The sequence below is a fragment of the Streptomyces daliensis genome (genome assembly GCF_054782395.1).
The window spans coordinates 60038-116263 of sequence record NZ_BAAGSO010000086.1; the positions used below are offsets into that span (position 1 = coordinate 60038).

The window sequence follows — 56226 nt, forward strand, 5'->3', positions numbered from 1 at the left end:
GTGCTCGGGCTTCACCTTCGCCTGCCGGTAGTCCTCGCTCGGCACGACCACGACAAGCCGCCCGCCGACCGCGAGCAGCGCCTCAGCGAACAGGGAGTCGCTGCCCTTCGCGATGCACGAGACGCCGGTCAGGTCCGACGGCGCGTAGCGCGCGAGCAACTCCTCCAGACCTGCCCGCACCAGGGGGACGGTGCCGTCGGTCAGATCCATGTGCCCGGTCACCGCGATCGTGGTCACGTCGCCCGTCCCTCCTCAGCTCGCCAACAGGTCCCGCAGCGCTTCCGTGGGGCCTGGCCGAATGGGCGCATCCTTCCACGGGCGCATGGCGTGCTCCGGTCTGGAGGGCGGCCCTCTTCTTCGGGAGGGCGCGGGCTGTGCGGGCTGTGGTGCGTCAGGTGAGGAGCAGGTGTCCGTGCTGGTCGAGGAGCGCGCGCACTTCGGGTACGGGGAAGGGGCGGAGGCGTTCCAGCACCACGCGGGTGCGTGCGGCGGTTCTGTCCGAGGACAGGGCCGCCGAGGACTCGATGATCCGTTGTGCTTCAGCCGCTGCCTGTTCCGGCTCGTTGGCGTCCGCCAGGGCCACCGCCAGCCACGACCGGTACAGCGCCAGCTCGCGTGCGTGTGTCGCGTCGTAGCGGCCGAGCACGTCCGTGAGCAGGGGCACGGCTCGTAACGGCCGGAGCAGTTCGGTGAACACGCGCGCGTCCATCACCTCAAGTTCCGCTGTGCTCACCCAGTAGGCCCACGCCGGGGGCCGTTCCCCGCCCTCCGGACTCTCCGAACTCAGGGCGTCGTGCGCCTGGCCGAGGGCGCGGAGCGCGGGCTGTGCCTCGCCTGCCCGTGTATGAGCCCACGCCACTCGGTCGAGGAAGAGCGCGCGAGCCGTGGCAGGGGCGTCCTCACCGGCTTCCCGTACCGCGGCATCGGCCAGCTCGACGCCCTCGCGCTCCCGGCCGTTGTTGGACCACTGATAGGCCAACGACCCGGCGAGGTTGCCGACCAGCGGCGCGTCCTCGGCCTGGCGTGCCGCGTCCAGCCCGACGCGGTAGGCCCGTTCCGCGTCCGCAAGACGCCCCGCGTCGCTGGCGATCCACCCCACGATCTGCCCCAGCTCCCCCACCTGCACCAGCAGGGCACGCCCCGTCTCCTCCGTGAACGACGCCTCGCGGTGCAGCATGACCGAGGCGCGCAGCTCGCGGAAGGCGGGCGCGATCAGATCGCCGCCCGCCAGGACATCGTCCGCGAGACGCAGCGCGTGGACCCGACTCGCCAGGGCGGACACTTCCTCGCGCCCGATCCGACGACCAGAGCGCACCACCTGTCGGAAGAGATCACCCGGCGGCAGCAGCTCCGCCAGCGAGGGAGCCGGTCCAGGAAGGCGCCACCGCTGGTCGCCGCGCGCGTAGGCGGCAGCCTGCTCCATGTCTGCGGGGCCCACCCCCAGGGCCCGTGCGAGGAATGGCAGCCAGCTCTCCGGAACGCGCTCGCCCCGTTCCCACCGTGACACCTCGTTCCGGGTGACCGAGTGCGTACCGGAGACCGCGCACAGCCGTGCGGCGAGTTGCCGCTGCGACAGCCCTGTTCCCTGCCGGAGCCCGGCCAGATACCCACCGAAGCGTCGCCGCCGAATGTTCTCACCCATCGGGCCTCCCCTCACCGTCCAGTCTGGCCCCCTCCTGGCCCCCCTTGTGGCTCCTTCCCCGGCGAATCACCCCAGATGTGATGGGAGTCCAGGCAAGACCCCCACGACCACACGGTGAGGAGCGTCAGCATGCTGAAGACAACTGCCGAGGGGCCGTCCGCGCCTGCGGCAGAGGAACACCGGACAGCGATGACGCTGCGGGTGTACCGGATCGAGGGCCGGACGGGGAGCCGCACCGATCTCCGCGCGGTGGACCCGACACCGGGCGGACCGCTGATCTCCCAGGTGTGGCCGCCATGCGCGTGTCGCCGCTGCCGCGCGCGGGCCGGAGGGCGGGTCCGGTGAGCGCCGAGATTCCGCCCTCGCGGATGCGCTGGGAGATCCGGCCCGCAGGACAGGGGTGGGATGCGGTGCGCATGGCTGCAACGTTGGGTCGGCCGGTGCTCGCGCAGCTCGGGGACGCCGCAACCGTCTACTGCGATGAAGAAGACCTCATCTTCCTCGTTCCGTACGACACCGGTGGCGGTTTTGGGGCTGGCACCGAGTATCTGAGTATCGGCGCGTGGCTGTTCATGCCCGGCCCGCAGCGCACACAGGGCCCCGGCGTGCGGGGTTTCAGATCGGGCCGACCGCTCTTGATGACCCGCCCGCAGCGCACACAGGGCCCCGGCGTGCACTGGCTCAGCGGCAACGAGCGCACCTGCACCTCACCCGAAGCGCTACGGGCCGCGCTGGACGCCGTACGCCAACAGGCACCGGAGGCGGACCGGTGAGCGCGTCGCGTGAGTGTGCGGTGGAGGGCGACCGCCACGTGGGTCCCGTCGTGCGCTACCTGCCCACCGCGCGTTACCCGTGGCACGAACCGGTGTGGCTGTGCCCCTGGCACGGCGCCTACCTCCCCCTCGCGGCGATCCGCGCCCACGTGACCGGAGAGACCGTGGCCCGTGTCATCACCGTCTTCACCGGCGCCGGAAAACGCCCCACCGACGACACCGCGCCGGATGCCGAATCACCGCCCGCCCTGCGGGTGGTGGGACCGCCGTGACCGGGGTCTGTGGCCGGTGCGGCTGCTGGACCGCAGAAGGGCGCATCGTCCAGTGGCACTGGCCGGAACAGCCCGTCCTGGCCTGCCCCCTGTGCCCACCAGGGCGGCGTGAGCAGATCGCCTCCATAACGGTCCTCGCCGCACTCATCGTCACCCTCGTCTACGTCACCGCCACCCGCTGAACCCCAGGAGCAAATCTGTGCCTCGCGACCACACCGTCCTTATCCCCGCCGACCCCGAGGATGTCTTCTACGACCCCCACGGCTGGGCGGCATCAGCGGGCTTCCCCATCGCCGTGCTCGAAGGCCAACAGCAACACTTCGTGATGCGCCGCATCCAGGACCGCGCCGTGCGCCTCATGTACGAGCTGCCGCACGGCCCGGCGTTCCTCACCAGCTACCCGCGCCCCATGCCCTCAGGCCAGGTCATCGAGATCATGGAAGGCAACCTCGCCACCCTCCTCACCGCCCACGCCTGCCACCCCCTGCGCCTGCGCGAGAAGGGCGAACGCATCACGGTGGACGGCGAGACCCGCGACTGCCTGTCCACCCTCCTCACCCCCCGGCACTGGTGGCATGCCCGCCACACCCGCATCGGCAAGGCGCTGGAGCACGAGGGCCGCGCCGTCATCCTCACGGCACCGCTCGTCGGCGGGCGGGCACTCCAACTGACCACCGTCACCCCATAAAGCGCCCGCCCCCGGGGAACCGTCGGCAGCGGTCCAGGGGGCGGGCCCCACGTCCCGGTGTGGGCGTGACGGCGACCGGCACCCGGACCCCGTGCCGGGGCACCCGCGCGGGGGCACCCCCGCGCCCCCGCCTCGACCCCGGTCAGGCCCGTGCGCCGCCGTCGACGGGGAGGACCGTGCCCGTCACGTACGAGGCGCGGTCGCTCAGCAGCCAGGCAGCGGCCTGGGCGATCTCCTCCGGGTCGGCGGCCCGGCGCAGTGGGGTCGCCGCGTTGAGGCGGTCGATGACGCCCGGTGAGGCCGCGTCCCAGTCGCGGATCATCTCGGTCAGCGTCGTGCCCGGTGCGATCGCGTTGACGCGGATGCCCTCCGGGCCGTACGTCATGGCCGCCGACTCGGTGAGGCTGTTGACCGCACGCTTCATGGCGCCGTAGGCGGGAAGTTCGGGGTTGCCGCGGAGGCTGCCGATGCTGCTGTTGTTGACGATGGCGCCCGTGCCAGCCGTGGCGCGGATGGCGGCGACCTGGGCCGACATGGCCAGCCAGGGGCCCTTGAGGTTGACGGCGTAGACGTGGTCGAAGTCGGTCTCCGGCGTCTGGTCCATCGGGCCCGGCGGCACGCCCGTCGCGCCGTTGTTGAAGGCGCCGTCCAGTCGCCCGTACAGCTCCACGGTCCGTTCGACGGTGGCGCGGACGCTGGCCGCGTCGGCCAGGTCGCAGACCGCGTAGTCGGCGGTGCCGCCCGCCGCCCTGACCTCCTCGGTCACGGCCTTCAGCTGGGACTCCGTGCGGGCCGCGAGCAGCAGCCTGGCGCCCTCACGGGCGAACAGGCGGGCCGCGGCGGCGCCGATGCCGCGGCCCGCGCCGGTGATGAGGACGGTCTTGTCCGCCAGCAGGCCCAGAGACGGGTTCGGTGTGGTGATGTTGTTGTCCATGCCGGTGAGCCTGCCGCCGGGCCCGGCGCGTATCCAGGCACCGGTGGTACCTGGCTGCGGCGTCGGCGTCCCGCGACACTGGACGCGTGGACAGACGAGAACTGGCGGACTTCCTGCGCAGCAGGCGCGAGCGCATCACCCCGGCCGACGTCGGCCTGCCCGCCGGGCCGCGACGGCGCACCCCGGGGCTGCGCCGCGAGGAGGCGGCGCGACTGGCCTTCATCTCGACGGAATACTGGACGCGCCTGGAGCAGGCCCGAGCGCCGCGCCCCTCGCGCGAGGTGCTGGCCGGGCTCGCCCGCGCGCTGCGCCTCTCGGACGCCGAGCGCGACCACCTGCACCACCTGGCGGGCGCGCCGCCAGGACCGTCGCGAGGGCCCTCGCGCGAGGTGCGCCAGAGCCTCGCCGATCTGCTGGACCGGCTGCCGATGGCCGCCGCCTTCGTGCTGTCGGCGGCGTACGAGGTCATCGCCTGGAACGCGCTGGCCGCAGCGCTCATGGAGGACTTCTCGGCCCTCCCGCGCCGCGACCGCAATCTCGTGCGCCGCACCTTCCTCGGGCCGCACCCGGAGGGGCGGCGGCTCTACGGGCTCTCCGACGCGGACGAGTTCGCCCGGCACGCGGCCCAGCAGCTCCGCGCCGCCGCGGCCCGCTACCCCGACGATCCGGAGGTGGCCGCGCTGGTGGCCGAACTCCTCGCCGGGAGCGAGGAGTTCGCCGAGCTGTGGGCCTCGCACGACGTCAGCGACGAGCCGAGGCTGTGCAAGACCCTGCACCATCCCCTCGTCGGGCCCGTCACCGTGGACTGCGACGTGCTCGACGTCGCCGACCGCGACCAGCGCGTGGTCATCTACACCGCCGTCCCCGGCTCATCGTCCGAGGAGGCGCTGCGGCTGCTCTCGGTCGTCGGCACCCAGCGCATGGACGTGCCCGGCTGACGGGCCCCGGCGCCCGGCCCGGACCTCAGCGGGCGGCGGGTGTGCGCCGTACCGAGCGGCCCGCCAGGACGTCCGTGCGGCGGCCGTCCTCGATCACGGGACGGCCGTCGATCAGGACGTGCGGGATGCCGACGGGCAGCGTGCGCGGCGCCTCGAAGGTGGAACCGGCGGCGACCGTCTCCGGGTCGAAGAGGACGAGGTCGGCGCGGTACCCCTCGCGCACCAGCCCCCGGTCGGGCAGCCGCAGCCGCGCCGCTGCCCGCGAGGTGAGGTGCGCGACGCACTCCTCCAGCGAGAGGACGCCCAGTTCGCGCACATAGCGGCCGAGGTACTGCGGGAACGTGCCGTAAGCGCGGGGGTGCGGCTTGGTGCCCTGGAGGATGCCGTCGCTGCCGCCCGTGTGCACGGGGTGGCGCATGATCTGCCGGACGTTCTCCTCGTGGCCCACGTGCTGGAGGATCGTCGAGCCGAGCCGGTCCTCGACGAGCAGCCGGTGCGCGGTGACGAACGGCTCCTCGCCGCGCTCTGCCGCCGACTCCGCGAGGGTCTTGCCGACGTACGCGTCCAGCGCCGGATCGCTGACGCCCGAGATCTCGATGGCGTCCCACTCGATGGGCACCCCGTGGCAGCCGTCTGCGCCCTCGACCTCCATGACGTGGCGGATGCGCGCCGTGGTCTCCGGGTCCGCGAGCCGCTTCATGACCGACTCGGGCCCGCCCTCGCTCGCCCAGCTCGGCAGCATCGCGACGAGCGTCGTGCAGCCGGGGGTGTACGGGTAGGTGTCGAGCGTGATGTCCGCGCCGTCGCCCACCGCGCGGTTCAGGAGGGCCAGCAGTTCGGGGGCCTTGCCCTTGTTCACGCCGAAGTTCATGGTGGCGTGCGCGAGATGGAGCGCGCAGCCCGCCTCGTGGGTGAGCGCGACCATCTCCTCGTACGCCTGGAGCGCGCCCGCGCCGTAGGAGCGGTGGTGCGGGCAGTAGTAGCCGCCGTACGCGGCGACGGTGCGGCACAGTTCCGTCAGCTCCGCGTCCGACGCGTACATGCCCGGTGTGTAGGTGAGCCCGGAGGACATGCCGACCGCGCCCTGCTCCAGGCCCTCCGCGACGAGCCGGCGCATGCGCGTGACCTCGTCGGGCGTCGCCGGCCTGGCGTCCCAGCCGACGGCGAGCATCCGCACGGTGCCCTGCGGGATCAGATACGCGGCGTTGACGGCGGTGCCCTGGCGGTCGATGCGGTCGAGGTACTCGCCGACGGTGCGCCAGTCGAAGTCGATGTCGCTGCCGTCGCCGTTCCAGCCCGTGATGGCGGAGCGCACCTCGGCCAGGGTGCGCTCGTCCACGGGCGCGTAGGACAGGCCGTCCTGGCCGATGACTTCGAGGGTGACGCCCTGCGCTGCCTTCGCCGAGTGGTCGGGGTCGCGCAGCAGCGCGAGGTCGGAGTGGGCGTGCATGTCGATGAACCCGGGGGAGAGGGCCAGCCCGTCCGCCTCGATGACCCGCCTGCCCTGGGGGCGCGGCTCCGTCGCGTCCTCGCGGCGGATCTCGGCGACGCGGCCCTCGCGTACGCCGACGTCGGCGCGGTAGGAGGGACCGCCGCTGCCGTCCACGACGCGGGCGTCTCTGATGACCAGGTCCATGTTCATGCCCATGTTCTTCCTCACTCCACCCTTCGGTTCCGCGCGGCCCTCAGAAGAAGGTGCGGATCAGGTCCGTCACCGTGCCGTCCGCCTCGACGAGGGGGATGAGCTGCCACTTGTCGAAGATCGTGCACGGGTGCGACATGCCGAGCGCGACCCAGTCCCCGACCTCCAGCTCGACGCCCTCGTCCGTGCGCACCCACGCGTGCTGGTCGGAGAGCCCCGTGACGGTGATGCCCTCGGCGCCCCGCACCGTGCCGTCGCGCGAGGAGCGCACCGCGTGCGCCTCGGGCAGGTGGAGGTCGTAGGCCGCGTCGCGCTTGCCCGCGTTCAGGAACGCCTGGCCTGGCGCGGGCCGCGAGACGACCTGCGTCCACAGCGTGAAAGCGGACTGGAGCGCGCCCTCGTCGGGGACGCGGTTGAAGGGGGTCAACTCCTTGTAGTGGCCGTCGTCGTGCGAGACGTACGCGCCCGAGCGCAGCAGCTTCAGCACCGGCCGCGACAGCTCGGGCAGCTCGGCGAAGACCTCGGCGACCGCGTCGAACCAGGCGCTGCCGCCCGCGCTCACGACGATCTCGTCCACGCCGTCGAAGTGCCCGTCCGCGTCGAGCCCGGCGGCCAGCGCGGTGAGGCGGCGCAGCCAGGCCGTCACGCGGGCGTGGTCGGCCTGCGGGACCTCGCCCTCGTAGCCCGCGACGCCGGCCAGGCGCAGGGTGCCGGTGGCGGCGACGGCTCCGGCCAGCGCTCGGCACTCGTCCTCGGTGCGGGCGCCGGTGCGCGCGCCCTCGCCCGCGCCCAGCTCGATCACGACGTCGACGGGGCGGGTGGCGCCCGCGTCGCGCAGCGCCTCGTCCATCAGCGCGACGCCGCGCTCGGAGTCGACGTAGCAGACGAACCGGAAGCCGGGGTCCGCGTCCAGCTCGCCCGCGACCCAGCGCAGCGCTGCGGCATCCACCAGCTCGTTGGCGAGGAAGATCCGGGGCACGCCGTAGGCGCGGGCCACGCGCGCCTGGTGCGGGACGGCGAGGGTGATGCCCCAGGCGCCGTGCTCCAGTTGGCGCGCGAAGAGCTGCGGCGCCATGGAGGTCTTGCCGTGCGGTGCGAAGGCGAGCCCGTGGCGTGCCGAGTAGGTCTCCATCAGCGCGAGGTTGTGCTCCAGGCGCTCGGCGGACAGGGCCATGACGGGGGTGGTGAAGCCGCCGGTGAACACGTTGCGGCGCTCGGCCGCCAGCGCGCCGACGGTCGTCCCGGCCGCGTCCGGGGGGAGCCCCTTGAAGCGGTGGTCGACCTTCTCGTCGGCGAGGCGGGCCAGACGGGCGAGGTCGGCCGAGCGGTCGGCGACTGCGTTGTCGGCGGCGGTCATGGCGGCTCCGTAAAAAATCTTGTTGCAAGAAATGCAACAGCCATTGCGTATAACGCTCACTGCTGTCTAGCATCCCGGCGAACACCCGGTCAATGGATCCCAAGGCGATCCCAAGGGCATCCCGAGGATGAGGAGCGGTACAGATCGTGACCAGCACCCCGCACGCCGACGTCGTCTGCCTGGGCGAGTCCATGGTCACGTTCCTGCCCTCCCGCCCCGGCCCACTGGCCGACGTGCCCTCCTTCGCACGGGCCATCGGCGGCGCCGAGTCCAACGTGGCCTGCGCCCTCGCCCGCGCCGGGCACACCACGCGCTGGGTCAGCCGGGTAGGCGCCGACGGCTTCGGCGACCACCTCGTGGCGGCCGTCGCCGGGCACGGCGTGGACGTCTCGGCCGTCGAGCGCGACGCGGACCGGCCGACGGGGATCTACTTCCGCACGGAGGGCGAGCGCGACGCGGGGCTCGCGGGGGAGGACCCGGGCGCCGGGCCCGTCGCCGAGGTCGCCTACTACCGCGCCGGGTCGGCCGCCTCCGCCATGTCCCCGGACAACACCCCCGTCGAGCGCGCCGACACGGGCCGCGTCCTGCACCTCACCGGCATCACGGCCGCGCTCTCCGACGGCTGCCTCGCGCTGCTGCGCACCCTCACCGCGCCGCGCCCCGGGCGCCCGCTCGTCTCCTTCGACGTCAACTACCGCATGGGCCTGTGGTCCTGTGCCCCCGAGGGCGGCGGCCCCGGCGTCCTGCTGGACCTCGCGCGCGGCGCCGACGTGGTCTTCGTCGGCGACGACGAGGCCGAGGCCGCCTGGGGCGTCACGGGCGGCCCTGCCGCCGTACGGGCCGCGCTGCCCGAGCCCGCCGTGCTGGTGGTCAAGCAGGGCTCGCGGGGCGCCACCGCGTTCGCCCGCCGCGACGCGGCCGACGGGGCGGACGGGGCCGACGGCGCGGACGGGGCTGACGGCACGGGCGGGGCCGACGGTGCCCGCGAGGACCAGGTCGTCTCCGTGCCCGCGCTGCGCGTGGACGTCGTCGCGTCCGTCGGCGCGGGGGACGCCTTCGCCGCCGGGTTCCTCTCCGCCACCCTGCGCGGGCTGCCGCTGCGCGAGCGGCTGCGCCACGGCCACCTCACCGCTGCCGCCGCGCTCACCGTGCCGGGCGACCTTGCAGCGCCCCCGGCCCGCGCGCACGCCGACCGGCTGGCCGCACTCGACGACGAGGCGTGGGGGACACTGCGTCTCGGCCCCGGCTGGACCGGCGAACCGGACAGCGAACCGGGAACGGGAACGGGAACGGGAACGGGAACGGACCGCGAACCGGAACCCGCACAGGACCCGGACGGCCGGGCCGCGAACGCACCGGAAGCGGCGACCCAGAGCGCGGCACAGATCGCAGAGGCAGAGAAGGCGAACGCCACATGAGCCAGACCGTCGACAGAGCCCTGAGCATCCTCCCCCTCCTCGCCGAGGGCCCTGCCAACCTGGAGCAGGTGTCCCAGCGGCTCGGCGTCCACAAGTCCACCGCGCTGCGCCTCCTCCGTACGCTCCACGAACACGGCATCGTCTACCGCCAGCCCGACCAGCGCTACCGGCTCGGCGCGCGCCTCTTCGCGCTCGCGCAGGAGGCCGTCGAGAATCTCGACGTACGGGAGATCGCCCACCCCCACCTCGTGGAGCTGAACGAGCGGACGGGCCACACCGTCCACCTCGCCGTCTACGAGGAGAACGAGGTCCTCTACATCGACAAGGTCGAGAGCCGCTACCCGGTGCGGATGTACTCGCGCATCGGCAAGCCCGTCGCCATCACCGTCGCGGCCGTGGCCAAGCTGCTGCTCGCCGACCTCCCCGAGACCGAGCGGCGCGCCGTCGCCGAACGGCTCGACTACCCCATGTACACGCCCCGTTCGACCCCGAACGCCGCCGCCTTCCGCACGGAACTGGCGAAGGTGCGCGAACAGGGCTGGGCCACCGATCTCGGTGGTCACGAGGAGTCCATCAACTGCGTCGGCGCCCCGATCAGGGGCGCGGACGGGCGCGCCGTCGCCGCGATGTCGGTGTCCGCGCCGAACGTCGTCGTCAGCGCCGACGAACTCCTCAAGCTCGTCCCGCTGGTGCGCCGCACCGCCGACGCCGTCAGCGCCGAGTACTCAGGAAAGACCCCTCCCAAGGAACAGCAAGGACAGCAGGGAAAGCCATGAGCGAGAAGCTGACCAAGACCGCCCTCACCCCGGCGACGCACACCACCCCGCCCGCGAAGTTCTCGCACGGCGTCAAGAAGGGCAACATCCTCCAGGTCGCGGGCCAGGTCGGGTTCGGCCCGGCCGTCGAGGGCCAGGCCCCCACCCCCGTGGGCCCCGGGCTGCGCGAGCAGACCCTCCAGACCCTCGCCAACGTCGAGGCCATCCTCAAGGAGGGCGGCGCGAGCTGGGAGGACGTGATGATGATGCGCGTCTACCTCACCGACACCTCGCACTTCGCCGAGCTGAACGCGATCTACAACGAGTACTTCGACGGCCTCCAGGAGGCCCCGGCGGCCCGCACCACGGTGTACGTCGGCCTCCCGGCCGGTCTCCTCGTCGAGATCGACGCGCTGGCCGTCCTCGGCTGACGCCTCCCCGACGGGCCCGCCGGGCGCGCCGCACACCGTCGCGCCGCGCCTGGGGGCCGAAGGCCCCGTCGGACAGCGGCCGTAGGCGACCGGTGACGTACGCAGCCGTACGCCGTCCCGCGCCCCGCCCGCCGCCGCCCCCGGCACGCCGCAGCACTCCGCGGCCGTGCCCCCTCGGGCGTGACACCGCCGCGCCGCCACCCGGCCCGCCGTGCCACGGCCCCGCACAGGCCCGCGTCTGCCCATCCCCCCGAGGGCGGGCGCGGCGCCCCGGCCCGACGCGCAGGGACCCCCCGCCCACGCGTCGCGGCCGGGGCACCCCCTCCGGATCCACCCCCGCGACGCCGGCGCGAGGCCACCGCGACGCACCCCGCGCCGCCGCCGCGCGACACCCGCACCGCACCCCCGCAACCCCCCACGCCGGAGACCCGAACTCGCCGGACACCCCGAAACCAGCACGGAAACAACGAGGTTCCCCATGTTGCTCGCCGCCCCCGCGCCAGAGAGCGCGCCACCACACACCGGCGGACTGCTCGCCCTCATCGGCGGTACGGGCGGTCTGCTGACCGTCGCCGCGCTGGGCATCCTGCTGCTGCTCTTCCTGATCATCAAGGTCCGCCTCCAGCCCTTCGTGGCCCTCCTCGCGGTCTCCATCGCGGTCGGCCTGGGCGCGGGGCTCTCGGTGACCGAACTCTTCGGCACCGTCCAGAAGTCGGACGCGGTCTCGCTCATCGAGTCCGGCATGGGCGGCATCCTCGGCCATGTCGCGGTCATCATCGGCCTGGGCACCATGCTCGGCGCGATACTGGAGGTCAGCGGCGGCGCCGAGGCGCTCTCCACGCGCCTCCTCGGCCTCTTCGGCGAGAAGCGCGCCCCGCTGGCCATGGGTCTGACGGGCCTCATTTTCGGCATCCCCGTCTTCTTCGACGTCGGCATCTTCGTCCTCGCGCCGATCGTCTACGCCGCCGCCAAGCGCTCCGGCAAGTCCGTGCTGCTCTACGCGATGCCGCTGCTCGCCGGGCTCTCCATGACGCACGCCTTCCTGCCGCCCCACCCGGGCCCCGTCGCCGCCGCAGGGCTGCTGAAGGTGGACCTGGGCTGGGTCATCCTCATGGGCATCGTCTGCGGCATCCCCGCCGTGCTGGCCGCCTGGGCGTACTCCGCGTGGATCGGCAAGCGCATCTTCGTCGAGGTCCCGCAGGACATGGTCGAGGCCATGGAGGAGTCCAAGGCGGCCGTCGCCGCCGAGCAGCGCGCCTCGGGGACCACGCCAGCCGAGAAGCCCGTCGCGCTCGGCACCGTGCTCACCATCATCGGCACCCCGCTCGTCCTCATCCTCCTGGCGACGTTCTCCTCCATCGCGCTGGACCCCTCCACGCTGCGCTCGGTCATCGAGTTCTTCGGGCACCCCTTCGTGGCCCTGACCCTTGCGCTGTTCCTCGCGTACTGGCTGCTGGGCATCCGGCGCGGCTGGTCCCGCAAGTCCCTGGAGACCGTCTCCACCTCGTCGCTGAAGCCGATCGGCAACATCCTGCTCGTCGTCGGCGCGGGCGGCGTCTTCGGCGCCGTGCTCCAGGGCAGCGGCGTCGCCCAGGCCCTCGCGGACGCGTTCAGCGACGCCGGGCTGCCCGTGATCCTGCTCGCCTGGCTGATCTCCGTCGTGCTGCGCGTGGCCCAGGGCTCGGCGACGGTCGCCATCGTGACGACGGCGGGCATCGTCGCGCCGCTGCTCTCGGCCGGTGACTTCTCGCAGGCGAGCGTCGCGCTGGTCATCATGGCCATCTCGGCGGGCTCCATCTTCGCCTCGCACGTGAACGACGGCGGGTTCTGGATGGTCGCCAAGTACTTCGGCATCTCCGAGCGCGACACGCTCAAGTCCTGGACCGTGCTGGAGTCGGTGCTGTCGGTGGCGGGCTTCGCGGTCGCGGCGGTGGTGAGCCTCTTCGTCTGACGGCGGGGCCCTGTCCTGGGCCCCGCCCGTACCGAACCGAACGCGCTCCGGAGCGGCAACGTCCGCTTGTCCGGGGCGCGTTCGCGTGCCTCCGGGAAGGGCTCCGGGGTCTTGTGGGGGCCGCGCGAACGGCCAACAATGCTGCGCGTCAGACCGAACGAACCTTCGGTACACGAGAGGCCCCCCCCACATGAAGAGATCTCTCGTCGGCACCCTCGGCGCGGCCTTCTGCACGGCCGTCGCGCTCACGGGACTCACCGCGGCTCCGGCCGCCGCCGACACCGGAACCGCCAAGTCCAAGCCCGCCGCCGTCGCACCCGACTTCGCGGGCACGGTCGCGCTCAGCAACTGCTCCGGCTCGCTCGTCCGGATGCCCGACTCGAAGCCCGGCGATCCAGGGCTCGTGCTCTCCAACGGGCACTGCCTCCAGGAGGGCATGCCCGAGCCCGGCGAGGTCGTCACAGACCAGCCCTCCAGCCGGTCCTTCACCCTCCTGAAGGCCGACGGCTCCAGCGCGGGACGGGTCAGCGCCACGAAGATCAGCTACGCGACGATGACCGACACGGACGTCTCCCTCTACGAACTCGGCTCCACCTACGAGCAGATCGAGTCCCGGTACGGGATAGCCCCGCTGGACGTGGAGGCCGCGCACCCCACGCAGGGCAACGCCATCACCGTCGTCTCCGGCTACTGGAAAGAGACGTTCGCCTGCTCCATCGACGGCTTCGTGCCCGAACTGCGCGAGGACGGCTGGACGATGAAGGACTCCATCCGTTACACGCCCGAGTGCGAGACCAAGGGCGGCACCTCCGGCTCCCCGGTCATCGACAACGCCTCGGGCAAGGTCGTCGGCGTCAACAACACCCGCAACGAGAACGGCGAGGAGTGCACCCTCAACAACCCGTGCGAGGTAGACGAGAACGGTGAGGTGACCGTGCGCGAGGGCATCGCTTACGGGCAGCAGACGCACACCCTCGTCCCGTGCGTGGGCGAGGGCAACAAGATCGACCTCAGCCTCCCCGGCTGCGCCCTGCCCAAGCCGTAACCCCCGCCCGTACCGGAGCACGGGCGCTCCGCTTCCGCTTCGTACCGCGCTCTTGTGGGCCTGTGACCCGGGGCTCAAGAATGCCCCGGGTCACACCGGACACACTTTCGGTACCGGAGAGGAACCCCATGAAGAGACCTCTCGCCGGCTTGTTCGCGGCGACCTGCACTGCGGCACTGGCCCTCGCGGGGCTCGCGGCGGCCCCCGCGTCGGCGGCGGATACGGCGGATACGGCGGGCGCGGCGGCCACGGTGGACAAGAGACCGTCGGCCGTCCCGTCGTTCGCCGGGACGGTCGCGCTGAGCAACTGCTCGGGCTCGCTCGTGCGGATGCCGGAGTCCGAGCCGGGCGACCCCGGGCTCGTGCTCTCCAACGGGCACTGTCTCGAAGAGGGCATGCCAGGTCCAGGGGAGGTCGTCACGGACCAGCCATCGGACCGGACCTTCACGCTGCTGAACGCCGACGGCTCCGACGCGGGGCAGGTCAGCGCGTCGAAGATCAGCTACGCGACGATGACGGACACGGACGTCTCCCTCTACGAACTCGACGCCACCTACGAGCAGATCGAGGACAAGTTCGGCATCGATCCGCTGGAGGTGCAGAGCAAGCACCCCGTCGCGCGCAAGGACATCACCGTCGTCTCGGGCTACTGGAGGGAGAAGTTCCAGTGCGGCCTGGACGGCTTCGTGCCCGAGCTGCACGAGTACCACTGGATATGGAAGGACTCCCTGCGCTACACGCCAGCTTGCAAGACGAAGGGCGGCACCTCCGGCTCCCCGGTCATCGACAACCGCACCGGGAAGGTCGTCGGGGTCAACAACACCCGTAACGAGAACGGCGAGCGGTGCACCCTGGACAACCCCTGCGAGGTGGACAGGAAGGGCCGGGTGACGGTGCGGCCCGACATCGCCTACGGGCAGCAGACCTACACGCTCGCGCGCTGCGTCGGCGACGGCAACAAGCTGGACCTCGACCGCCGCGGCTGCGTGCTCCCCGAGCCCCAGCCGTAACGGCAGACGGCAGACGCCCGACGGCAGGCCACCCCGGGCCCTGGGCCCGGGGTGGTGAGGGGGCGGTCCGTCCGGGTCAGGAGAGGCCGTCGACGTGCGGTCCGACGGTCTTCGACCAGGCGTTCCCGTTGCTGGCGTCCCAGTTGGTCGACCAGGTCATGGCGCCCCGGATGCCGGGGTACGTCTTCTCGGGCTTGAAGCTGCCGCAGTTCTCGCCCTTGGCCAGGCAGTCCAGCGCGTCGTTGACGACGCCGGGCTCCACGAAGCCCGAGCCCGCCGCGCTGGAGGTGGCGGGGGTGCCGATGCCCACCTGGGACGGGTCGAGACCGCCCTCCAACTGGACGCAGGCGAGCGAGGTGAGGAAGTCGACGGTGCCCGAGGAGTAGACCTTGCCGTCGCAGCCGTTCATCGAACCGCTGTTGTAGTACTGCATGTTGACGACGGTCAGGAAGTCCTTGACCGCGAGCGCCGTCTTGAAGTACTCGTTCTCCGGCGACTGCATGTCCACGGTCTGCGGCGCCATGGTGACCACGACGTCGCTCTTCTGGGACTGGATCGACTTGAGGGCCTGCGTCATGTACGTGGAGTCGAGGCCGTTCTCCAGGTCGATGTCCACGCCGTCGAAGCCGTACTCGTCCATCAGGGACACGATGCTCTTGGCGAAGGCGTCGGCCGAGGCGTCGTCGGAGACGCTGACGGCGCCCTTCTCGCCGCCGACCGAGACGATCACGGACTTGCCCGCTGCGTGCTTCGCCTCGATGTCCGCCTTGAACTCGTCCTCCGAGCCGTAGCCGGTGGCGGGGTCGAGGGTGAAGTCGACCTCGCCGGGCGAGCCCGTCGCGTCCGCGAAGGCGACGGCGACGATGTCGTAGTCGTCCGGGACGTCGCTGAGCTTCTGCTTGGCGGCGCCGTTGTCGAAGTTCTGCCAGTAGCCGGTGACCGCGTGCGCCGGGACGTCCGAGGCGCCGACGGCGGGCGCCGCAGCGCCGCCGTCCTCCTCGCCCGCGTAGGCGGTGCCGACGGCGGCCGTCGCGCCGAGGGCGAGTACGGCGGCGGCGAATCCGGCGACGAGGCGGGCACGGCCGCGGAGCCGCTTCTCTGATGCGGGGGTGGCCGTGGGGGTGGGGGGGGGGGATGCGTGCCGTGCGGTCCTACGGGTTTTTGCGCGTGACACAACTGCTCCCGTCGTGGGGGGACATGGGGAGGGTGGTGCTGTGTGCGATGCGCGGGGCCCCTGCGCTTGCCGTACAACGTGGTCCAGACCAATACGGTTGTCAAGACCTGTGACAGCGACCCCGTGCGTGCTGCCGCCGCCGGACCCCTTGTGCTGATCGTCCCGGGAAGGGTTGGATGCGCGGGCGTACAGGGGACGAGGCGGAGGGCAGCGAGATGGCAACGGAAGACGGCGCGCCGCAGGCCGGGAAGGGCGCGGAGCCGGGAACGGAGCCGGGAACGGGGCCGGGCGCCGAGCCCGACACGGGGGCGGGGCAGGGGACGGCGCCGCGCCTGCGCAAGCCGAGCTGGAAGATGATCGGCCCCGGCATCGTCGTCGCCGCCACGGGCGTCGGCGCGGGCGACCTGGTGGCCACGCTCATCGCGGGCAGCAAGTTCGGCTACACGCTGCTGTGGGCCGCCATCATCGGCTGCCTCGTGAAGATCTCCCTCGCCGAGGCGACAGGCCGCTGGCACCTGGCCACAGGCCGCACCCTCTTCGAGGGGTGGCGCGGCCTCGGCCGGTGGACGACGTACTACTTCGCCGTCTACGTCGTCATCTGGGGCTTCGTCTACGGCGCCACCGCCATGTCCTCCAGCGCGCTGCCGCTCGTCGCGCTCTTCCCCGACGGCCCCGGGCTCAAGACGTGGGCGGTCATCTGCGGCCTGCTGGGGCTGGCCTTCGTGTGGTTCAACAGGTACGCCGTCTTCGAGAAGGCGATGACGGTCGTGATCGGGATGAAGTTCCTGGTCGTCGTCTACGTCGCGATCCGGGTCGCCCCCGACCTGGGCAACGCCTTCGCGGGTCTCGCGCCCGTGCTGCCGGACGGCTCCCTCTTCTACACCCTGGGCCTGATCGGCGGCGTCGGCGGCACGATCACCATGGCCGCCTACGGCTACTGGGTGAACTCCAAGGGCTGGACCGACATCACCTGGATCAGGGTGATGCGGCTCGACAACCGCGTCGCCTACATCACCACCGGCGTCTTCGTCGTCGCCATGATGATCATCGGTGCCGAGCTGCTGCACTCCTCGCACATCGCCCTCACCTCGGGCGACAGGGGCCTGATCGATCTGGGCAAGGTCCTGGAGGACCGCTTCGGAGCGGTGACCGCGAACCTGTTCCTGATCGGCTTCTTCGCCACCTCGTTCGGCGCGCTCATGGGCGTCTGGCACGGCGTGAGCCTGATGTTCGCCGACTTCACCGAGCGCATCCTGCGCGAGCGCAGGAGCGGGGTCCCGGCCGACGGTGAGGAGATGGTCCAGGAGGTCGCCGAGGGCAAGCGCGAGAAGTCGCTGCCCTTCCGCGCCTACCTGCTGTGGCTGACCTTCCCGCCCATGGGACTGCTCTTCCTCGACCAGCCCTTCGGCCTGGTGGTCGTCTACGGCGTGCTCGGCGCCTTCTTCATGCCCTTCCTCGCGCTCACCCTGCTCTGGCTCCTCAACTCCGACCGCACCCCTCGCGAGTGGCGCAACGGCATCCTCAGCAACGTGATGCTGGCCGGGGCCGGGCTGCTGTTCATCGTGCTGTGCGTGCAGCAGATCAGGGACCTGCCCTGGTGAGCCGGCCAGGCCGTTTCGTCCGGATCAACTGAGCGCTGGTCCGGGTGTGCCGTCGACCGACGCGCAGTGGGCGCGGACCGAGCCGTCGCTCCCGGACCGGACCCCGAGGCGGGTCACGAACCGTCCTCCGCCGACCGTGCCAGGTACGCGTGGTTGTCCTCGATGAGGTCGTCCAGCGCGTCCCTGGCGGCGGCGAGGCCGTCGATGGCCTCGGACAGCCGGGCCCGCTCGCGGCCCATGATCTCCAGAGCCTGCCGCGCCCGGTCCGCATTCGGCTCGGCCATGCAGGGCGCCATCTCGGCGATGGTGCCACTGGACATGCCCGCCGCCAGAAACGCCTAGCGGGGCGGGCCGGGGAAGTGAACCTTCGTCAGCTCTTCGGAGACCCGCCACACGCGCCGGGCCTCCTCGGTGCCGCGCAGGCGCGAGTAGAGCCGCTGCGCGGCGGGCGGCCCGCCCATGTGCCCGGGGCCGCGAGGACCGTAGAACCCGCCGCGCTCGGCGTCGGGGGAGGTGGCGGCGCAGAGGGCGGGAAGCTGCGCGGTGCGGACCGTCCCGACGACGATGCCGCGCGCTGACAGCGCCCGGATCACGCGCACGCCCATGGTGTCCTTGGCCCGTCCCACCTCGGGGCGGGCGGCCAGCAGGTTCGTCGGAGCGACCCCGGGGTGGGCCAGGTTGCTCGTGATGCCCCAGCCCTCGGCCAGACTGCGCCGGTCGAGTTCGAGGCCGAACAGCCCGAACGCGATCTTCGACTGGCTGTACGCCTTCATGCCGTCGTAGGAGCGTTCCCAGTTCAGGTCGTCCCAGTTGATGGCGCCCTGATTCGCCGCGACGCTGACCTGCGACGTCACACGGGCCCGGCCCGCGCGCAGCAGTGGCAGCAGATGGGCCACCAGCGCGAAGTGGCCCAGGTGGTTGGTGCCGAACTGGACCTCGAAGCCGTCGGCGGTCGTCTGCCGCTCGGGCGGGGTCATGACACCGGCGTTGTTGATGAGGATGTGAACCGGCCGGTCCTCCGCCCGCAGGGCCTCGCCGAGGGCCGAGACGGAGTCGAGCGAGGACAGGTCCAGCTCCCGGAGCGACACGTCAGCGTGCGGGACCGTCCGTCGGATCGAGGCGATCGCGGCCTCGCCCTTGCGCGGATTCCGCACGGGCAGGACCACCTCGGCCCCGGCAGCGGCGAGCCTCGTGGCGAGGCCGAGCCCGATGCCGTCGCTCGCGCCGGTGACGACGGCGCGCCTGCCGGACAGGTCGGGGACGGTGATGTCGATGGCCTTGCGTGGCATGTGCGCGCTCCTGGGTCTCCTGGCGATGTCGTCGCCTCCACCGTCGTGGCGGTCGACGCCCCTGATCCAGGGCCGCTCGATCCACTGACCGGGAAGTCCAGGCTCCGGCGGCGCCGTCGCGGCGGCAACTCGTGAAGGGGGGATCGACAGTCCGTGGCTGCGGGGGTGCGCGGGCGGTAGAAATGAGCATCGACGGGGGACACGCACGGTGACGCACACACAGCGACGGAGGCACGCACGGTGATCGACCGGACCGGACTGGCGGAGTTCCTCCGGCGCCGCCGCGAGTCGCTGCAACCCGAGGACGTCGGCCTCCCGCGCGGGCAGCGGCGCAGGACCAGCGGGCTGCGGCGGGAGGAGGTGGCCGCGCTGTGCCACATGTCGGCCGACTACTACGCGCGGCTCGAACGGGAACGCGGGCCCCAGCCGTCGGAGCAGATGATCGCCTCCATCGCGCAGGGGCTCCACCTCACCCTCGACGAGCGCGACCACCTGTTCCGGCTCGCCGGACACACCCCGCCGCCGCGCGGCGCGGACAGCGAACACATCAGCCCCGGGCTGCTGCGCATCCTCGACCGCCTCCACGACACCCCGGCGGAGATCGTCACCGAACTGGGCGAGACACTGCGGCAGACCCCGCTCGGCATCGCCCTCACCGGCGACCTCACCGCCTGCACCGGCCCGGCCCGCAGCATCGGCTACCGCTGGTTCACCGACCCCGCCACGCGCCGCCTCTACGCCCCCGACGACCACCCCTTCCTCACCCGCATGTTCGTCTCGGGCCTGCGAGGGGTCGCCACACTCCGGGGCCCTGGCTCACGGGCTGCCCACTACGTCGACCTGCTGCTCGCGCAGAGCGAAGAGTTCCGCCGAGTGTGGGACGACCACGAGATCGGCATCCGGCCCCACGAGGTGAAGCACTTCGTCCACCCCGAGGTGGGCCCACTGGAACTGACCTGCCAGACCCTGCTCGACCCGGACCAGTCCCACCTCCTGATCGTCTACACCGCGGCCCCCGGCACCGAGAGCTACGAAAAGTTGCAGCTCCTGTCCGTCCTCGGAACGGGTCCCCTTCGCGGGGTGCGGTAGGAAACGGGGGGTTACCCCTCCCCGGGCGGCACCCCCTCACGGGGTGCGGGGTGAGGGCCACACGGGGTTCCCCACCTCATTAGGGGTGCGGTCTGTGGGTGCCCCTTGGGGGGTTCGTGCGCGGCTGCGGGCCGGTGGCACGGGTTGTGCCCACCCTCCCCCAGCTACCGCTGGGAGGTGCCCCCTCGCCATGCGGAACGCCTGCCCACAACAGTGGGAGCGGGCCGGAGGTTGGCCACCGGGTGGGAGGGGACGTGGTGGGGTGTCCCCGCAAGTGGTGGCGACGAGTATGTGCAGGCAGCCGAAAAGCCGACCCGCACTTGTCGACGGCACCGACCCCCACCACACACCAACCCCACAACCACCGGCACAAGCCAAGAACCACGCGGCGTCAGCCGCGTACTACCGGTCCATAGGCCGCGCCGAAGCCACACAGCCGCACCCGAACACGGCGCCAAGCCACACGCGCACCGCCCCCGTGCCACGGCGCAAAAATCAGCGCGGGACCCTACGGCACCCACCACACCGGCCGACCGTCCCGCGCAACACCCCCGGCGAACCGGGAACCCCCCCGTTTCCTTCCGCACCCCGCGAAGGGGACCCGTCCCGCGCAACACCCCCGACGAAGAGGGCAACCCCGAAACGTCGAACCGGACAGCGCTGCGCCCCCACCCGGACCGACACACAGATGACACCCGGAATCCGATTGGCGGCCGACCACGCGGGGGTATGGCTGGGGGAGCGCACGCCTCCCGTGCCCCCTGAAGGCGCCGGGAGCGGAAGCGGTACCGCGTGTGGAGAGCTGTTCTCTGGCGCGGGCCTCGCCGATAAGGTGTGATGTCGTCAGATCTGCCGCATGATCGGGAAGTTGGGTCCAGAGTGAGCCCTGGGAGGTGGGATGTCCACTGCGTTAGCAGTCACCAGCCATGACCACATGCTGCCCCCGCCCGACCGCCACACCCCCCGCGCCCACGTCTTCAGCCCACCCGAGGACCAGCCCCTCGAAGCGGCGCTCGCCGAGACGCACGCGCTGATCGAGCAGCACGGCTACCTCGTCGTGGTCTACCCCTCCACGCTGCCGACCCCCTATCTGCACCGTCTGCACACCATCAGATCCGTGCTGGAGAGCGACCGCATAGCCCTGCTGCCGACGACCCTGCCGCCCCTGGGCACGGGCGTCCTCGTCCGGCAGTTACGGCAGCTCTCCGTCTGCGAGTTCAGTCCGGGCGTCCTCGGCGCCGCGGCCCGGCTGCTGACGCACTACATCTACGCGGGTGCCCTGCTGAACTCCGTCGCCAAGCTGGACCACGTCCCCGTCTCGCTCACGGCGCACGCCAAGTCCTGGATGCCGGGCGCCCAGTTCGCCGTGCTGGCGGCCCCGACGCCCCAGCTCGTACGTCTCGGTTCCGGCGGCGGTGAGGCGGAAGCGCCCCTCGTCGGGCCCCAGTTCGCCACCCATCTGACCCTCGCGCGCGGCCAGCTCACCTCGGAGTGGGTGACGGGCACGCTGGCCGCGCAGTGGCGGGTCAGCGAGGTGCACGAGGCGTATCTGCCGGGGGACACGGCGCGCTGGTGGGGGACGGGGAAGCTCGTCGAGTTCGCCGCCGCCATCCCGGACACCTCCGTGCTGCACCAGCTCGTCTCCTCCGTGCGGCGCGACGCGTGCCACTGGTGCGGCCTGGAGCTGATCGGGGACCGCTGCGCCTTCTGCGCGGCGCCCGCGCCGCCGGGCCCTGGCAACGGGCGGGCCGGGGGCCAGGACGCCGTGGCCCGCACCCCCGCCACCCCGGCCCTCGCTGTGCCGCAGGACCGTCACGCAACGCCGCACGCCGCCGCCCAGTACGGCCCCGCCGTCGTCGCCGATCCCCGAGGTCTCTAGTCCATGAACTCACGCCAGCGCCGCGGCGTCATCCTTCTGATCGTCTCCGCCCTGTGCGCCGTAGCGGCGTTCGCGGGTGTGCTGGCGCTGATACGGAACGTGGAGTCGAAGGTCGGCCCGGAGACGACCGCGTACGAGCTGAAGGCGGACGTGCCCGCCTACCGCGCCCTGAACGCGAGCCAGTTCACCGAGGTCTCGATGCCGGAGCGCTGGCTGCCCGAGACGGCGGTGACGGACCTCGCCGACGTACGCGGCAAGATCGCCAGCAATGCTCTGCGCAAGGGCTCGCTGCTCCAGAGCGACATGATGGCGGCGCGTCCCGAGCTGAAGCCGGGGCAGCAGGAGATCGCCATCATGATCGACGCGGAGACCGGCGTCGCCGGGAAGATCAACCCCGGCAATGAGGTGAACATCTACGCCACCTTCGAGGGCGAGCAGCGCACCGGCGGCAAGGGGGGCGGCGAGACACCGTCCCAGTCGAAGGTCATCGTGACCGGCGCCAAGGTCATCGACGTCGGCAAGCTCAGCCCCCTCAATGACTCCGGCGAGCAGGACGAGCGCACCCGCCAGCGCGAGCGCGAGGGGGTACCGATCACCTTCGCCCTCTCCACGGTCGACGCGCAGCGCGTGGCGTACGCCGAGTCGTTCGCGGAACACGTGCGGCTGGCCCTCGTCGCACCCGGGGACGATTCGGAGATCCCTGAGGACGAACGCACCTACACCCTCCCCGGGGAGCAGTGAGCGAGACGGGCACGGCGAGAACAAGGCCCCCGAAGAGGCTGAAGAGGCTCAGGAACAGGCAGGAGACCACCGATGGTTACCCGCATCCAGCCGGCCGTCAGCGATCCTGACGCGGCCAGGTCCGTCGTCGCCCTGCTCAGCCAGCTGCCCGACAGCGAGCCCGTCCCGCCCGCCATCGACTCGACGCAGCTCCTGGACGGTCTGGCGCAGCTCGCCGCCGTCTCGCTGAACGACCTGCCGGAGGTCGTCCTCGTGCACGAGCTGATCGGCCCGCTGCCCGCGCTGGAGCTGATCCGCGAGACGGCGCTGCGCTTCCCCGCCGTCGGCGTCATCCTCATCGCCCGCGACACCAGCCCGGCGCTGTACTCGGCGGCCATGGACGCGGGCGCGCGCGGCGTGGTCGGGCTGCCGCTCGCGTACGACGAGGTCGCGGCGCGCGTCGGCCCAGCGGCTGCCTGGGCGACGGGCGTACGCCGCCATCTCACGGGCGGCGGGGACGCGGCGCCAGGGCCCGGCGGCCATGTCGTCGCGGTGACCGGCGCGAAGGGGGGAGTGGGCACGACGCTGACCGCCGTCCAGTTGGCGCTGGCAGCGGCGGCGTCGGGCCGGAGCACGGCGCTGGTGGACATGGACCTCCAGTCCGGGGACGTCGCCTCCTACCTGGACGTGCAGTTCCGCCGCTCGGCCGCCGACCTGGCGGGCATCAAGGACATCTCCCCGCGCGTGCTCCAGGACGCCGTCTTCACCCACGAGTCGGGGCTCGGGCTGCTGCTGGCGCCGGGGGAGGGCGAGCGGGGCGAGGAGGTCGACGACAGGGGGGCGCGGCAGATCATCGGCGCGATGAAGGCGCGCTACGAGATCGTCGTCGTCGACTGCGGCACCCAGCTGAACGCGGGGAACGCCGCCGCGATCGAGCTGGCCGACCGCGCCCTGCTGCTGACCACGCCCGACGTCGTCTCCGTACGCGCCGCGAAGCGGATGGTGCGCATGTGGGACCGGCTCCAGATCCGCAAGGCGGAGGAGACGCTGACCATCGTCAACCGCGCCTCCCGGCACACCGAGATCCAGCCGCCGCTCATCGCCCGCATCGTGGGCACGCCGGTGGCGCGCTCGACGGTCCCCGCGAACTTCAAGGAGTTGCAGACCGCCGTCGACGCGGGCCGCATGCAGGACCTCGACGCACGCGGCCCGGTGCGCCAGGCGCTGTGGGGGCTCGCGGGCGAACTGGGCCTGGTCACCGAGAACACCGAGAACACCGAGAACGGAGCCAGGGGCGGCTTCGGCGGGGCGGCGGGGAAGCAGCGCAACAAGCGGAAGCCCGCGAAGGGCGGCGGCGCGGTGGGCCCCGGAGGAGGCGCCGTCTCGCCGGTCCCGGGCGACCGCCGGGCGCTGCCGGGCGGGCCAGGCGCGGCACCCGGGGGGCCTGGCGGGCCCGGTCCCGGCGGCTCCGGCGGTACGGGCGCGCACCGTGCGCTCCCGCCCGGGAGCCGTGGCCGGTACGGCTCCGACCGGGGCGCACTCTCCTTCGGCCGCCGCAAGCGCGGGGGCGCGACGGGCGAAGGCGACGACGAGGGCTTAGCGGAGGGGCCGCCGCAGAACGGAGGTGACCGAGATGACCGGGGTGACCGGGGCGCGCTGAGCGTGGAGTTCGCGGGGATGGCGCCCATCGTGCTCGTCGTGCTCGCGATCCTGTGGCAGTGCGTGCTGATCGGCTACACGTTCTCCCTCGCGGGCAACGCCGCCGACGAGGCGGCCCGCGCCGCGACCTCGGCCGCTGCCGACGGCGACCCCCAGGGCGCCTGCGCGTCGGCGGCGACGGAGCACCTCCCCGCCCAGTGGGCGGCCAACTCGACGGTGAGCTGCCAGCTCACGGGCAACCTCTGGAGGGCCGACGTGGACCTGCGCACCCCGATCCTCTTCCCCGGCGCGGGCAACCTCCCCTTCACGGTCTCGGGCCGTGCGGGCGCGGCGGAGGAGGGACGGCCATGACGGGCGCTCGCCGCGAGGCGTTCCGCCGGGCCCGGACCGTCATGGGGAACAGGGGGGACCGGGGGTCCAGTTCGCTGGAGTTCGCTGGGATGCTGCCGCTCCTGCTGCTGGTCGCGGTCGTCGCGATCCAGCTCGGGATCGTCGGGTACGCCGTCCAGCAGGCCGGTACGGGAGCCCGCGCAGCGGCCCGTACCGCCAGCCAGGAGGACATCGCCGACTCCTACGAGGCGACGGGCAGGGCCGCCATGTCCGGGTGGACCGCGTCCCGCAGCAGCTTCGCCCTCGCCGGGGGCGGCGAGGAGGTCACCGTTACCACCACCGTCACCATCCCCTCCATCGTGCCCGGCATCAGCGACTTCGGCGGCGCGGCCCGCTCCGCGACCATGCCCCGCGACTAGCGACCAGCGACCAGCGACCAGGAACCCAGGAACCCAGGAAAGGAGGCCGGGCGACATGAGTCTGCGTGGCCGTATCGCCGCTCCGGACGGGGCCGCCAAGCGCGGTCCTGCCCCGGCCGACGGCACAGCCCACCTCGTACCGGCCTACCGCACCAAGCTCCTGGAGGAGATCGACCTCGCCGAGATGTCGGCGCTCGCCCCGCACGAGCGCCGCGCCCGCCTGGAGCGTGTCCTCGGGCACATCATCAGCCGCGAGGGCCCCGTACTGGCCACCCAGGACCGCGCCCTCCTCGTGCGGCGCGTCGTGGACGAGGCGCTGGGCCTGGGCGTGCTCGAACCGCTCCTGGAGGACGCGACCATCACCGAGATCATGGTCAACGGCCCCGACCAGGTCTTCGTGGAGCGCGCGGGCCGCGTCGAGCAGGTGCCCGTGCGGTTCGCGTCCGACGAGCAGCTCATGCAGACCATCGAGCGCATCGTCTCCACCGTCAACCGCCGCGTGGACGAGTCGAACCCGATGGTCGACGCGCGGCTGCCCACGGGCGAGCGGGTCAACGTGATCATCCCGCCGCTGGCCCTCACGGGCCCCACCCTCACCATCCGCCGCTTCCCGCGCGCGTACGCGCTGCACGAGCTGATCGCGCTGGGCACCCTCGACGAGCACATCGTCTCGCTGCTCTCCGCCTTCATCCGCGCCCGCTTCAACCTGATCGTCTCCGGCGGCACGGGCAGCGGGAAGACCACCCTGCTCAACGCGCTCTCCGGGCTCATCCCGGAGCGCGAGCGCATCATCACCGTCGAGGACGCGGCCGAGCTGCAACTCCAGCAGCAGCACGTCATCCGGCTGGAGACGCGGCCCCCGAACGTCGAGGGCAAGGGCCAGATCACGGTGCGCGACCTCGTACGCAACTCGCTGCGCATGCGCCCCGACCGCATCATCGTCGGCGAGGTCAGGGGCGGGGAGACCCTGGACATGCTCCAGGCGATGTCCACCGGGCACGACGGTTCGCTGGCCACCGTGCACGCCAACAGCTCGGAGGACGCGCTGATGCGGCTCCAGACGCTGGCGTCCATGTCGGAGGTCGAGATCCCGTTCCCCGCGCTCCAGGACCAGATCAACTCGGCCGTCGACGTCATCATCCAGCTCGCCAGGATGGGCGACGGCTCGCGCAAGGTCGTCGAGATCTCGCTGCTGGCCTCGCACGGCAGGGAGACGTTCCAGATCGCCTCGGTCTCCCGCTTCCTCGCCCGCCCCGCCTCCGCCGACGGGAAGGTGCACGGCACCTTCGAGCACTTGCCCGTGCCGCGCCGTACCGCCGACCGCATCCACATGGCGGGCGAGGCCGTGCCCCCGGTCTTCGGCGTCGCGCGCAGCGCCGACCAGGTGGCCACGAGGGAGGCGGCCCCCCAGCCCTAGCGCGCCCCCTCCCCGCCCCTGCCCGGCCCCAGGACCCCCGACAGGACCCCGACATGGACTCCACCGCTCAACTCGCCCTCGGCGCCACGCTGCTGGCGGTCGTGCTCGCCGCCGCCGGGGTCTTGACGTACGCCGCGGGCCGCGCCCACCGCCAGGCCCTCATCGACCGGCTCTCCACCACGGGCCCCGGCTACGAACTGCCCGAGGGGCGGGGCCGCCGCTTCACCGGGGTGGACCGCAGGCTGCGCGGTACGAAGCTGGGGCGGCGCATCCAGCTCAAGCTGGCCGCCACGGGCCTGGACCTGACGCCCGGCGAGTTCTTCGTCTACATGCTGGCCGCCGCCACCGGGCTCTGGCTGATCGCCGCCTCCGTGCTGGCCCCCTTCTTCGGGCCGCTGGCGGGCCTGCTGGGCGTGCTGGCGGCCAACGCGTTCCTCAACCACCAGCGGCAGCGGCGCACCGAGCAGTTCATCAACCAGCTCCCCGAACTGGCCCGCATCCTCGCCAACGCCACCTCGGCCGGGCTCGCCCTGCGCACGGCGCTGGGCATGGCGGCCGAGGAGCTGGAGGCCCCGGCGGGCGACGAGCTGACGATCGTCACCAACCAGCTCGCCGTCGGCCGCTCCATCGACGACGCGCTCGGCGAACTGGCCGAGCGGCTGCCCTCGCGCGAACTGGTCGTCCTCGTCACGACCCTCGTGCTCTCCAACCGCGCGGGCGGCACCATCGTCGGCTCCCTGCGCAACCTCACCGTCACCCTGGAGGAGCGCAAGGAGACCCGCAGGGAGGTCCGCACCATGCTGGCCGAGGTCAACGCGACCGCGTTCACCGTTCCCGTGCTCGGGCTCGGCGCGATGCTGATGATGAACTCGATGATGCCCGGGGCCCTCGCCAAGGTCACCGGATCGCCGGTCGGGCAGGCCGCGATGCTCGTCGCCGTCGGACTCTTCGCGACGGGGTTCTTCGTCATCCGCCGTCTCGGGAAGATCGAGGTGTGACGCGATGACCGCTCTCGGGCTCCTCCTCGCCGCCGTCGTGGGCGTGAGCGTGTACGGCGTGTGCGCGGGCCTCCGCATGTACCGAGCGGAGACCAGGCTCCCCGCCGACCTGGCCGTCGCACTCGAAGTCGGCGCCACCCGCACCACGGCCAGAGAGGCGGCCGTCGACCGCCTCGGCATGCGCTTCGCGCCCGCCGTGCTGCGGCTCATGGGCGCCAAGCAGGTCAACAAGAAGCGCCGCAAGATCGACCAGGCGGGCAACCCCGGCGGCCTCACCATCCAGCGCTACGCGGCCCGGCGCGCCGCCTACGGCATGTTCGGCGTCGTCATGGGCCTGGTCGGGCTCTCCGCCGGGAGCCTCTTGTTCACGGTGCTGGTGCTGGCCTTCGGCTGGTTCGCCGCCGACATGATGATCTGGCAGGCCATCCGCGACCGCAAGCACGTCATCGAGCGCACGCTCCCCGACTTCCTCGACGTGCTGGCCGTCGTCGTCTCGGCCGGGCTCGGCTTCCGGCAGGCGCTGGAGCGTGTCGCCGAGCGCTACAAGGGGCCCTGGGCCGACGAACTGCACATCACCCTGCGCCAGATGGACATGGGCGTCAGCCGCCGCCAGGCGTTCGACGAGCTGCGGAAGCGGAACGCGAGCGACCAGGTGGACCAGTTCGTCACCGCGCTCCAGCAGGGCGAGGAACTGGGCGCGCCCATCGCCGAGACCCTCATCCAGATCGCCACGGACATGCGGCGCACCGACGCGCAGAACGCGCGCCGCCAGGCGGCGAAGACGGTCCCCAAGGCGACCATGACCACGATCGGCTTCCTGCTGCCCGGCACGCTGATCCTGATCGTGGCCACCTTCATCCTCGGCTCGGACACCGACTTCGGTTCTGTGCTGGGCGGGTGACGGGGTGTACGGGACGCGCGGGGTGTCCGGGGTGTCCGGGGTGTCCGGGGTGCGTGGGGTGCACGGGGTGCGCGTGGGGCCGTCCGACGCGTACGGGGACAGCACGTACCGGGATGCGTACCCGGACACGTACGAGAACGCCGCCGCCGGGGGCGTCACCTCGGCCGACGCGCCCGCGCCCAGCATCCCGATCCAGCTCAACGCACTCCAGGCCCTGTGCCGCCAGGTCTTCGGCTTCCGGCTCGCGATGCTCGCCATCGGCGCGCCCTTCGCGCTCAACCGCACCGCCGGGGGCTTCGCCGCCTGGCTGGTCGGCGGCGCCGTACTGCTGACGTTCCTCGTCTCCTACGCCCTGCTACGGGACTGGGAGCGGTTCGGCCCCCTCGTGCTGCGTCACCCCTCCCTCCTCGCGGGGGACGTCCTCTTCCTCGCGCTGCTCCTGCTCACCGCCACGCCCAACTCCCCGGTCGGCTACGCCACGGTGAGCACGCCGCTGCTGGCGGGGCTCCTGTACGGGTGGCGGGGCGCGGGCGTCTTCACGGGGTTCCAGATCCTGGTGCTCGCCGGGGCCTACAGCGCGTGGGCCCAGAAGCTCGGCTCCCCGGCGAGCACGCTGCTGCTGGCGGGGTTCTGCGTGGCGGCCGGGGTGGTCGGGGTGACGTTGCGCAACCTCATGTTCCACTTCGGCACGGCGAGCCAGGCGCTGTCCGAGGCCCGCTCGCGGCTGGCCGTCGCCGACGCGGTGGAGGCGGAACGCACCCGCCTGGCACGGGAGATGCACGACTCGGTCGCCAAGACCCTGCACGGCCTCGCCCTCGCCGCCGACGGGCTGGCCGCCTCGGCCGACCGCATGGACCCCATGACGGTGCGCCACCAGGCGGCCCAGGTGGCGGGCTCGGCGCGCAAGGCCGCGGCCGAGTCCCGGGAGATCCTGTCCGACCTGCGGCGCGAGTCGGGCTACGGCGCCGGCGTCGACCTGGGGGCGCGGCTCGCGGAGCACGTGGCGGACTTCGCGGCGCGGACGGGACTGCGGGCGGCGTTCTCGTCGCCGTCGCCGTCGCCGTCGTCTTCGGGCCCGGCACCGGGGAGCCCTCTGGTGCCGCAGGCCGTGGCGCGGCACGCCCTCACCATCGCCTCCGAGGCCATGGAGAACGCCCGCCGGCACGCCGACCCCACCCGCCTGGACGTCAGCGCGGGAACGGTGGACGGCACGTACCGCATCAGCGTCTACGACGACGGACGCGGACTCCCGCCGTCCCTCTCCCTCGACGACCTCCGCAGGACGGGGCACTTCGGGCTGCTCGGCATGGTGGAGCGGGCCGCGCAGATCGGGGCCCGTATCCGCATCGGCAGGGGCGACGCGTCCAGGGGAACGGAAGTACGCCTCGAACTCCCCCTCGCGGCGATTACCCGTCCCCAGGCTGGGGATGCCTCACCCGATCGTGAGGGCGCCTGATGACCCCGTCGGCCCGCAGCACCCGAAGCGTCCGCAGCACCGGAGAGGAGGCCGTGTCCGTGTCCCAGATGTACCCCGTGCCACCGGCGCACGCTTCACAGCACACCTCGGCCCACTCCGCCGCCCTCCACAGCGCGGAGCACACCCCGTCGCACGGGACGGCGGGGGAGAGCGGGGGCGTGGTGCCGGGGCCGCTGCGCGTCGTCGTCGCCGACGACAACCCCGTCGTACGGGCGGGGCTCACCGCGCTCCTCGAAGGGCGCGAGGACATCCACGTCGTCGCCGAGGCGTCCGACGGCCGACAGGCGTACGAGGCCGCGCGCCGCCACCGTCCCGACGTCGTCCTCCTCGACGTCCGGATGCCCGGCGCCGACGGCCTCGCGGCCCTGCCGCTGCTGGTGCCCCTGGCTCCGGTGCTGATGCTCACGTACAGCCGCGAGCGCGAGACCGTCCACGAGTGCTTACGGCTGGGCGCGGGCGGCTACCTCGTCCACGGTGAGTTCACCGCCGACCAGCTGGCCGCCTCCGTCCACGACATCCGCGCGGGCCGAGCCCCCTTCACCCCGACGGCCACCCACGCCCTCGCGACCCCGCGCCCCCCTTCACCAAACCCGCCCAATCCACCCCAGCTTCCGTACGGGTCTTCGCCCCCGGAGGCCGATGTGGCACAGTCTGCGTTCAGGCAGCGACGGTGGGCGACGGGAGCACGGGCGGCCCTGGGAAGGGGCCCGGATCCCGGCACGGGCCCGGCGCGCGGGCGAGGGAGACCGAGGGAGCGCTACGGCCTGAGCGGGAGGGAGGCGGAGGTCATGGGCCTGATCGCCTCTGGCATGACCAACGCGCAGATAGCGGCCACCTGCTTCATCAGCGAGAAGACGGTCAAGAACCACATCAACCGGATCTTCACCAAGCTCAGCGCCACCAGCCGCAGCGAGGCCATAGCCCTGTGGCTCGGCACGGCCCCCGGCCCCGGCCCCGGCCATGGAGCGTCCCCCCATGCCTGACGCCCGCCCCGCAGCGAACTCCGGCCCCGGCTCCCGAAGTTGGGCCCACGGGCCCATGCGCGGGGCCCGCGCGAGTGAGTACGTTCCCTGTGCCAGCAGTGGGAGTGGCACCGGCCGGTCACCGGCCGGTGCCACGCCGGAAGGCGCGGAGTGCCTGCCGGTACTGACCATCAGAGGAGACCAGGATGTCGAAGTCCATGCGGAGCTGGCGGAACCGCGTCACGAAGCGCATGCGCGGACGCGACGCGGACAGGGGCGCGAACATCATCGAATACGTGGGCATGCTGATCCTGGTCGCGGGGATCATCGTCGCCATCCAGGGGCTGGGCCTGGCCGGGCGGATCTCGGGCGCGATCAGCGCCTGGGTCGGCGCCGTCATCGGTTAGTGGAACGCCGCCAGGGCGATGAGGGCCAGACCCTCATCATGTACGGCGTGGTGATCTCGGGGCTGCTCTTCCTCGCGTTCGCCTTCTTCGCCGTGGCCCAGGCGGGCACCGTACGGAACGGCGGGCAGTCCGCCGCCGACGCCGCAGCGCTCGCGGCGGCGCAGAGCGACCGCGACCAGTTCTTCGACGGCTTCCTGGACTCCCTCGGCGACGGCGACTCCTGGCAGGACTGGCTGGACGGACTCGGCGAGATCACCGCGGACGGCTGCGGCGAGGCCGAGTACTTCGCGGGCCGCAACCGCTCCGACGTCCTCGCCTGCGACGCCATCACGCGCGGCGCCGACAGCGGATACACCGTGCGGATCGAGACGCGCTTCGACACGGGCAGGACCATCGTCCCGGGCACCGAGAACAAGACGGCCAAGGCGACCGCCACAGCGGTCGTCAAGCCGCTGTGCGACTTCGGCGAGGGCGCCGGGGACATCGAGATCACCTGCGACGGCGAGGACTTCACCATCGACCCCGATGACGAGGATCTGGCCCTGGAGCCGTCGGACCTCTTCTCGGTGGTGCTGGTCGACTGATGACCGAACGACGAACAGAGGACGAGCGACCCATGACCATTCGGCGCACCATGAAGCACCGCAGGGGAATGACCGCTGTGGCGATCACCACCGGCCTTGTTCTCGCGGTCGCCGGTTGCGGCGGAGGCGACGACGGGAAGGACGAGGCCGACGCGTCGCCCGGCTCCTCCGAGAACGGTGGCGGTGACGGTGGCGACAAGGGCGGCGGAGGCGACGCGGGCTCGGACGGCGACGAGGTGCTCGCCGAGGTGAAGGGAAGCGACGACATCACGCTGACCTTCAACTCCGCCAAGCGAGAAGAGGGCGGCTTCGTCACCATCACCGGCACCGTGGCCAACGGCGGCAGCGGGCTGTGGCTCTCGCCGAGCTGGTCGGGCGACGAGGAGGAACTGGCGGCCAAGAACGCCTCTTCCATGGCCGGGGCGAAGCTCGTCGACAAGGTCGGCAAGAAGCGCTACTACATCCTCCGGGACACGGAGGGCCGCTGCCTGTGCACGGTGTTCCAGGGCGGGATCAAGGGCGGCGAGAGCAAGACGTGGTACGCGCAGTTCCCGGCGCCCCCCGAGGACAACAACAAGATCGACTTCCAGATCGCGGACATGCCGCCCGCGACGCTCCAGATCTCCGAGGGGGAGTGACGGCATGGCGCGTGTCCATACCGTGCGGATCGCTGTCAGCGCGTCCGCGTGCGCCGCACTGCTCACCGCGGGCACCGTCTCCACGGCCCAGGCGGCACCCTCGCCTCCGCCGTCCCCCGCACCAGGCCCCTCCCTCCCCGGCTCCGACGACCCCACCACCATCCCCACCGGCGGCCCCTCCCTCCCCGGGGAGGAGGACGCGGGGGCCGGGGCAGGTGGCGCTGAGCCGAAGTTCAGTGAGCCGCCGGACAACATCGGGGACGCCGAGCCGCCCGTGAAGGTGGACCCGGATGCGGCGGGGCTCAGGCTCGCGGACGGGGCGAAGCTCGCCCCCTCGAAGGTGCTGGACATCAAGTTCGTCACCGAGGACCTGGGCGGCGAGGAGCGGCGCGAGGACAGCACGGAGAAGACCAAGTTCACGCTCCAGGCCGAGGTGCTGTTCCCCAAGGACAGCTCCAAGCTGAACAGCGGCGCCCGCTCCCGCATCCGCGATCTCGCCGACGAGATCGAACGGCAGGAGTCGACGGAGGTCAACGTCTTCGGCTTCACCGACGACCTCGGCTCCTACGCACACGGCAGGACGCTCTCCAAGAACCGCGCGAGCGTCGTCCAGAAGGCGCTGGCCGACGAGCTGGGCTCGGAGATCTCCTTCAACGTGCGCGGATACAGCGAGGACTACCCGATCGCCGACAACAAGACGGAAGAGGGCCGCAAGAAGAACCGCAGGGTCGAGGTCTCCTTCCCGCGGAAGGACTGAGGGCCGCCGGTGACCACGTTGCAGACCCCGGACCCCGCCGCCCACCCCGGCCCCGACGACCCCGAGCCCGACCCCGAGCGCGATCCCGGCACCGGACCCGATCGCAGCCCTCACCCGCGCCCCCACCCCCGCGCCGCCCCCGGCACGGGCCGGGCCAGGGCGTGGGCCGTCGGCTGGCTGCCGGGCGCCGCGCAGAGCCTCGGCCTGGCGCTGCTGCTGGTGACCGAGCTGGTGCGCGCCGACGTGGGCGAGTTCGGCCGGGGCGTGCTGGCCGGTGAACTGCCCCGCTACGCGCACGGGTTCAGGGCTTCGATGGAGGCGATGAGCGGCGACGGCTGGTACCGCGCCGCCGAGGCCGTACGGGACGCGCTCGCGCTGGGGGAGCCCAGGGCGATGCTGTGGGCGGCCGTATGCGCGGCCCTGGTCGTCCGCCTCAACCGCTACGGCCCGCCCCGCGTGCAGTGCGTCCTGTCGCTCGCCGCCGCGCTGTACTGCGTCCCCGCCGCCGTCACGGGCATCCCCTACTTCGCCCTGGCCGGGGCCTACGCGCTGCCCTTCGTGCTGCTCCTCGGCGTGGTCGTGATGACGGTCGCCACCCGGCGCCCGCCCCGGCACGCCGACGGCTGACTCGACGCGCCCTCTCGAACCCACCGGCCCACGGCCGTCTACCGCTCCGCCGCGCACACCACCGTCCCGCCGCCCACCTCCCACGTCCAGTACTGGCGGTCGTCGCTCACGCGCCGCGCGCACAGCCCCTGCGGCACGGGGTCCGGCGCGTCGCGGTGGATGCCCGTGACGGTCAGTACGCGGTCGTACGGGGACGGCGGCTGCCCCGTGGCGCAGTCGGGCGCCGACATCAGATCGGCCCGCACACTCCCGGCGTCAGCGCCCGCGCTGTCGGTCCCGGCGCCGTCCGCCCCGTCGGAGAGCGCGAGCAGGCAGTCACCCTTGTGGAACTGGCGCGTCAGACAGAGCGCGGTGGTCCGTCCGTCGGACGTGTGGGACCAGTGGGCGCGGCCGTCGCCGTCCGGACAGTCGGCGGTACGGGAGCGCACGTCGGTGACGCGGACGTACGCGCGCCCGGCCGAGCAGTCCACCGTGACGGCCGCCGACGGTGCGGCGGCGCTCCACTCGCTGCCGACCCGGTGCACGGACAGGCACTGGCCCGCCTCCACGGCACGGAACGCGGCTGCCGTGGCGGGCTCTGACCCCGCACTCGCACCGCCGTCTGCCGGTGTCCCCGGATACGGGTCGGGCGCACCGGAGGGGTCGCCGGTCCCGGTACCGGCGACCGTGCCCGTGCCGGTGCTCGGCGAGACGGGGGCCTGGGGGAGCGTCGAGGGGGCGCCCGTGAAGGAGGAGGGGCCGGTGCTGGGCGCGGACGCGGCCGGGGAGGGCGCCGAGTGGCTCTCGGGCCCGACCATCTTCGGCAGGATCACGGTGGCGAAGAGCGCGGCGGCGATGACCAGCCACCAGCGCCCGCGCCGCGCCCGGTCGCGTGAGCCGTCACCGTCACCGATGTCGACGGCACCGGGCACATCCGACGCCCCCTCCCCGTCCTCCCACCCCTCACGCTCCTCCCACGCTCCGGCCGACTTCCCTGCCCGCTCCCACGGTCTCTTCACTGGGCTCCCCGTCCCCGCAAGTCCCGGTTCGTCCGGCTCGTCCGGCACGGCTCCGGCACGGCCCGTTCCCCCGACGGTGATCGCCGTGCGCATCCATGCTGACGGACGCGGGCGCGCTGGGCGAGACCCGTGCGCGCCCCAACGCGCCCGTACGCCCCGGAAACCCGCAACTCGGGTTCCGGGGCGTACGGGGTACGGCGTGCGGGCCCGCCTCAGGCGGCGTGCCCCGCGCCCCGCACCTGGCAGGTTCCGGGCGCGAGGGCGACGGGCCCGCCGCTCGTCCGGCGGCCGACCCCCGTACGGCGCCGGACAGCACCCCCGCCACGCTCCGCGTCCCGCAACTGGCGGTCGATACGGCGCTCGTGGCGGTGGTTGAGGAGGGAGGGGAGGGCGAACAGGACGAGCAGGCCCGCCGGGACGGTGTAGTCGAGGAGTGCGGCAAGGGCGTGGAGTGCGTCGGAGACCGTGTTCATGTCCTCCACTCTGGCCGCCCGGCAGGCGTCGCGGCAGTGGCAGGACTGTCGCCATCCATCGAATTACTGCCACACTGAACGGCATGCTGAAGAACGTGGCCGTCGCGGTCACCCACGGGGTCAACGCCTTCGAACTCGGCGTCGTCTGCGAGGTGTTCGGCATGGACCGCAGCGATCAGGGCCTGCCCGTCTACGACTTCGCCGTCGTCGCCGCCGAACCCCCGCCCATACGCGTCAATCCCGGCTTCACCCTCGACGCCACGCACCGCCTGGACCGGCTCGCCGAGGCGGACCTCGTCGCCGTCCCCGCGGGGAGCGAGTACGCCGTACGGGACTTCCCCGCCGATCTGCTGGCGGCCCTGCGCGCCGCGGTCGAGCGCGGCGCACGCGTGCTGAGCGTGTGTTCGGGCGCGTTCCTGCTGGGCGCGGCCGGACTGCTGGACGGGCGCCGCTGCACGACGCACTGGCGCCACACGGACGACCTCGCGCTCCGGTATCCGCGTGCCCTCATCGAGCCCGACGTGCTCTACGTCGACGCCGACCCGGTCATCACCTCGGCGGGCACGGCGGCCGGTATCGACGCCTGCCTCCACCTCGTCCGCCAGGAGCAGGGCAGCAAGGTCGCGAACGCCATCGCGCGGCGCATGGTCGTCCCGCCGCACAGGGACGGCGGCCAGGCGCAGTACATCGAGCACCCGCTGCCGCCCGTCCAGGACGACGACGCCATCGGCGGCTCCCTGACCTGGATGCGGGAGCATCTCGACGAGGAGATCACCGTCGAACGCCTCGCGGCCCGCGCCCACATGGCGCCCCGCACCTTCGCGCGCCGCTTCCAGCAGGAGACGGGCACGACGCCGTACCAGTGGATGCTGGGCCAGCGGCTGCTGCTCGCGCAGCATCTGCTGGAGGACTCCGATCTGACGGTCGACGCCATCGCGGCGCGCGCCGGGTTCGGCAACGCGGCGGCCGTGCGGCACCACTTCCTGCGTCGCCTGGGCACGACGCCGCAGGCGTACCGCCGCACCTTCCGCGGCCCCCGCGTCCCCGCGGCCGGATGACCCGACCGCGTCCCGACAGCGCCCCGACCGCGTCCCGACAGCGCCCCGGCCGCGTCCCGCGCGCGTAGGCTCGCCGCGTGCTGCTGACGCTGACGCTCGCGGGGTGCGCCGCCGCGTACGGCGCCCTGGCCGGGGCGCTGCTGCCGCGCGCCGCCTACCGGCTCGCCGTGGAACCCGGGGAGCCCTGGCGCGCCGCCTGCCCGGAGGGCCACCCGCTCGACGGCCCGGCGCGCGGCTGGCTGGGCCGCGCCCGCTGTGCTCGCTGCGACCACCGCACCCGCACCCCCCAGGCGCAGCCCGCAGCCCGTGCCCCGTACGCGAGGGGCGCCCTGTGCCACCCCGTCGCGTGCGCCGCCGTCTGCGCGTCCTTCGCCGCGGCCGTGGGGGTGCGGCCCGAGCTGGCCGTGTGGCTGCTGGCCGCGCCCTTCGCGCTGCTCCTGGCCGTCGTGGACCGCCGCGTCCGGCGGCTCCCCGACGTGCTGACGCTGCCCCTCGCGGCCGGAACGGCGGCCCTGCTCGGGGTGGCCGCGCTGCTGCCGGGCGCCGGGGGGAGCTGGTTACGGGCGCTGCTGGGCGGAGCCGTGCTCGCCGCCGTCTACTTCGTCCTGTTTCTCATCAACCCGCGCGGTATGGGCTTCGGCGACGTCAAGCTGGCGATCGCACTGGGGGTCGCTCTTGGGTGGTACGGGTGGGACGTCGTCTTCGCCGGTACGTTCCTCGGCTTCCTGCTGGCGGCCCTCTACGGCCTTGCCCTGATGGCCGCGCGGCGCGCCGGCCGCAAGACGGCCATGCCCTTCGGCCCCTTCATGGTCACGGGCGCGCTGGGCGGGCTGCTGCTGGGCGCCCTCGCCGCGTGAACCCTCCGCCGGAGGGGCGCGCCACGGCGGGCCAGGTAGTTGATGCACGAAGCACGGCCTCATAGGGGCTATGGTGGAAACCCCCCCTCGGGCCGGTCCGTATCCCCCCCCACGGACCGGCCCGCTTTTCGTCTCCGGCACGGCTCGGAGCAGCAGAGCGGCCCCCGCGCACCGTGCGCGGGGGCCGCTTCTCTTCCCTGACGTGCCACGGCGCCCGTTCCCCGCGCGCCGCCCGGCCGCGCCGGAGCGCGCCCGGCGCGCCGGGCCGGACCGCGGGGAGACCGGCCTACCGCGTCAGCTCTCGCTGCTGCGGGCCCAGATGTTGGTGCCGGGCTCGGACACCGCGTAGGAGTCGATCTCCCGCAGCTCGTCGTCGGTGAGCTTCGGACCGCTCAGCGCGGCGACGTTCGCCTCCAGTTGCCGCACGCTGCTCGCGCCGATCAGGGCCGAGGTCATCCGCGCGTCGCGCAGCACCCACGACAGCGCGAGCTGGGCCAGCGACTGGCCCCGGCGCTCGGCGAGGTCGTTGAGCCCGCGCAGCCGCCGCAGCACCTCGCCGGAGAGCAGCCCTGGATCGAGCGACTTGCCCTGCGCGGCGCGCGAGCCCTCCGGGATGCCGTCGAGGTACTTGTCGGTGAGCAGGCCCTGCGCCAGCGGCGCGAAGGAGATGCAGCCCATGCCCTCCGACTCCAGCGTGTCGAGGAGGCCGTCCTCCTCCGTCCAGCGGTTCAGCATCGAGTACGAGGGCTGGTGGATCAGCGCGGGCACGCCCATCTCGCGCAGCAGCCCCGCGGCCTCCCTGGTCCGCCGCGCGTTGTACGAGGAGATCCCCGCGTACAGCGCCTTCCCCTGCCGTACGGCGGAGGCCAGCGCCCCCATCGTCTCCTCCAGCGGGGTGTCCGGGTCGAAGCGGTGCGAGTAGAAGATGTCGACGTAGTCGAGCCCCATCCGCTTCAGCGAGGCGTCCAGGGAGGAGAGCAGGTACTTGCGCGAGCCCCACTCGCCGTACGGGCCCGGGTGCATCCGGTAGCCCGCCTTGGTCGAGATGACCAGCTCGTCCCGGTAGGGGCGGAAGTCCTGGGCGAGGAGCTTGCCGAAGTTCAGCTCGGCCGAGCCGGGCGGCGGCCCGTAGTTGTTCGCCAGGTCGAAGTGCGTGACGCCCAGATCGAAGGCGCGGCGCAGGATGGAGCGCTGGGTGGTCAGGGCCTTGTCGTCGCCGAAGTTGTGCCACAGGCCGAGCGAGATCGCGGGCAGCTTGAGCCCGGAGCGCCCGGTGCGGCGGTACTCCATCGCGTCGTAGCGCGCGTCGTCGGCGCGGTACGGGGAGTAGGGGGAGGGGAGAAGAGCGTCGTGCGTCATACCCCCTTTCCTATCAAGGGGCTGTGTGGGTGGCCCGACTTCGCCCGCGCGGGTGAGCGGCAGTAGGGTTCAGGAATTCCTGACTCGGCATGGAGGGGCTGGCCATTCCCATGAAGCTTCGTGACCTGGTGTACAGGCTGTATGCGCGCCGGGTGGAGGACCGCCTCGACCACGACAGGGCGCCGAAGCACATCGGCGTCATCCTGGACGGCAACCGCCGCTGGGCCAAGGCGTCGGGCGGCACGACGGAGCAGGGGCACAAGGCGGGCGCCAGCAAGATCCAGGAGCTGCTGAGCTGGTGCGCCGAGACGGACGTCGAGGTCGTCACGCTCTGGCTGCTCTCGACGGACAACCTCACCCGCGCCGAGGACGAGCTGCTGCCCCTGCTGGGCATCATCGAGGACACCGTGCGCGATCTGGCGGGCGACGGCCGCTGGCGCGTGCACCACGTCGGCCAGCTCGACCTGCTGCCCGACCGTACGCAGCAGGTGCTCAAGAAGGCCGAGCAGCAGGCGGGGGACATCGACGGGATACTCGTCAACGTCGCCGTCGGCTACGGCGGACGACAGGAGATCACCGACGCCGTCCGCTCCCTCATGGCCGACCGCGCCGCGCACGGCGTGACCCTGGACGAACTGGCCGAGAACCTCACCGTCGAGGACATCTCCGAGCACCTCTACACGCGCGGCCAGCCCGACCCCGACCTCGTCATCCGCACCAGCGGCGAGCAGCGCCTCTCGGGCTTCATGCTCTGGCAGAGCGCGCACTCCGAGTACTACTTCTGCGAGGTCTTCTGGCCCGCGTTCCGCAAGGTCGACTTCCTGCGGGCCCTGCGCGACTACGCGGCCCGCCACCGGCGCTACGGCAACTGACACCCTGACGCGCAGCTCCCACGCCGGGCCCTGACGGGGCCCGTGAACGGGACGGAGCGCGCGCCTGGCCTCCTCTTTAACAGAGGTGACCAGCGGCCCCCGGCATTCGTCCACTCGGTGTGGCGTCATATGCCATTGCATGGTTGTGGGGCCGCGGGGGAATATCCCTTCTGGCCGAGCCCGATCCATGGGTCCGGCCGCCGGGAGGCCCGATTTGCAGACCACGGACGACCGCACGGCTCGTGCGGACGACGAGGAGGGCCGGTCCCCGGCCCGCTCTGTGCGGGTGCGGACCGGCTCCGTCCCTCGCGACGCTGTCGCTCCCCGATCTCACGAGGGGGTTCGTCCACCCGTGGTGACCAGCAAGAAGCGCAACGAGTTCGACCGGCGCACGTATGTCATCGACACCAGCGTGCTGCTCGCCGACCCCACAGCCATGGACCGGTTCGACGAGCACGAGGTCGTGCTGCCGGTCGTGGTCGTCACCGAGTTGGAGGCCAAGCGTCACCACCCGGAACTCGGCTATTTCGCACGCCAGGCGCTCCGCAGGCTGGATGAGTACCGGATCCGGTACGGAAGGCTCGACGCCCCGATCCCGATCGGGGAGCAGGGAGGGACGCTCAGGGTAGAGCTGAACCACTCCGACACGACGGTTCTCCCCGCCGGTTTCCGGCTCGGCGACAACGACTCGCGCATCCTGGCCGTGGCCAGGAACCTCCAGGCGGAGGGGTACGACGTCACCGTCGTCTCCAAGGATCTGCCCCTGCGCATCAAGGCGTCGTCCGTCGGCCTGCTCGCCGAGGAGTACCGCGCGGAACTCGCGATCACGGACTCCGGCTGGACCGGCATGGCCGAGCTGACCCTCCCGGGCGAGGACATCGACGAACTGTTCGCCGCCGAGAGCGCCTTCGTGCCCGAGGCCGCCGAGCTGCCCGTGCACACCGGGCTGGTGCTCCAGTCGGAGAAGGGCAAGGCACTCGGCCGGGTGACGCCCGAGGGGCGCATCAAACTCGTGCGCGGCGACAGGGAGGCGTTCGGCCTCAAGGGCAGAAGCGCGGAACAGCGCATCGCCCTGGACCTCCTCCTCGACCCCGAGGTCGGCATCATCTCGATGGGCGGCCGGGCCGGTACGGGCAAGAGCGCCCTGGCGCTCTGCGCGGGCCTGGAGGCGGTGCTGGAGCGCAGGCAGCACAAGAAGGTGATGGTCTTCCGGCCGCTGTACGCGGTCGGCGGGCAGGAGCTGGGCTATCTGCCGGGCACCGAGGCCGAGAAGATGAACCCGTGGGCCCAGGCGGTCTTCGACACGCTCTCCGCCGTCACATCGCGCGAGGTCATCGAGGAGGTCGTCGGGCGCGGCATGCTGGAGGTCCTGCCGCTCACGCACATCCGCGGCCGCTCCCTCCACGACGCCTTCGTCATCGTGGACGAGGCCCAGTCGCTGGAGCGGAACGTGCTGCTGACGGTGCTCTCGCGGATCGGCGCCGGATCGCGGGTAGTTCTCACCCATGACGTGGCACAACGGGACAATCTGCGCGTGGGTCGGTACGACGGGGTCGTCGCCGTCGTCGAGAAGCTGAAGGGGCACCCCCTCTTCTCGCACATCACCCTGACCCGTTCGGAGCGCTCGCCGATCGCGGCGCTGGTGACCGAAATGCTGGAGGAAAGCCCCCTCTGAGGGAGTTGAGCGCATCGGGGCATCCGGCGCCGGTCCCGCTTCGGCGGGGCCGGCGCCTTTGCCGTCCTCCGGGGTCCGACTGTCCGAAAAGCGCGTACCTCTGACGTAGTCGCGCGTGGACACGCGGGGCGCTTTCGCTCTGCGGAGATCCGTGCCGTACGCTTGACGCAATCCGTCCTGACCTGCGGGAATCCGAGGCTCAGTTGACGCGGGGTCACTCATGTGGCGAATGGGGCGCAGTAGCTTAGCCCCAACCGGAGGCGGCGCGCCCGTGTTTCCGAAAACCTCTGGGCCCAAACCCCCTGTGAGCTTTCCCACTCGGCACAGAATTGCCTCAAGCCATACGCGTCCGGCAGGGTGTGGTTTCTGTCAGGCCCCGCATACGGCACACCAGCACCCCCAGGGGTGCGGCAGCACACGCAGTACAGAACTGAACAGCAGTCGCCGTATGCCGCCCGAAGCACCACGCGGGCTCGCCGATCCGTTCGGCGGGACCCACCGGGCCCGTACCTCCAGTGGCCACGTACCAGGGGAGGTCAGTGCCAGGGGCAAGAATGCGCCCGCGCGGTCACTCAAGCGGGCACGTTGGAAGGAAACCGTGTGACTCGGATCTCCGTCCGGGGATTCGCCGTGGCGTCTGCCACCGCGGTCACCACCGTCGGCGCCGTCGTCGGTGTGGCTTCGGGCAGCCAGCAAGGGCAGACGGCGAACGACGTCGAGGCCACCGCGGCTGACGCGACGCTCCTCGCAGACATACCGGCGGGTCAGCAGACCCAGGTACAGACGGCTTCCCTCACGCAGCAGGCAGACACCGCTTCATCGGCTGCCCAAGCGGAGGCGAAGAAGTCCGCTGAGGAAGCTGCCCGCAAGAAGGCCGCCAAGGACGCGGCGGCCAAGAGGGCAGCGGCCGAGAAGGCGGCGGCCGAGAAGCTGGCCAAGGAGCGGGAGAAGAAGCAGGAGGCAGCGAGCCGTTCGTCGGAGCGCGACGCCGGTGACTTCGCCCCGCAGTCCTCCTACAGCATCTCTGAGGTCAAGTCCATGGCCCAGCAGATCGTCGGCGGCGGCCAGTTCCAGTGCTTCTCGGAGATCGTCGAGCGCGAGTCGGGCTGGAACTACAAGGCCACCAACGCCTCCTCGGGCGCCTACGGTCTCGTCCAGGCACTGCCCGGCTCCAAGATGTCCTCCGCGGGTGCCGACTGGAGGACCAACCCGGCCACCCAGATAAAGTGGGGCCTGAACTACATGAACGACCGTTACGGCAGCCCCTGTGGCGCCTGGGACTTCTGGCAGGCCAACAACTGGTACTGAGGTAACGAGCCACACAGCTCCACAACTCCACAGCTTTCCGCGATGCCCCTGGTCCCGACCCGGACCAGGGGCATCGCGCGTTCCGGCGACCGGTTCCGGGGCACTCGTGGGGCCCGCCCCGCCCCGCGTTGCGATGATCACTGTTCGCGCGTCCGGCCGAAAAGCAACCTTGCGCGCCGGTAACGTCGTCCTCCGGACGGCAACGGAAGACGGCAGGGCTCCGTCAGGCACCGGGCGGGACCCGCACGGGCCCGGCAGGGGCCCGGCAGGCAGGGCAGACGCAGGCAATCGGGGGCGGAGGACGTGGGATGACGAGCAGGTTCGACAGGCTGTGGTCCGGCGCGCAGCGCTGGGCGGCGCGGGCCGCCGAGCGGCGGGCCGAGGACGCGGTCGGTGACGAGGCCGTGAACGACAGGCCCGCGGACACCCCGGTACCGGGTTCGACTCGCGTGGAGCCCCGGCGCGTCCCCGCGCCGCCCGACTACGCGCCCGCCATAGGCGCCAAGCCGGAACCGGCCACCGTGGTGCCCTGGGGCGTACGGGTCGCGGCCGAGGTGGGGTGGCGGCTGCTCATCCTCGCCGGGGTCATCTGGGTGCTGATCCAGGTGATCAGCACGATCAGCCTGCTGATCCTCTCCTTCTCCGCCGGGCTCCTGATCACCGCGCTGCTCCAGCCCACGGTCGCGCGCCTCAAGCGCCTCGGCCTCGGCAGGGGCCTGGCCACCGCCATCACCTTCATCACCGGGTTCGTCGTGATGGGGCTGATCGGCTGGTTCGTCGTCTGGCAGATCATGGAGAACCTGCCGACCCTGACCGACCGGGTGCAGGACGGCATCGAGGAGCTGAAGAGCTGGGCCACGACCGGCCCGTTCCATGTCTCCGAGGCCCAGATCAACGACATCGCCAAGAACGTCAGCGACTGGGTCGGCGACAACAGCAAGGAAGTCACCACGGCCGGGCTGGAAGGCGTCACCGTCGTCTTCGAGTTCCTCTCGGGCGCGGTGCTCGCGATGTTCGTGACGCTGTTCCTGCTGTACGACGGGCGCCGGATCTGGCGCTGGACCATGAACTTCGTGCCGAGCGCCGCGCGCGAGGGCGTCGCGGGCGCGGGGCCCCGGGCCTGGATCACGCTCACCGGCTATGTGCGCGGCACGGTGATAGTGGCCATGATCGACGCGATCTTCATCGGCATCGGCATCTACTTCCTCGACGTGCCGATGGCCGTGCCGCTCGCCGTCTTCATCTTCGTCTTCGCCTTCATCCCGATCGTCGGCGCCGTGCTGTCCGGGGCGCTGGCCGTGCTGGTCGCGCTCGTCACCAACGGCATCTTCACGGCGCTGCTCGTGCTGGCCGTCGTCCTCCTGGTCCAGCAGATCGAGAGCCACATCCTCCAGCCCTTCATCCTCGGCCGCCTGGTGCGGGTGCACCCCCTCGCGGTGGTGCTCGCCGTGACCGGGGGCAGCCTCATCGCGGGGATTCCCGGGGCCGTGGTGGCGGTGCCGCTGGTGGCGGTGCTCAACACCGTCGTCGGCTATCTGAAGACGTACTCGCACGAGCAGGCGATGAAGGCGGCGCCTCCGTCGCCGGACGCGCGGCCGGGCGACCCCGCCACCGCCGAGGCGGCGCTCTCCGCGAGCGCGCCCGCCTCGGAGCCCGCCTCGGCGTCCCCCTCTCCCTCCGCCTCTTCGTCCTCGCCGGACGGCGAGCGCTGACGGTCGCTGACGATCGCGGGGACGGTCAGTACGGCGCTTCCCTCGCCTCCATGAACCGCTTCAGGTGGCGGAGGTCGGCACGGGACCAGTCGGAGGGCGGGGCCACTGCGGCCCACGCCTCGACGGAGCCCGTGCCGTAGCGGTGGCCGTGCGGCGCGTCGACGCCGTAGGAGACGGCCATGTCCACGGTGGTCTGCCAGAAGGTGACGAACGGGAACCAGTCGACCTCGGTCGTGATGTCGGGTCCGAGCGGGTCCCGTACCCACTCGGGACGGTTCAGCGCGAGGTCCCACGACCACCAGACGATCGCGTCCGAGGCGTTCTGGAGGTAGACGACCCGGGGCCGCTCCCACGCGCCCCCCGGCCGGGCGAGGTCCTTCCGCGGCCACTGCGCGAAGCGGAAGTTGCGCCCCTTCTCGTACTCGGGCCGCCACACGGGGCTCCCCGGCGCCCGCCGCTCTGTGATCTCGTTCCGGATGGGCGAGAAGTTCGGCGACCCGGCCAGTACCGCGCCGTCCACCTTGGCGAGCAGGTCGTCCGCGCCGTCGAACGCCGCCTCGATGCCGTAGGCCCCCAGGCTCTCGCCGAAGACGACGAGCTTCGGCCGCCGCTCCTCCGGCTCGCGCAGCCAGCGCCCCCGTACCGCCTCGACGAGCGCGCGGTTGGCGCGGCCCGCCTGCTCCTTGTCGACGAGGAAGGAGACCCAGCTCGGCAGGTACGAGTACTGCGCCGCCACGATCGCCGTGTCGCCGCCGTGCAGGTACTCCAGCGGCTCCGCGTCCGTCGAGTTGACCCAGCCCATGCCCGTCGTGCCCGCGATGGCCAGCACGTCGCGCCGGAAGCCGCCCGTCCGCTCCAGCTCCGCGACGGCCAGCCTGGCCGCCTCCTCGTAGCCGTCCGCGCTCTGCCGTCCGACGTACACGCGCACCGGCGGCTTCGCCGGGCGGCCCGTCACGCTGGTGATGCGGGAGGGGGTGAGGACGGAGCCGGTGAAGTTGCGGCCCTCGTAGCCCAGGTCGTCCCAGTTGACGAGGGAGCGGGGGCCGCCGGAGACGTAAGGGGAGCCCGACCGGAAGATGCCGTCCTTGGTGCCCTGGTTCGTGGTCTCCGCGACGCGCGCCGCGATGTCGACGATCCCCCTGTCGAAGACGACGTCGCGGGTGCCGAAGACGACGGCCGTCGCGCTGATCAGCAGCCCGGCGACGACGGCGAAGGGCCGGGGCACATAGCGGCCCAGGCCCTGGATCAGCCGCCGCGTGCCCAGGCGCACCGCGCGCGCCAGCAGCACCAGCAGCCCGCACAGGGCGCAGGCGATCAGCGTGATCATCAGCGAGTGCCAGGTCAGCGTCTCCGGTATCTCCTGGAGCCGCCGCAGCTCGCGCTGCATCCGGGCGCTCTCGGACAGGCACAGGACGGTCAGCCCGGCGGCCAGCACGTAGTACGCCTGCCAGGCGTGGGCCCGCGCCCGCTCGGCAGGGCGCCACGGGACCAGCCTGCGGGCGAGGGGCCGCCGGGCGAGGCGACGCAGGAGGGGGCGTGTCGGCCAGGCGGCGAGCGCTCCGATGGCGTAGCCGATGGCAGCGGTGATTCCGCCGATCACGCCCTGGAGGAACCAGGGGCGGGGGACGAGGGAGGGGGTGAGGGAGAGCCAGAAGAAGACGGTCGCCGTGCAGAGGGGCACGAGCGCGGGCCAGCGGCGGACCAGCAGGCGCGCGTCGGGTCTGTCCCAGTACGGGCGGCGGGCGAGGGCGAGCAGACGGCGGCCCGCGCGGCGGCCCGCGCGGGCCGTGCGCTGGACGGCCTGGTGCTGCGGCATGTGTGCGGTCTCCCGGCCGTCCTGATCATTCCCGATGTCACGGTAAAGGGTGAGGTGCCGGTTCCAGGGACGCGGGTGAGGGAGGAGAGGTTGCCTCGGCCGTCTCGTCGTCCGTCTCATCGGATCGACGGAGTTTAGGACTGGACTCCGTCCAAGCAGTTGCCGACAGTCCGTCGGCGAGTTTTCCTGGGGAAGGCGATCGCGCATCCCGTACCAGCCCCCCTACACGGGAGGACGCAACCACATGACCGACTACACGACCACCAACGTCGGCATCCCGGTGGAGAGCGACGAACACTCGCTCACCGTCGGGACCGACGGCCCGATCCTGCTCCAGGACCATTACCTGATCGAGAAGATGGCCCAGTTCAACAGGGAACGGGTCCCCGAGCGGGTCGTCCACGCCAAGGGCGGCGGCGCCTACGGCGTCTTCGAGGTGACCAACGACGTCAGCCAGTTCACCAAGGCCGACCTCTTCCAGCCCGGGAAGCGCACGCCCATGCTGGCCCGCTTCTCCACCGTCGCCGGTGAACAGGGCAGCCCGGACTCCTGGCGGGACCCGCGCGGCTTCGCGCTGAAGTTCTACACGGAGTACGGCAACTACGACATGGTCGGGAACAACACCCCGGTCTTCTTCGTCCGTGACCCGAGCAAGTTCCAGGACTTCATCCGCAGCCAGAAGCGCCACTTCGGCAGCGGCCTGCGGGACCACGACATGCAGTGGGACTTCTGGAGCCTGTCCCCGGAGTCGGCACACCAGGTGACCTGGCTGATGGGCGACCGCGGCATCCCCAGGACGTGGCGCCACATGAACGGCTACAGCTCGCACACCTACATGTGGGTGAACGCGGGCGGCGAGAAGTTCTGGGTGAAGTACCACTTCAAGACCGACCAGGGCATCGACTTCTTCACGCAGGAGGAAGCCGACCACATGGCCGGGGCCGACGCGGATGTGCACCGGCGCGATCTGTACGACTCCATCGCGGCGGGCGACGCGCCCTCGTGGACGCTCTACATGCAGATCATGCCGTTCGCCGACGCGCCCGACTACCGCTTCAACCCCTTCGACCTGACGAAGGTGTGGCCGCACGGCGACTACCCGCTGATCGAGGTCGGCCGGATGACGCTCAACAAGAACCCGGAGGACTTCTTCGTCCACATCGAGCAGGCCGCCTTCGAGCCCTCCAACCTGGTGCCTGGCATCGGCCCGTCCCCGGACAAGATGCTGCTGGGCCGCCTCTTCTCGTACCCGGACACGCACCGCTACCGCATCGGCCCGAACTACGCGCAGCTCCCGCCCAACCGGCCGCAGGCCCCCGTCCACTCGTACGCGAAGGACGGCCCCATGCGCTATGTCTCGCCCGACGTGGCCCGGCCCTACGCGCCCAACTCGTACGGCGGACCCGAGGCACAGACCGGCGTCGCGGGACTGCCGACGGGCTGGGACGTGGAGGCGACGGAGATGGTGCGCGAGGCGTACACGCTGCGCCGGGAGGACGACGACTGGGGCCAGGCGGGCACCCAGGTGCGCCAGGTGCTGGACGACGCGGCCAGGGAACGGCTGGTGAACAACGCGGCCGGGCATCTGCTCGACGGCGTCAGCAAGCCGGTGCTGGAGCGGGCCCTCCAGTACTGGCGGAACATCGACAAGAACGTCGGAGACCGCATCGCCGCGAAGGTCAACGGCGGCTGAGGGGCGGGGCCGGAAGCCAGCCCCCCGACGCGCACGGCGCCCCCGCCGCACCGGCGGGGGCGCCCTCGTGTGCTCACGTGTGGTCCGTGGGGCTTTTGTGGAGACGGATTCCCCCGGCCGTCCCCTTTGCTACGTTCGCGGCTCGATCGTGGAAGCGCCGACGGATCGCGAACGGACCGGGGGACACGGGGATGGCGGAACACGGAGCGGGAGTACCGGAGCGCTGGCAGCGGCTCCTCGAAGGCGCCGGCGGCGGCAGCGACGACGGCGCTGGGGGCGGCGGCGACGGCGCCGGGACGCGGCTCGCGGGGGTCGACGGGCCCGTCGGCAGCGGACCCGGCGGCAACGGCCCTGGCCGGGACGGCAGCACCGGCGTGCTGAAGTCCGGGAAGGGGCCCTGGGATGTGGCGGCGACGTCACTGGAGTCGCTGCACGGGAACGTCGGCCGCGCGCTCGGCGAACTGCGGGACGCGCAGGCGGGCGCGGGCGTCGGCGACAAGGGCGTGGACGGGCTGGAGAGCGTCGGGGCGCACCAGCGGGTCTTCCAGTCCTGGGAGGCGCGGCTGGAGGTGGCCCGCGGCGAGTGCGAGGAGCTGAAGGACAAGCTGGCGAAGGCGGGCAGCGACTTCTACAAGACCGACCAGGCCGTCAAGGACGCCTTCGCCGCGCAGGAGACCAAGCCCATCCCGCCGCCCGGCGGCCCCTCGGGAAGCTGGTGAGCGCCCGTGGTGACCTACGCGCAGTTGCGGGGGATCGAGCCGGGCCAGTTCCAGGAGGCGGCCGACGGCTGGCAGAAGGTGAGCAGCTGCGCCAGCGAGGCCAAGGACCGGCTGAACGACGAGATCACCGCGAAGCTCAGGGCCGCGCTGAGCGGCGACGGCGTGAACCAGGCGATCGGACGGTTGCAGCGGCTGAGCCGCAACTTCCACTACGTGCAGGTCGAGTCCGGGCTCGTCCGTACGGCCCTGGACGGGCTGGCCGCCGAGCTGCGCTCGGCGCAGCGGAAGCTGAACACCGCCGTCCAGGAGGCCGTCGACGCGGGCATGACGGTGAAGGACGACGGCACGGTGCAGGGCCAGGAGGGCGCGAAGCAGGAGACGGTGCAGGGCTTCGCCGACCGGATCGGTGACGCGCTGCGGGAGGCGGGCGAGGCGGACGGCCGGTACGCGGCCACGCTGCGGGAGCTGATCACGGACGCCGATCTGGAGGTCACCCGCGAGGACTGGGCCGACGTCGCCCGCGACACCGGCAAGGTCGGCGACACGGCGGCCCGCGATCTGGGGCTCGGGGAGGTGCCGAAGGGGAAGTCGCCGCAGGAGAACGCCGACTGGTGGAAGAGCCTGACGGACGAGCAGCGCGCCGACTACGTCGCCCTCTACCCGGCGAGCGTCGGCGCCCTGGACGGCATCCCCTCGGATGTGCGGGACGAGGCGAACAGGGCCTCGTTTGAAAGCACGCGGGCGAAGTACCAGACGGAGCTGGCCGGGATACCGCCGGAGCCGCCGCGGCCCGCGAAGCTCGGAGACGGCACAGAAGAAGAGAAGCGCTGGACGGATTGGTGGGACCAGTACGGGCTGCGCAAGGAGCACCTGGAGAAGGCGCTGAACGGGATGGGCGCGATCCAGGACCGCTTCGACGCCACCGGCAAGGACGGCCTTCCCCAGGCGTATCTGCTGGGCTTCGACGCGGAGGGCGACGGGCGCGCGATCGTCGCCAACGGCAACCCGGACATGGCGGAGCACACCTCCGTCTCCGTGCCCGGCACCAACACCGCGCTGGGCGGGGCGCAGCGCCCCTTGCAGGACGGCGCCGAGCTGTGGCGCAGCAGCAACGCGCTCAGCGGCGGCCGGCCCGTCTCGACGGTCACCTGGATCGGCTACGACACGCCGCCGGACATCCCGAGCGCGACGGTCGACTCGTACGCGGAGGAGGGCGCCCCGGCTCTGAACCGGTTCCTGACGGGACTGGAGACGGCGCAGGGCGGCCCCGAGGCCAGCCACACCACGGTCGTCGCGCACAGCTACGGCACGGTGCTGGTGGGGCAGGCGAGCATGCAGGGCGACTTCCCGGCCGACGATCTGATCACCGTCGGCAGCCCCGGCATGAACATCGAGAGCGCGGAGGAGCTGGAGACGGGCAAGGACCACACGTGGAACCAGGAGGCGGAGGGCGACGCGATTCCCAACTGGGGGCGGTACGTGCACGGTGAGGGCTGGGGGTGGACCATTCCCAGCGACGACGACTTCGGAGCGCACCAGATGAGGACGGACACCGAGGGGCACGGCAACTACTGGTCGCCCAGGTCCGAGAGCATCACCAACCAGGCCCGGGTCATCACCGGGCGCTACGGGGATGTCACGGGTGCGTAGGGCGCGGGGGACAGGCGGGTCGCGGCCCGGGTCCGGCGCGTCGGCCGCCGCGCTCACGGCACTCGCACTCGCTCTGACGGCACTGACGGCACTGACGACGGGATGCTCCGGCATGAACGGCACCGAGGACGACGGACCCGCACCCCGGGTCCGGGAGATCGAAGGCCCCCGCGAGGAGGCCAGGAAGCTGTCCAGCCAGCTCTACGAGCTGCTGCGGGTGAAGGGCAGGGCGAGCGAGGGCGGGCCGGGGGTGATCCGCTGCGAGGGCAGAAACGCGGAGACCTTCTACCGGATCGCCCACCCCTGGTCCCTGAGCGCGAAGTCGCCCGACGAGCTGAAGACGGCTATGGCGGGGCTCAAGGAGGACCTGCCGCGGCACGGCTGGAAGATCGTCGAGGAGGGCCGCTCGTCGAACGCGAACCGGACGCCGTACTTCATGGCCGACTCGACGCGGAAGCGGTTCACGCTGAAGGTGACGCTGGAGGGGCGCACGGAGGCGGCGCCCTCTCCGTCGGGGGAAGGCGAGCCGGAGGGCGGGGTTCCGTCGGGTGACACCGAGCCGCTGCTCTCCTTCCACCTCGTCTCCGACTGCTACCAGGTGCCGGAGGGCGAGAAGGTGGACACGTACTGACCCGACGCCTCCGTAGAGCCGTCTGACCTGCGAAGTCGTGGCCCCGTCCGATGGGCGGGGCCACTGTTCACTCCATCTATACATCGTGTGTATACGCGTGGTGTAGAGTCTCCGTCATGTCCATCAGTCACACATTGCTCGGTCTCCTGGAGTCCGGCCCCCGCCACGGCTACGACCTGAAGCGGGCCTTCGACGAGCGCTTCGGCCACGACCGCCCCCTGCACTACGGGCAGGTCTACTCGACCATGTCCCGGCTGCTGAAGAACGGCCTCGTGGAGGTCGACGGCGTGGAGTCGGGCGGCGGTCCCGAGCGCAAGCGCTACGCCATCACCGACGCGGGCATCACCGACGTCGAGGGCTGGCTCGACACGCCCGAGAAGCCCGAGCCGTACCTCCAGAGCACCCTCTACACCAAGGTCGTCCTCGCCCTGCTCACCGAGCGGAACGCGGCCGGGATGCTGGACTCGCAGCGGGCCGAGCACCTGCGGCTGATGCGCGAGCTGACCCGTCGCAAGCAGCAGGGCGATCTCGCCGACCAGCTCATCTGCGACCACGCGCTCTTCCACCTGGAGGCCGATCTGCGCTGGCTGGAACTGACCGCGGCCCGGCTCGACAAGCTCGCCACGGAGGTGCGGTCGTGAAGCTCGCCGATCAGCCCGATCAGCCCGATCAGCCCGATCAGACCCGAGCCCCCGGCTCCGGCACCACCGGCGCGCCCCTGCTCGCCGCCAGCGGCCTGTACAAGACCTACGGCGCCACTGCGGCCCTCGACGGCGCCGACTTCACCATCGCGCCGGGCGAGGTCGTCGCCGTGATGGGACCCTCCGGTTCCGGCAAGTCGACGCTGCTGCACTGCCTCGCGGGCATCGTCCAGCCCGACGCGGGCAGCGTGACCTACCGTGGCCAGGAGCTGTCGGGCATGTCGGACGCGCAGCGCAGCGAGCTGCGCAGGGGCGACTTCGGGTTCGTCTTCCAGTTCGGCCAGCTCGTGCCCGAGCTGACCTGCGTGGAGAACGCCGCGCTGCCGCTGCGGCTGACCGGCGTCGGCCGCAAGGAGGCGGAGAAGCGCGCCACCGCGTGGCTGGAGCGCCTCGAGGTCGCCGACGTGCGCCACCACAGGCCGGGCCAGATCTCGGGCGGCCAGGGCCAGCGCGTCGCCGTCGCCCGCGCGCTGGCCGGTGAACCGCGCGTCGTCTTCGCCGACGAGCCGACCGGCGCCCTCGACTCCCTCAACGGTGAGCGCGTGATGGAGCTGCTGACCGAGGCGGCACGGGAGACCATGGCCGCCGTCGTGCTCGTCACCCACGAGTCCCGGGTGGCCGCCTACTCGGACCGCGAGGTCGTCGTACGCGACGGCAGGGCACGGGACATGGCGGGTGCGCTGTGACGGCGCGGGGCAACGGCGTGGTGTCCCCGGAGACGGACCGCGCGACGGACCGCGCGACGGACCGCGCGACGGACCGGGCGGCGGGCCCCGCCGGGGGCGCCTCGGCGCACGCCCCCTCGGCGCAGGCCCACGCGCCCGCGGCGCCGAGCGGCCTCAAGCTGTGGGCCCGCGACCTCTTCCTGGGCGCCCGGTTCGCGGTCGGCGGCGGGCGCCAGGGCTGGACCCGCACGCTGCTGACGGCCGTCGGCGTCGGGCTCGGCGTGGCCCTGCTGCTGCTCGCGACCTCCGTGCCCGAGATCATCGACAACCGGAGCGCCCGCGAGGAGGCCCGGTCGGCGGGCACCCAGTACACGGAGACCGAGCCCCCGCGCACCGAGCGGACCATGCTCACCTCCGACGCCAACACCCGGTTCCACGGCGAGCAGCTGTACGGGAGGCAGTTGCGCGCCGAGGGCTCGGACCCGATCCTGCCGCCCGGCGTGGAGAAGCTGCCAGGGCCCGGCGAGATGATCGTCTCGCCCGCGCTCAAGGAGTACCTCGCCACGGACGAGGGCAAGGTCCTGGCCGGCCGGCTCGACGCGCGCGTCGTCGGCGGCATCGGGGACGAGGGCCTGCTCGGCCCCGGCGAACTGGCCTTCTACAAGGGCTCCTCCGACATCTCACTGAAGTCGGGCGCCCACCGAGTGGAGGGGTTCGCGCAGACGGAGCAGCAGGGCGAGCAGCCCATGGACCCGACGATCCTGCTGCTGGTCGTGGTGGCCTGCGCGGTGCTCGTGATGCCGATCGCGGCGTTCGTCGCGACGGCGGTCAGGTTCGGCGGCGAACGCCGCGACGCCCGGCTGGCCGCGCTGCGCCTGGTGGGCACCGACGCGCGGATGACGCGCCGGATCGCCGCGGGCGAGAGTCTGGTCGGCGCGCTCCTGGGGCTGGTGGCGGGCGCCTGGTTCTTCCTGCTGGGCCGGACGTCCATCGCCGCGATGGAGATCTCCGGGATCAGCGTCTTCCCGTCCGACGTGCTGCCCGCTCCGGCCCTCGTCGCGCTGATCGTGCTCGCCGTGCCCGTCGCGGCCGTCCTGGTCACGCTGTTCGCGATGCGCGGTATCGCCGTCGAACCGCTGGGCGTGGTGCGGCAGAGCGCGCGCCGCTCGCGCCGCCTCTGGTGGCGGCTGCTGCCGACGGCCGCGGGCGTCCTGCTGCTGGTGCCGCTGGCCGGTTCGCTCACGGGCGACGAGGCGGACGTCGACACCAAGAAGATCGTCGCCGCCGTCGTCCTGCTGCTGAGCGGCGCCGTGCTGCTGTTGCCCTGGGCGGTGGAGCGGGTCGTGCGGAAGCTGAGCGGAGGCCCGCTCTCCTGGCAGCTCGCCACCCGGCGGCTCCAGCTCAGCAGCGGCGTCGCCACGCGCGCCGTCAGCGGCATCACCATCGCGGTGGCCGGGGCCATCGCGCTCCAGATGGTCTTCACCGCCGTCGAGGCCAAGGCGACCCAGGACACGGGCCAGGACCCGGCGCTGGCCCAGGCGCAGATCTACGGCCAGTACACGACCGTCGAGCAGGCGGCGAAGCTGAACAAGGCGCTGAAGGGGACCGACGGCGTCAAGGAGGCGCAGGGCTCCCTCCAGGCGTACGTGGGCCTGACAGGCACCACGGCCGACGGCGTCAGCGTGACCGTGGGCGACTGCGCCACGCTCCGCGAGCTGGCCCGGATCGGCGACTGCCGGGAGGGCCAGACCTTCCTGGCCAGGTCCTCGGAGTCCGACGAGCCCGACGAGCCGCAGCCCGAGCGCGGCGACCGGCTCGCGCTCGACGAGATCGAGGGCGGCGGGAGCAAGGCGGCGAAGGACCCGCGGGACAGGTGGACCGTGCCCGGCTCCGCCAAGGAGGTCACGTCCCGCAAGACGGCGGACGGCCAGTACACGAGCGGCGTCATGGTCACGCCCTCGGCCATGCCCGTCGAACGGCTCAAGGAGGCCAGCTACCGCGCCGCGGTGCGCACGGACCTGAGCGACCCGGAGGCGATGGAGAACGTCCGGACGACGGTCTTCCAGGCCGACCCGGCGTACAACATCTTCGAGATGAAGACCCGCACCACCTCGGGCGAGTTCCTCGGCATCCAGCGGGGCCTCACGGCCGCCTCGGCCGCGGTGCTGCTGCTGATCGGCTTCAGCATGATCATCACCACGCTGGAGCAGCTCAGGGAGCGCAAGCGGCAGCTGTCCGTACTGGTGGCCTTCGGCACGCGCCGCTCCACCCTCGGCGCCTCGGTGCTCTGGCAGACGGCGGTGCCCGTGGTGCTCGGGCTCGCGCTCGCGACCGTCTTCGGGCTCGGGCTGGGCTGGGGACTGCTGCGGACGATGGGGCAGGCGAAGGTGGACTGGCTGGCCTTCCTGCCCGCCGTGGGCGTCGGCTTCGGAGTGATCGCGATGGTGACGCTGGTGAGCCTGCCGCCACTGTGGCGGATGATGCGGCCGGACGGTCTGCGTACGGAGTGAGGGCGCGTTTCCCCTCGCGGGCACGTTCCCCCTGGCGGGGCCCCTGATCGACGGGGCCCCGCGCGACCCCGGCCGGTTCCCCTCAACGGCCGGGGTCGTGTCGTGAGGGTGCGTCGCGGGGGTGGTCGGGGTCGCGTCGCGCCCAATAAAGTGTTATCACTTTGCTAGGCGTTCGAAAGCTGGGGGCGCCGCAGAACCGCAAGAACGGGGGATTCCCATGTCCGTGAACGACACCGCGTACGACACCGCCGGGTCCGCACTGGAGCCCGGAGACGTACCGCGGATGCCCAGGCCCGACGTGCGCGAGACGGCGGCCCACAGCATTCCGGGCGGGCTCGCGCTGCTGCTCGGCCTCGTCGGCTCCCTCCTCGGGGCGGGCGCCGTGGTCGGGGGCGGGGTGCTGGCCGGGGACGGCTCGGGCGGCGTCGGCGCGGTACTCATCGTGCTCGGCGTGCTGCTGCTGATCGGCTCGGTCTTCGCGATGTCGGGGCTCAACATGGTGGCGCCGGGCGAGGCCCGCGTGGTCCAGCTCTTCGGCCGCTACACCGGCACGATCCGCAAGGACGGGCTGCGCTGGGTCAACCCGCTGACCACCCGGCACAAGATCTCGACCAGGGTGCGCAACCACGAGACCGCGGTGCTCAAGGTCAACGACGCCTACGGCAACCCGATCGAGCTGGCGGCCGTGGTCGTCTGGCAGGTCGAGGACACGGCGATGGCCAGCTTCGCCGTGGACGACTACATCGAGTTCGTGTCCACCCAGACCGAGGCGGCCGTACGCCACATCGCCATCGAGTACCCCTACGACGCGCACGACGAGGCCGGGCTCTCGCTGCGCGGCAATGCCGAGGAGATCACGGAGAAGCTGGCTGCCGAGCTGACCGTACGGGTGGAGGCGGCGGGCGTGACGATCGTCGAGTCCCGCTTCACGCACCTCGCCTACGCGCCGGAGATCGCCTCGGCCATGCTGCAACGGCAGCAGGCGGGCGCGGTCGTGGCCGCGCGCAAGACGATCGTGGAGGGCGCCTGCGGCATGGTCGAGGACGCGATCACCCGGATCACCGCGCAGGACTTCGTCGAGCTGGACGAGGAGCGGCGCGCGACGATGGTGAGCAACCTCCTGGTCGTGCTCTGCGGCGACCGCTCGCCGCAGCCGGTGATGAACACGGGATCCCTCTACCAGTGACGGATCCGCACGCCTCGGGGGAGGAGCCTCCGGAAGAGGAGGCTCCGGGCCCGGCGGCGCCTAAGCGGCGGTCGCAGCAGCGCAAGCAGGTGCTGCTGCGGCTGGACCCGTCGATGCACGACGCGCTGGCGCGCTGGGCGGCGGACGAGCTGCGCTCCACGAACGCGCAGATCGACTATCTGCTGCGCCGGGCGCTCAAGGACGCGGGCCGCCTCCCGAAGGAGGCCCGGCCCCACCCCCGCAGGGGGCGCCCGCCCCGCGAGGAGCGATCCGGCGAGGAGTGACGGGGGCCCGGGGGCCCGACCCGGGGGCCGGGCCGGGGGTCACTCCACGAGGCGGACGGGCAGCGGGGAGAGCGCGGCGCGGAGCGAGGCGGCGAACGTCGTGAACTCCGCCTCGCGCGCCGCACCGGCCCGCATCGTCAGGGCGATGCGCCGCGCGGGCGCGGTGGGCGCGAAGTAGGCGGTGGAGAGCTGGTCGTTGCGGGCCGTCTCCACCCGCAGTGCCGTACGGGGCAGCAGTGTGACGCCCATGCCGCCCGCGACGAGCTGGACCAGCG

The 56226-nt window shown here is 72.2% G+C and carries 54 protein-coding genes and 1 pseudogene (1 of these 55 running past the window's edge); 42 read left to right on the forward strand and 13 right to left on the reverse strand.

The window, feature by feature from the left end; all coding sequences use genetic code 11:
* Both ACYVOO_RS19050 and ACYVOO_RS19055 read right to left on the reverse strand, forming a co-directional pair.
* Nucleotides 1-237, reverse strand: a pseudogene (locus ACYVOO_RS19050) (hypothetical protein); the annotation flags it as partial.
* A 154-nt stretch (nucleotides 238-391) separates the two neighbouring features.
* Complete coding sequence (locus tag ACYVOO_RS19055) at nucleotides 392-1642, reverse strand: helix-turn-helix domain-containing protein (RefSeq protein WP_461016835.1); 1251 nt, start codon at nucleotides 1640-1642, stop codon at nucleotides 392-394.
* Between the two features lie 416 nt (nucleotides 1643-2058).
* On the opposite strand from ACYVOO_RS19055, the gene ACYVOO_RS19060 reads away from it, so the two are divergent.
* Genes ACYVOO_RS19060 through ACYVOO_RS19075 form a run of 4 tightly spaced genes read left to right on the forward strand, consistent with a single transcriptional unit; the run spans nucleotide 2059 to nucleotide 3375 of the window.
* Nucleotides 2059-2415, forward strand: a complete 357-nt coding sequence (locus ACYVOO_RS19060) for a hypothetical protein (RefSeq protein ID WP_461016836.1) — start codon at nucleotides 2059-2061, stop codon at nucleotides 2413-2415.
* On the forward strand, nucleotides 2412-2687 hold the full coding sequence (locus ACYVOO_RS19065) for a hypothetical protein (RefSeq protein WP_461016837.1): 276 nt from the start codon (nucleotides 2412-2414) through the stop codon (nucleotides 2685-2687). Before ACYVOO_RS19060 ends, ACYVOO_RS19065 begins: the two co-directional genes overlap by 4 nt.
* A complete protein-coding gene (locus tag ACYVOO_RS19070) occupies nucleotides 2684-2869 on the forward strand; it encodes a hypothetical protein (RefSeq protein ID WP_461016838.1) in 186 nt (61 codons plus the stop codon). Before ACYVOO_RS19065 ends, ACYVOO_RS19070 begins: the two co-directional genes overlap by 4 nt.
* Before the next feature lie 17 nt (nucleotides 2870-2886).
* On the forward strand, nucleotides 2887-3375 hold the full coding sequence (locus ACYVOO_RS19075) for a hypothetical protein (protein ID WP_461016839.1): 489 nt from the start codon (nucleotides 2887-2889) through the stop codon (nucleotides 3373-3375).
* A gap of 142 nt (nucleotides 3376-3517) precedes the next feature.
* Here the strand turns inward: ACYVOO_RS19075 and ACYVOO_RS19080 are convergent, their stop codons facing one another.
* Entirely contained in the window at nucleotides 3518-4309 is a 792-nt protein-coding gene (locus tag ACYVOO_RS19080; protein ID WP_461016840.1) for an SDR family NAD(P)-dependent oxidoreductase, read from the reverse strand.
* 86 nt (nucleotides 4310-4395) lie between these two features.
* Here ACYVOO_RS19080 and ACYVOO_RS19085 point away from each other — a divergent pair, with 86 nt between their 5' ends.
* Nucleotides 4396-5247 (forward strand): helix-turn-helix transcriptional regulator, encoded by an 852-nt coding sequence (locus ACYVOO_RS19085; protein WP_461016841.1) that lies wholly within the window; start codon nucleotides 4396-4398, stop codon nucleotides 5245-5247.
* A gap of 25 nt (nucleotides 5248-5272) precedes the next feature.
* Here the strand turns inward: ACYVOO_RS19085 and ACYVOO_RS19090 are convergent, their stop codons facing one another.
* Together ACYVOO_RS19090 and ACYVOO_RS19095 are read right to left on the reverse strand one after the other, a co-directional pair.
* Complete coding sequence (locus tag ACYVOO_RS19090) at nucleotides 5273-6883, reverse strand: N-acyl-D-amino-acid deacylase family protein (RefSeq protein WP_461016909.1); 1611 nt, start codon at nucleotides 6881-6883, stop codon at nucleotides 5273-5275.
* A gap of 49 nt (nucleotides 6884-6932) precedes the next feature.
* Nucleotides 6933-8246, reverse strand: coding sequence for an amino acid deaminase (locus tag ACYVOO_RS19095; RefSeq protein ID WP_461016842.1), 1314 nt, complete (start codon nucleotides 8244-8246; stop codon nucleotides 6933-6935).
* 146 nt (nucleotides 8247-8392) lie between these two features.
* On the opposite strand from ACYVOO_RS19095, the gene ACYVOO_RS19100 reads away from it, so the two are divergent.
* The 6 genes from ACYVOO_RS19100 (at nucleotide 8393) to ACYVOO_RS19125 (ending at nucleotide 14856) form a co-directional block, all read left to right on the forward strand.
* Nucleotides 8393-9664 carry a sugar kinase gene (locus ACYVOO_RS19100; RefSeq protein ID WP_461016843.1) on the forward strand — a complete coding sequence of 424 codons (1272 nt, stop codon included), beginning with the start codon at nucleotides 8393-8395 and terminating at the stop codon, nucleotides 9662-9664.
* Nucleotides 9661-10440 carry an IclR family transcriptional regulator gene (locus tag ACYVOO_RS19105; RefSeq protein WP_461016844.1) on the forward strand — a complete coding sequence of 260 codons (780 nt, stop codon included), beginning with the start codon at nucleotides 9661-9663 and terminating at the stop codon, nucleotides 10438-10440. The genes ACYVOO_RS19100 and ACYVOO_RS19105 overlap by 4 nt, the downstream gene beginning before the upstream one ends.
* Nucleotides 10437-10850, forward strand: a complete 414-nt coding sequence (locus tag ACYVOO_RS19110; RefSeq protein WP_461016845.1) for a RidA family protein — start codon at nucleotides 10437-10439, stop codon at nucleotides 10848-10850. The genes ACYVOO_RS19105 and ACYVOO_RS19110 overlap by 4 nt, the downstream gene beginning before the upstream one ends.
* 478 nt (nucleotides 10851-11328) lie before the next feature.
* Nucleotides 11329-12801 carry a GntP family permease gene (locus tag ACYVOO_RS19115; RefSeq protein ID WP_461016846.1) on the forward strand — a complete coding sequence of 491 codons (1473 nt, stop codon included), beginning with the start codon at nucleotides 11329-11331 and terminating at the stop codon, nucleotides 12799-12801.
* Between the two features lie 190 nt (nucleotides 12802-12991).
* Entirely contained in the window at nucleotides 12992-13846 is an 855-nt protein-coding gene (locus ACYVOO_RS19120; RefSeq protein WP_461016847.1) for a S1 family peptidase, read from the forward strand.
* A gap of 128 nt (nucleotides 13847-13974) precedes the next feature.
* On the forward strand, nucleotides 13975-14856 hold the full coding sequence (locus tag ACYVOO_RS19125) for a trypsin-like serine peptidase (protein ID WP_461016848.1): 882 nt from the start codon (nucleotides 13975-13977) through the stop codon (nucleotides 14854-14856).
* A 76-nt stretch (nucleotides 14857-14932) separates the two neighbouring features.
* Here the strand turns inward: ACYVOO_RS19125 and ACYVOO_RS19130 are convergent, their stop codons facing one another.
* The gene (locus tag ACYVOO_RS19130; protein ID WP_461016849.1) at nucleotides 14933-16030 is read right to left on the reverse strand and encodes a chitinase; all 1098 of its coding nucleotides are present in this window, start codon (nucleotides 16028-16030) and stop codon (nucleotides 14933-14935) included.
* Between the two features lie 353 nt (nucleotides 16031-16383).
* Here ACYVOO_RS19130 and ACYVOO_RS19135 point away from each other — a divergent pair, with 353 nt between their 5' ends.
* Complete coding sequence (locus ACYVOO_RS19135; RefSeq protein ID WP_461016910.1) at nucleotides 16384-17631, forward strand: Nramp family divalent metal transporter; 1248 nt, start codon at nucleotides 16384-16386, stop codon at nucleotides 17629-17631.
* A 113-nt stretch (nucleotides 17632-17744) separates the two neighbouring features.
* Here ACYVOO_RS19135 and ACYVOO_RS19140 read toward each other — a convergent pair whose 3' ends face one another.
* Together ACYVOO_RS19140 and ACYVOO_RS19145 are read right to left on the reverse strand one after the other, a co-directional pair.
* Complete coding sequence (locus ACYVOO_RS19140; RefSeq protein WP_461016850.1) at nucleotides 17745-17951, reverse strand: hypothetical protein; 207 nt, start codon at nucleotides 17949-17951, stop codon at nucleotides 17745-17747.
* Between the two features lie 18 nt (nucleotides 17952-17969).
* Entirely contained in the window at nucleotides 17970-18920 is a 951-nt protein-coding gene (locus ACYVOO_RS19145; RefSeq protein WP_461016851.1) for an SDR family oxidoreductase, read from the reverse strand.
* 240 nt (nucleotides 18921-19160) lie between these two features.
* On the opposite strand from ACYVOO_RS19145, the gene ACYVOO_RS19150 reads away from it, so the two are divergent.
* From ACYVOO_RS19150 to ACYVOO_RS19220, 15 genes are all read left to right on the forward strand, one after another.
* Complete coding sequence (locus ACYVOO_RS19150) at nucleotides 19161-20009, forward strand: helix-turn-helix transcriptional regulator (RefSeq protein ID WP_461016852.1); 849 nt, start codon at nucleotides 19161-19163, stop codon at nucleotides 20007-20009.
* Nucleotides 20010-20907: 898 nt separating this feature from the next.
* Nucleotides 20908-21888, forward strand: a complete 981-nt coding sequence (locus ACYVOO_RS19155; RefSeq protein ID WP_461016853.1) for a hypothetical protein — start codon at nucleotides 20908-20910, stop codon at nucleotides 21886-21888.
* A 3-nt stretch (nucleotides 21889-21891) separates the two neighbouring features.
* Nucleotides 21892-22629, forward strand: coding sequence for a Flp pilus assembly protein CpaB (gene cpaB / locus ACYVOO_RS19160; RefSeq protein WP_461016854.1), 738 nt, complete (start codon nucleotides 21892-21894; stop codon nucleotides 22627-22629).
* Nucleotides 22630-22701: 72 nt separating this feature from the next.
* The gene (locus ACYVOO_RS19165; RefSeq protein ID WP_461016855.1) at nucleotides 22702-24618 is read left to right on the forward strand and encodes an AAA family ATPase; all 1917 of its coding nucleotides are present in this window, start codon (nucleotides 22702-22704) and stop codon (nucleotides 24616-24618) included.
* Nucleotides 24615-25016: a TadE/TadG family type IV pilus assembly protein gene (locus ACYVOO_RS19170; protein WP_461016856.1), complete on the forward strand. Its 402-nt coding sequence runs from the start codon at nucleotides 24615-24617 to the stop codon at nucleotides 25014-25016. The genes ACYVOO_RS19165 and ACYVOO_RS19170 overlap by 4 nt, the downstream gene beginning before the upstream one ends.
* A 55-nt stretch (nucleotides 25017-25071) precedes the next feature.
* Nucleotides 25072-26433, forward strand: a complete 1362-nt coding sequence (locus tag ACYVOO_RS19175) for a CpaF family protein (protein ID WP_453347989.1) — start codon at nucleotides 25072-25074, stop codon at nucleotides 26431-26433.
* A gap of 53 nt (nucleotides 26434-26486) precedes the next feature.
* The gene (locus ACYVOO_RS19180; RefSeq protein WP_461016857.1) at nucleotides 26487-27431 is read left to right on the forward strand and encodes a type II secretion system F family protein; all 945 of its coding nucleotides are present in this window, start codon (nucleotides 26487-26489) and stop codon (nucleotides 27429-27431) included.
* Between the two features lie 4 nt (nucleotides 27432-27435).
* Entirely contained in the window at nucleotides 27436-28332 is an 897-nt protein-coding gene (locus ACYVOO_RS19185) for a DUF5936 domain-containing protein (RefSeq protein ID WP_461016858.1), read from the forward strand.
* A 40-nt stretch (nucleotides 28333-28372) separates the two neighbouring features.
* Complete coding sequence (locus ACYVOO_RS19190) at nucleotides 28373-29788, forward strand: sensor histidine kinase (protein ID WP_461016859.1); 1416 nt, start codon at nucleotides 28373-28375, stop codon at nucleotides 29786-29788.
* 68 nt (nucleotides 29789-29856) lie between these two features.
* Nucleotides 29857-30792 (forward strand): response regulator, encoded by a 936-nt coding sequence (locus ACYVOO_RS19195; protein WP_461016911.1) that lies wholly within the window; start codon nucleotides 29857-29859, stop codon nucleotides 30790-30792.
* A gap of 185 nt (nucleotides 30793-30977) precedes the next feature.
* Nucleotides 30978-31178, forward strand: coding sequence for a hypothetical protein (locus tag ACYVOO_RS19200; protein ID WP_461016860.1), 201 nt, complete (start codon nucleotides 30978-30980; stop codon nucleotides 31176-31178).
* Nucleotides 31178-31762, forward strand: coding sequence for a hypothetical protein (locus ACYVOO_RS19205; RefSeq protein ID WP_461016861.1), 585 nt, complete (start codon nucleotides 31178-31180; stop codon nucleotides 31760-31762). The genes ACYVOO_RS19200 and ACYVOO_RS19205 overlap by 1 nt, the downstream gene beginning before the upstream one ends.
* A 32-nt stretch (nucleotides 31763-31794) precedes the next feature.
* Nucleotides 31795-32400, forward strand: a complete 606-nt coding sequence (locus tag ACYVOO_RS19210; RefSeq protein WP_461016862.1) for a hypothetical protein — start codon at nucleotides 31795-31797, stop codon at nucleotides 32398-32400.
* A gap of 4 nt (nucleotides 32401-32404) precedes the next feature.
* Complete coding sequence (locus ACYVOO_RS19215; RefSeq protein ID WP_461016863.1) at nucleotides 32405-33157, forward strand: OmpA family protein; 753 nt, start codon at nucleotides 32405-32407, stop codon at nucleotides 33155-33157.
* A gap of 9 nt (nucleotides 33158-33166) precedes the next feature.
* Nucleotides 33167-33784 carry a hypothetical protein gene (locus tag ACYVOO_RS19220; protein WP_461016864.1) on the forward strand — a complete coding sequence of 206 codons (618 nt, stop codon included), beginning with the start codon at nucleotides 33167-33169 and terminating at the stop codon, nucleotides 33782-33784.
* Between the two features lie 38 nt (nucleotides 33785-33822).
* Here ACYVOO_RS19220 and ACYVOO_RS19225 read toward each other — a convergent pair whose 3' ends face one another.
* Nucleotides 33823-34782 carry an LppU/SCO3897 family protein gene (locus ACYVOO_RS19225; protein WP_461016865.1) on the reverse strand — a complete coding sequence of 320 codons (960 nt, stop codon included), beginning with the start codon at nucleotides 34780-34782 and terminating at the stop codon, nucleotides 33823-33825.
* Between the two features lie 212 nt (nucleotides 34783-34994).
* The gene (locus tag ACYVOO_RS19230) at nucleotides 34995-35255 is read right to left on the reverse strand and encodes a hypothetical protein (protein ID WP_461016866.1); all 261 of its coding nucleotides are present in this window, start codon (nucleotides 35253-35255) and stop codon (nucleotides 34995-34997) included.
* 83 nt (nucleotides 35256-35338) lie between these two features.
* Here ACYVOO_RS19230 and ACYVOO_RS19235 point away from each other — a divergent pair, with 83 nt between their 5' ends.
* Complete coding sequence (locus ACYVOO_RS19235; protein WP_461016867.1) at nucleotides 35339-36313, forward strand: GlxA family transcriptional regulator; 975 nt, start codon at nucleotides 35339-35341, stop codon at nucleotides 36311-36313.
* An 83-nt stretch (nucleotides 36314-36396) separates the two neighbouring features.
* Nucleotides 36397-37170 (forward strand): prepilin peptidase, encoded by a 774-nt coding sequence (locus ACYVOO_RS19240; RefSeq protein ID WP_461016912.1) that lies wholly within the window; start codon nucleotides 36397-36399, stop codon nucleotides 37168-37170.
* A 294-nt stretch (nucleotides 37171-37464) separates the two neighbouring features.
* On the opposite strand, the gene mgrA is transcribed toward ACYVOO_RS19240, so the two are convergent.
* Nucleotides 37465-38529 (reverse strand): L-glyceraldehyde 3-phosphate reductase, encoded by a 1065-nt coding sequence (mgrA, locus tag ACYVOO_RS19245; protein ID WP_461016868.1) that lies wholly within the window; start codon nucleotides 38527-38529, stop codon nucleotides 37465-37467.
* Nucleotides 38530-38639: 110 nt separating this feature from the next.
* Between mgrA and ACYVOO_RS19250 the strand changes: the two genes are divergently transcribed.
* From ACYVOO_RS19250 to ACYVOO_RS19265, 4 genes are all read left to right on the forward strand, one after another.
* On the forward strand, nucleotides 38640-39401 hold the full coding sequence (locus tag ACYVOO_RS19250; RefSeq protein WP_461016869.1) for an isoprenyl transferase: 762 nt from the start codon (nucleotides 38640-38642) through the stop codon (nucleotides 39399-39401).
* Nucleotides 39402-39753: 352 nt separating this feature from the next.
* Nucleotides 39754-41076 carry a PhoH family protein gene (locus ACYVOO_RS19255; protein ID WP_453350388.1) on the forward strand — a complete coding sequence of 441 codons (1323 nt, stop codon included), beginning with the start codon at nucleotides 39754-39756 and terminating at the stop codon, nucleotides 41074-41076.
* A gap of 600 nt (nucleotides 41077-41676) precedes the next feature.
* A complete protein-coding gene (locus ACYVOO_RS19260; protein WP_461016870.1) occupies nucleotides 41677-42384 on the forward strand; it encodes an aggregation-promoting factor C-terminal-like domain-containing protein in 708 nt (235 codons plus the stop codon).
* 308 nt (nucleotides 42385-42692) lie between these two features.
* Nucleotides 42693-44096 carry an AI-2E family transporter gene (locus tag ACYVOO_RS19265; RefSeq protein WP_461016871.1) on the forward strand — a complete coding sequence of 468 codons (1404 nt, stop codon included), beginning with the start codon at nucleotides 42693-42695 and terminating at the stop codon, nucleotides 44094-44096.
* Between the two features lie 25 nt (nucleotides 44097-44121).
* Here the strand turns inward: ACYVOO_RS19265 and ACYVOO_RS19270 are convergent, their stop codons facing one another.
* Nucleotides 44122-45912 carry an alpha/beta hydrolase gene (locus ACYVOO_RS19270; RefSeq protein WP_461016872.1) on the reverse strand — a complete coding sequence of 597 codons (1791 nt, stop codon included), beginning with the start codon at nucleotides 45910-45912 and terminating at the stop codon, nucleotides 44122-44124.
* A gap of 244 nt (nucleotides 45913-46156) precedes the next feature.
* Here ACYVOO_RS19270 and ACYVOO_RS19275 point away from each other — a divergent pair, with 244 nt between their 5' ends.
* The 9 genes from ACYVOO_RS19275 (at nucleotide 46157) to ACYVOO_RS19315 (ending at nucleotide 55951) form a co-directional block, all read left to right on the forward strand.
* Nucleotides 46157-47605: a catalase gene (locus tag ACYVOO_RS19275; RefSeq protein ID WP_461016873.1), complete on the forward strand. Its 1449-nt coding sequence runs from the start codon at nucleotides 46157-46159 to the stop codon at nucleotides 47603-47605.
* Between the two features lie 191 nt (nucleotides 47606-47796).
* A complete protein-coding gene (locus ACYVOO_RS19280; protein WP_461016874.1) occupies nucleotides 47797-48324 on the forward strand; it encodes a hypothetical protein in 528 nt (175 codons plus the stop codon).
* Nucleotides 48325-48330: 6 nt separating this feature from the next.
* The gene (locus ACYVOO_RS19285; RefSeq protein ID WP_461016875.1) at nucleotides 48331-49974 is read left to right on the forward strand and encodes an alpha/beta hydrolase; all 1644 of its coding nucleotides are present in this window, start codon (nucleotides 48331-48333) and stop codon (nucleotides 49972-49974) included.
* Between the two features lie 112 nt (nucleotides 49975-50086).
* Entirely contained in the window at nucleotides 50087-50605 is a 519-nt protein-coding gene (locus ACYVOO_RS19290) for a hypothetical protein (protein ID WP_461016876.1), read from the forward strand.
* 116 nt (nucleotides 50606-50721) lie between these two features.
* Complete coding sequence (locus ACYVOO_RS19295) at nucleotides 50722-51246, forward strand: PadR family transcriptional regulator (RefSeq protein ID WP_461016877.1); 525 nt, start codon at nucleotides 50722-50724, stop codon at nucleotides 51244-51246.
* A 77-nt stretch (nucleotides 51247-51323) separates the two neighbouring features.
* A complete protein-coding gene (locus ACYVOO_RS19300) occupies nucleotides 51324-51992 on the forward strand; it encodes an ABC transporter ATP-binding protein (RefSeq protein WP_461016913.1) in 669 nt (222 codons plus the stop codon).
* The gene (locus tag ACYVOO_RS19305) at nucleotides 51989-54481 is read left to right on the forward strand and encodes an FtsX-like permease family protein (RefSeq protein WP_461016878.1); all 2493 of its coding nucleotides are present in this window, start codon (nucleotides 51989-51991) and stop codon (nucleotides 54479-54481) included. Before ACYVOO_RS19300 ends, ACYVOO_RS19305 begins: the two co-directional genes overlap by 4 nt.
* A 217-nt stretch (nucleotides 54482-54698) precedes the next feature.
* Entirely contained in the window at nucleotides 54699-55667 is a 969-nt protein-coding gene (locus tag ACYVOO_RS19310) for an SPFH domain-containing protein (RefSeq protein WP_461016879.1), read from the forward strand.
* Nucleotides 55664-55951 carry a type II toxin-antitoxin system antitoxin gene (locus ACYVOO_RS19315; protein WP_461016880.1) on the forward strand — a complete coding sequence of 96 codons (288 nt, stop codon included), beginning with the start codon at nucleotides 55664-55666 and terminating at the stop codon, nucleotides 55949-55951. Before ACYVOO_RS19310 ends, ACYVOO_RS19315 begins: the two co-directional genes overlap by 4 nt.
* Nucleotides 55952-55990: 39 nt before the next feature.
* Here ACYVOO_RS19315 and ACYVOO_RS19320 read toward each other — a convergent pair whose 3' ends face one another.
* A protein-coding gene (locus ACYVOO_RS19320; protein WP_461016881.1) for a hydrogen peroxide-inducible genes activator crosses the window boundary here: on the reverse strand, nucleotides 55991-56226 show its end. Its footprint extends 760 nt past the window's final position; 236 of the gene's 996 nt are visible here — the last part of the coding sequence; its start codon lies beyond the right edge, outside the window; it ends in the stop codon at nucleotides 55991-55993.

Excerpts from the sequence above, each read along its gene's own strand:
- ACYVOO_RS19055 (WP_461016835.1), bottom strand. The coding sequence starts at position 1,642 with ATGGGTGAGAACATTCGGCGGCGACGCTTCGGTGGGTATCTGGCCGGG.
- ACYVOO_RS19060 (WP_461016836.1), top strand. The coding sequence starts at position 2,059 with ATGGCTGCAACGTTGGGTCGGCCGGTGCTCGCGCAGCTCGGGGACGCC.
- ACYVOO_RS19080 (WP_461016840.1), bottom strand. The coding sequence starts at position 4,309 with ATGGACAACAACATCACCACACCGAACCCGTCTCTGGGCCTGCTGGCG.
- ACYVOO_RS19090 (WP_461016909.1), bottom strand. The coding sequence starts at position 6,883 with ATGGACCTGGTCATCAGAGACGCCCGCGTCGTGGACGGCAGCGGCGGT.
- ACYVOO_RS19095 (WP_461016842.1), bottom strand. The coding sequence starts at position 8,246 with ATGACCGCCGCCGACAACGCAGTCGCCGACCGCTCGGCCGACCTCGCC.
- ACYVOO_RS19105 (WP_461016844.1), top strand. The coding sequence starts at position 9,661 with ATGAGCCAGACCGTCGACAGAGCCCTGAGCATCCTCCCCCTCCTCGCC.
- ACYVOO_RS19110 (WP_461016845.1), top strand. The coding sequence starts at position 10,437 with ATGAGCGAGAAGCTGACCAAGACCGCCCTCACCCCGGCGACGCACACC.
- ACYVOO_RS19115 (WP_461016846.1), top strand. The coding sequence starts at position 11,329 with ATGTTGCTCGCCGCCCCCGCGCCAGAGAGCGCGCCACCACACACCGGC.
- ACYVOO_RS19120 (WP_461016847.1), top strand. The coding sequence starts at position 12,992 with ATGAAGAGATCTCTCGTCGGCACCCTCGGCGCGGCCTTCTGCACGGCC.
- ACYVOO_RS19125 (WP_461016848.1), top strand. The coding sequence starts at position 13,975 with ATGAAGAGACCTCTCGCCGGCTTGTTCGCGGCGACCTGCACTGCGGCA.
- ACYVOO_RS19135 (WP_461016910.1), top strand. The coding sequence starts at position 16,384 with ATGATCGGCCCCGGCATCGTCGTCGCCGCCACGGGCGTCGGCGCGGGC.
- ACYVOO_RS19140 (WP_461016850.1), bottom strand. The coding sequence starts at position 17,951 with ATGTCCAGTGGCACCATCGCCGAGATGGCGCCCTGCATGGCCGAGCCG.
- ACYVOO_RS19145 (WP_461016851.1), bottom strand. The coding sequence starts at position 18,920 with ATGCCACGCAAGGCCATCGACATCACCGTCCCCGACCTGTCCGGCAGG.
- ACYVOO_RS19155 (WP_461016853.1), top strand. The coding sequence starts at position 20,908 with ATGTCCACTGCGTTAGCAGTCACCAGCCATGACCACATGCTGCCCCCG.
- cpaB (WP_461016854.1), top strand. The coding sequence starts at position 21,892 with ATGAACTCACGCCAGCGCCGCGGCGTCATCCTTCTGATCGTCTCCGCC.
- ACYVOO_RS19165 (WP_461016855.1), top strand. The coding sequence starts at position 22,702 with ATGGTTACCCGCATCCAGCCGGCCGTCAGCGATCCTGACGCGGCCAGG.
- ACYVOO_RS19170 (WP_461016856.1), top strand. The coding sequence starts at position 24,615 with ATGACGGGCGCTCGCCGCGAGGCGTTCCGCCGGGCCCGGACCGTCATG.
- ACYVOO_RS19175 (WP_453347989.1), top strand. The coding sequence starts at position 25,072 with ATGAGTCTGCGTGGCCGTATCGCCGCTCCGGACGGGGCCGCCAAGCGC.
- ACYVOO_RS19180 (WP_461016857.1), top strand. The coding sequence starts at position 26,487 with ATGGACTCCACCGCTCAACTCGCCCTCGGCGCCACGCTGCTGGCGGTC.
- ACYVOO_RS19185 (WP_461016858.1), top strand. The coding sequence starts at position 27,436 with ATGACCGCTCTCGGGCTCCTCCTCGCCGCCGTCGTGGGCGTGAGCGTG.
- ACYVOO_RS19195 (WP_461016911.1), top strand. The coding sequence starts at position 29,857 with ATGTACCCCGTGCCACCGGCGCACGCTTCACAGCACACCTCGGCCCAC.
- ACYVOO_RS19200 (WP_461016860.1), top strand. The coding sequence starts at position 30,978 with ATGTCGAAGTCCATGCGGAGCTGGCGGAACCGCGTCACGAAGCGCATG.
- ACYVOO_RS19210 (WP_461016862.1), top strand. The coding sequence starts at position 31,795 with ATGACCATTCGGCGCACCATGAAGCACCGCAGGGGAATGACCGCTGTG.
- ACYVOO_RS19215 (WP_461016863.1), top strand. The coding sequence starts at position 32,405 with ATGGCGCGTGTCCATACCGTGCGGATCGCTGTCAGCGCGTCCGCGTGC.
- ACYVOO_RS19230 (WP_461016866.1), bottom strand. The coding sequence starts at position 35,255 with ATGAACACGGTCTCCGACGCACTCCACGCCCTTGCCGCACTCCTCGAC.
- ACYVOO_RS19235 (WP_461016867.1), top strand. The coding sequence starts at position 35,339 with ATGCTGAAGAACGTGGCCGTCGCGGTCACCCACGGGGTCAACGCCTTC.
- mgrA (WP_461016868.1), bottom strand. The coding sequence starts at position 38,529 with ATGACGCACGACGCTCTTCTCCCCTCCCCCTACTCCCCGTACCGCGCC.
- ACYVOO_RS19250 (WP_461016869.1), top strand. The coding sequence starts at position 38,640 with ATGAAGCTTCGTGACCTGGTGTACAGGCTGTATGCGCGCCGGGTGGAG.
- ACYVOO_RS19265 (WP_461016871.1), top strand. The coding sequence starts at position 42,693 with ATGACGAGCAGGTTCGACAGGCTGTGGTCCGGCGCGCAGCGCTGGGCG.
- ACYVOO_RS19270 (WP_461016872.1), bottom strand. The coding sequence starts at position 45,912 with ATGCCGCAGCACCAGGCCGTCCAGCGCACGGCCCGCGCGGGCCGCCGC.
- ACYVOO_RS19275 (WP_461016873.1), top strand. The coding sequence starts at position 46,157 with ATGACCGACTACACGACCACCAACGTCGGCATCCCGGTGGAGAGCGAC.
- ACYVOO_RS19280 (WP_461016874.1), top strand. The coding sequence starts at position 47,797 with ATGGCGGAACACGGAGCGGGAGTACCGGAGCGCTGGCAGCGGCTCCTC.
- ACYVOO_RS19290 (WP_461016876.1), top strand. The coding sequence starts at position 50,087 with ATGAACGGCACCGAGGACGACGGACCCGCACCCCGGGTCCGGGAGATC.
- ACYVOO_RS19295 (WP_461016877.1), top strand. The coding sequence starts at position 50,722 with ATGTCCATCAGTCACACATTGCTCGGTCTCCTGGAGTCCGGCCCCCGC.
- ACYVOO_RS19310 (WP_461016879.1), top strand. The coding sequence starts at position 54,699 with ATGTCCGTGAACGACACCGCGTACGACACCGCCGGGTCCGCACTGGAG.